Origin of the sequence: Pseudomonas sp. NPDC087697 (assembly GCF_044743155.1) — a bacterium.
GTDB lineage: Bacteria > Pseudomonadota > Gammaproteobacteria > Pseudomonadales > Pseudomonadaceae > Aquipseudomonas.
On the sequence record NZ_JBIUVW010000006.1, the window covers coordinates 88952 to 146622 of the forward strand.

Below are 57671 nucleotides of genomic sequence, written 5' to 3' on the forward strand. Positions count from 1 at the left end.
GGTCGCGCAGCTTGCCGGCGCGACGGAAGTTTTCCGGCAATCCCAGGGCCAGCCCCGAACCACCCGTCAACAATGGCAGATCGGCGCAGGCGGTACGAGGTCGCGCAGCTTGCCGGCGCGACGGAAGTTTTCCGGCAATCCCAGGGCCAGCCCCGAACCACCCGTCAACAATGGCAGATCGGCGCAGGCGGTACCGAGGGTATACAGATCGCTGTCCGACAACGCATCCGCGATTGCCATGCCGACACCTTGAGCCCGCAATTCGGCGATTCGTGCACGAACCTGTTCGACCCCTTGTGCAATGGTGTCGTAGCGCAACAAGCCGACATTCAGGCCGGTCTGCGATTGCAGCACCCGAACCAGGTTGGCATCGGTCATCGGCGTCAGCGGGTGATGCTGCATGCCCGACTCGCTGAGGAGTTGATCCTGAACAAACAAGTGGCCGCGAAAGATCGTCCGGCCATTCTCCGGGAACGCCGGGCACGCAAGGGTGAAGTCACTACCCAGCGCCGCCAGCAGTGCTTCGCTGACCTGGCCGATGTTGCCGGCCGCCGTGGAGTCGAACGTCGAACAGTACTTGAAGAATATCTGCTCGCAGCCTTGTTCACGCAGCCAGGTCAGCGCCGCGAGGGACTGTTCGGTCGCCTCGGCGACCGGTGTGGTGCGCGACTTCAGGGCAATGACGATCGCATCGGCGTCGATCCCGGCGGCGACTTCGCTGCTCGGGATACCGATGCTTTGTACGGTGCGCATACCGCCACGTACCAGCATGTTGGCAAGGTCGGTGGCACCGGTGAAATCGTCGGCGATGCAGCCCAGCAATGGACGTGTGCTCATTGTGCGTTCCTCAAACAGGCTCAGTCTTGGCAGTTGGCAACGTGATGCCCGGGAAAATCTTGATCACCGCCGAGTCGTCCTCACGGCCAAAACCTGCACTGGAAGCCTGCATGAACATTTGGTGAGCCGTGGCCGACAGCGGCAGCGGGAATTTGCTGGCACGCGCGGTATCCAGCACCAGGCCCAGGTCCTTGACAAAAATATCCACCGCGGACAACGGCGTGTAGTCGGCCTTGAGAATGTGCGGCACGCGGTTTTCGAACATCCAGGAATTACCGGCGCTATGAGTGATCACTTCGTAGAGCGCGTCGGCATCGACCCCTTCACGCAAACCCAACGCCATGGCTTCGGCAGAAGCCGCGATATGCACCCCGGCGAGGAGCTGGTTGATGATCTTGACCTTCGAACCCAGGCCGTGGATGTCACCGAGGCGATAGACCTTGCCGGCCATGCCCGCAAGAATCGCCTCGGCCTTGGCGTAAGCCTCCACTGGGCCCGAAGTCATCATGGTCATCTCGCCGGCAGCCGCCTTGGCCGCGCCACCGGAGATCGGTGCATCCAGATACAGCAGGCCCTTCTCGGCCAAGCGCTGGCCAAGATCGACAGCATAGGTCGGGGCCACGGTGGCGCAGCCGATTACCAAACTGCCAGGACGCAACGCAGCCACGGCACCGCCTTCGCCAAACAATACGGTCTCGGTCTGCTCGGCATTCACCACCACGGTGATGATCACATCACACTCGCCGGCCATGTGCGCCGGGGATGCGCAAGCCACCCCACCCTCGCTGGCAAACTGCTCCGTCACCGCCGCGCGTACATCGCAGGCATGCGTATTGAAACCGCTGCGCAACAGCGAACGGGCAATGCCCAGGCCCATCGCGCCAAGACCGACAACACCGACATTCTTGTTATTCATGGGGTACTCCTTAGTTACCGGCTTATGAGGAAAACAGCGGCTTATTCCACGCCAGCAAGGCGCAGACGGCGGGCCGCGTTGTAGATATGAGCGCGGGCGGCATGGCCGGCGGCGAGCGGATCGCCCAGCCGAATGGCCGCGATGATCGCTTGGTGTTCTTCGTGTACCTGATGGGAGAAGTCCGCCCTGCCCGCTTCATTAGTACGGGTGATGCGGGTCGCGGCCTCCAGATACTGACTGACGAATTCCAGGGTCTTGAGGAAGTAAGGGTTGCCTGTGGCCTGAGCGATGGCCCGGTGAAACGCCACATCGGCGCGAACACCGTCCAGCCCTTCATCGACCTCTTCATCGATGCGTGCCAGCGCCTCGTCAATCAGCACCAGATCGGCTTCGCTGCGATTGAGCGCCGCCTCGGCGGCGATTTCCGCCTCGATGGCACGCCGCAGCGCCAACAAGTGAAAGACACTGCCGGGCAGATGGGCTTCGGCGTAATCGATACGCAGCGGACGGATATTGGCGTTGGCCGTGACGAAGATGCCGCGCCCTTGCCGGGGCTGCAGCACGCCTTCGTTCTTCAGGCGGGAAATGGCTTCGCGGACCACGGTGCGACTGACACCGAAAGCTTCCGAAAGCATCGCTTCGCTGGGCAGCTTGCTACCGGTGCCGAATACACCGGTCTCAATCTTGTCCAGCAATTGCTGAGCGACGCTGTCGCTCAGCACGTGAGTCGGGACCTTGTCGAACATCGAGGCAATCCTGTTTTTGTCTTGTTATCAGGTTGTCATACAGGTTGAGCAGATAATCCCCCAATGAACAGAATATGTGAAGATATTTTTTAAAATAACATTTTTTAACATCAGATTTGAGATGCAACTCCGTGCATTGACCGGCTACCCGCCTCCGGTCGCCTGTACCAGGTGACCGCTGCTTTGCATGGCGGTCACCGCGTGCCCGGTATCAAGCCGAATGTCGTTTTAATGTCCGCGAATGTAGTGTTCCAGTTGCCGGATCAGGTCGGCCTGCTCGGCGATGGCTTCTTTAACCAGATCACCAATCGACAACAGGCCAATCAGTTGGTCGCCTTCCACCACCGGTAAATGGCGCAGATGACTGTCGGTCATGACCGACATGCAACGCTCGATACTCTGCTGACTGTCTGCCGTCACGACGGGCGCGCTCATGATGGCCCTGACCGGCGTACCGACCGAAGAGCGCCCCTGTAGAACGACCTTGCGCGCATAGTCGCGTTCGCTGATAACGCCGACCACCTGCCCCTCCTCTATGACGGGTAGAGCACCCACATTCTTTTCGGCCATCATCTTCAGCGCTTCGAGCACCATCTGGTCAGGCGCGATGCTATGCACCTGCTGGTTTTGCACGACCTTCAGCTTCAGCAGCTGTGCGGCTGTTTTCATGCCGGCCTCCAATACAGTTCACGGTTAAAAAAGTAAAAAAAAACGCCTGAAACCTTTCGGTTCCAGGCGTCTTTGCCTGTTCTTTTGCGGCATTAAAACCAGACTTCCATGCCTGATATACCGATGTTGCCCATAACCTGTTCGGCCAATCGATCGTCGTTGACCGAAGGGGCTGTCCACACGAATACGCTCCGGGTGAACCTGATGCGAGCCCTGCAGCCTTTGTGCCAGTCGGCAGCGGAGAGACTTCTCCTATGTGGAAACCCTGGCTCCTGAGCTATAGAGGATTGTCACGGCGACTGCGGTCCAAGCGAGTTCCGGCGGGGTGAGCAGACTTCCCAGGAAAGCGAATTGACAAGGGCAACAACTCGAGACGCTTGAGCTAATGGAGGCGAAAGCTCATTGCGTCGCCTCCGACTGGTGCAAGTTGTTATGCATACCGCTTTATAAAAGTGCACGTAGCGGTCGACTCAGTAGTCGACCCAAACCCCACCGCTGCTCGCAGAATGGACACAGCGTTCGACCCAGCGAACGCCTTCAACACCGGCATGGATATCCGGATACCCCCACTTTCACATCCAGACCATGCTTAAGAGTGAGTGGTTGCTAAATACATTTCGGCCATGGCCTCGGCGCGGCAAAACAACACTGTAAGCGTCTGCCAATCACGTCTTGCAAGCCGGTTCACTTGTTAATTGCCTGGGCCGTTTCTCGGACGTACAGGTACCTGTTTGCGCACGGCATTGGACAGAACCAACGAAGTCGTGACCGAACCATGGACAGCCAGCGCATCGACTACAGTCTCCAAATCAGCGGGTTGAGAAAACGCGCATCGGACTATGAAGCAGTCCTCCCCCGTAATCCTGTCAGCTTCTAGCACCTCAGGTATGTCGTTAAACAACTCCAGGTAGCGCTTGATGTGCTGATGAGTTGTGCGAATGCGCAGGATCGCCTGCAGTCCCAGCCCTACCTCACGCAAACTTACCCGCGCGCCGTAACCCTCTATGACACCCGCAGCTTCGAGTTTCTGGACCCGCTCGCTCATAGCCGGTTGCGAAAGCCCAATGCGCTTGCCCAATGATGCCAGGCTTTGCCGTGCATTCTTTTGCAGTGCCTCCAGAATCTGCCAGTCTTTGCTGTCAAGCCCCATGCTTTTCCTCTGCTGAATAATCCGATGAATCATCGGTTGATGGTGCTGCTTTCGGATGATTTGCCATCCAGGGTCGATGTGTCATTCGCTACATTTTGCGGACACCACTTCCGAGAAACAAGAAATGACACCTTCGATATTGCTCCTCCCAGGCATTGGCAATTCCGGCCCAGGTCACTGGCAAACGATATGGGCACACACCGACGCATCCATGGAGAGCATCGGGGGGCAAGACTGGAATCACCCGGTTTGCGCAAGATGGGTCGAAAATCTGGAAGTAGCTATCCGCCGAGCTGGGCCCGACACAGTGTTGGTAGCCCACAGCCTTGGCTGCCTGCAAGTCGCCCACTGGGCGCAATGCAGCCGCACATTGGTCAGGGCCGCTTTGCTGGTTGCCGTACCAGACCCCGATCGCTCCACTTTTCCGAACGAGGCGCGCGGGTTTAGTCCGCTTGGGCTGAAGCGTTTCGCATTTCCAAGTACTGTTGTCGCAAGCTCCAACGACCCGTATGCAGATATGGATTACAGCCAGCGATGTGCAGATGCCTGGGGCAGTCGCCTGGTAAATATCGGTGTCCAAGGACACATCAATTCGAGCAGTGGGCTCGGTGATTGGCTTCAAGGGAGAGCATTGCTGGACGAACTCCTTGCAAGGTCTATGAGGCCCGTCCCGGATGCCCGCTCAACCGATCACGACGCTAAAGAAAAGAACTCACTTCATTGTTCGCAAGGAAAGCCAAATGAATAACGCGCCGTCATCGAGATAACGTGACAACGCCATCCGGCGTTTGAGGCGGTAATCCAGGGCTTTGGCGGCCAGATATTGGGCGATGCGCTTATCCAGCTTGGCAACGTATAGGTCGATCACTCGAACGAGGTGATCCTCGGGGATCAACTCTTCCAGCGAAACCGGAAACAGGCTGGTCTGGTTCCGGGACTCTCCTTGGATGTAAGCCATAACGAAAAATGCTCCGTATCCTTCGATACGGAGCATTTTCTTTGAGCGCTACGCAGATTGCCAGGTTTCAGACAGTCTGCGGAGGTGATTTTTTTCTTTCTCCATGGAATTCAGTGGAACTCCATGGAGCAATATTTGGAGCGGGAAACGAGACTCGCATCCGGCGTCCGACCCATTAAAATCCAAGGGGTTTCTTTTATTCCTGAAGCAGGAATGGACTTGATTCTGGACTTGTTCTCAGGGTGTATCAAGAGCAAAAAAGAGCAATTCCAAGCCGCGCTACCGAGTTCTATCTACAGCCAATCGGAGAAGCAGTCATTCGAGAAGCCCAATCCTCCATCGCGTATCCCAGTCCCGAACTCCTGGCTCGGCACGGTACGCCGACGACACCGGCCGAACTCTGCAAGCACAGTGCTTTGCTGTATCTGCGTAACGGTCATCCGTGCAGCACGTGGCGCTTCAGCCGTGCTAACGAGGTGCAAGAGGATTTGGCTGACCTGATTGAGAGCGCCCTGTAGAGAAAACAAAGCGTTACGGCTTTTTTGTTGCCTGCGTTTTCCCACCTCATCCCAGGGCATCCCTCGCTTGACGGCGGCTCATGACAAATCCTGTCAGGCCGACACTGACTCCCCCTCTCGCTGAAGCGCAAGTTCTGCCAGCAATCTTAACTCTTGCAACAGACCGCGGACATAAACGATCTGGTTGATTGCCCAACGCTCCTCCTCGGCCATCATCTGCTCCAGCGTAAATCCTTCGGGCAGTGAGGTTTGACTCATCTCTCGGTAAGGAATAATGGGGTCTTCGTCCTCGTCCACTTGACGGAATGCGGGGGCGATATAGTGGTTTTCCTGCTCCAGGATAAAGGCTATGACCTGGAGTCCATCCTCTCCGAGCATCAACAGCTCGAACAACATGCGGGCATTGGGCAGGTCATCCTCGGCACTGCCCTGTAGCACACCATAGTGACCGACTCCATTTTCCTCGGGAACGACACGCACACCTTTCATGTGCACTTGCCGGATATGCGGAGCCAAGGATTTCAGAGCCGTTAACGGTTGTTCGGCGGCATTGATCATATTGCCGAAATCGAACAGCGCGTGCAGGCGCGGATGATTGATGCGCTCGAGCAGCGTGACAATCTCGCTACTTTTCAGCTCTTCATGCTGTTCAAAGTCAACGTAAAGGTCATACCGTTCGGCTTGTTTGACGAGGTAGTGCAAGTCCGATTCGATGGTGTCTAAAACATCGGAAAGCCGTCCTCCATAGCGCGAGTAGACGCGGATGTTCTGCACCCCCATAACCTGCGCCACCTCAACCACCCGATCCACGTCCGCCTTTTGGGTACTACTGATTTCCAGGTGGATGTCCAACCCCAGCGTCTCGGCCCTTTGGCTGACAATGCGAAGTTGATCGTCACTCATCTGCTGAAGACTGCGCTCTTCGCCATCCAGTAGATGAATACTGATGCCGTCGAGTGCATGACGATAGGCGAAATCCAGCAGGTCAATTGGTCGGTATGTACCATAGGTCAGCTTCATCAGCTGGGGGTAAGCATGGGCGAACAAGCGCATGCTATCGAGTCGTTCAAGCAGCTTGATCGCCAGCGCCGGGGTTAGCTGAGGTACCGGCAGGCCCGCTGCTTTGTGGCGCAATAATGCATCGAAACGCGACTGGATTAACGACATTCCGCCCCCTGGGCCTGACCCGTAACGCTGCGCTCATGTTGCGCCAACTGCCAGTCATACTGTCGCCATTGATGCTGGTCGGATACCTGTTTTAGCGCTGGCGCGGGGTTGACCACACACGCGTGCTGGACCGCGTGCAATAGTGGCAAATCATTCACCGAGTCACTGTAGCCATAGCTGCCCTGCAAGCTGATGCCATGGTTCTGCAGCCACGCCTGCAAGCGCTCTACTTTGCCTTCCCGAAAACTGAGCACCCCTTTAGTCGCACCGGTAAAGTTGCCCGCTACCTGTTCAAGCTCGATGGCGATCACCTCGCTCACGCCCAGCATGGCCGCGATACGGCGGACGATAAAGTCAGCCGTAGCCGAGATGATTAATAGCTTGTTTCCCTGTTGGCGATGCCACTCAATTTGCCGACGCGCGGCTGGAAATATGCGGGTGGAAATCATGCTGGCGACAAAGTCATCGGCCCATCGTTCCACTTCGCTGACGGCCACTCCAGACAACGGCTGGAGAGTAAAGTCCATGTACTGCGCCATGGATAGTTCGCCCAGATGATAGGCTTGCATCATCGTCTGCTCGGTGACCAGCATGTCGGCTGCTGCCACACCGCGCTGCACCAGATAGCGCAGCCAGAGACTGGAGCTATCGCAATCGATAATGGTGTCATCCATGTCAAAAATAGCCAAAATCGTCATGCGACCTCCTGCAGTTCTTCACGATTGAACAGCAGGTCGAGCCGCGCGCCTGCCGGCAGCAAGGATTCTGAACTGCGATTGAGCATATCGACCATCAACGAGCAGCCTTGCGCATCGACGTGGTAACGAATGACGTTGCCGAGCAGTTGATGGTGACGTACCGTGGCGCGGCACGGCGCGCCCAGATGTGGGCCATAGCTGCGGCCGGCTTGCGCCACATGGATCGCTTCCGGCCGGATTGCCAGTTGTCCTTGTATGCGCAGGCCAAGCAGTTGTTCCGCCTGGCTGGCATCCAGCAGGTTGTAGCTGCCCATGAAGCGCGCTACAAAACCATTGGCTGGACGGGTGTAGATTGTCTCGGCGCTCCCTTCCTGGACAATGCGACCGCCATCCATGACAATGATGCGGTCGGACAGCATTAGCGCTTCTTCCTGATCGTGGGTCACGAAAATGGTCGTCAGTTTCATCTGCGACTGGATCCGTCGGATCTCTTCCTGCAGGTTCTTGCGGATGCGTGCATCCAGTGCCGACAGTGGTTCATCCAGCAACAGGATGCGTGGCCGCACCACCAATGCCCGCGCCAGGGCGACACGCTGACGCTGGCCGCCGGAGAGCTGACTCACGAATTTGTTCTCGTGCCCCTGCAATTCAACCAGACGTACCGCTTCGGTCACCCGCTGGAAGGTTTCATCGACAGAGACACCCTGCATTTTCAGGCCGAAGGCAATATTGCCCATCACCGTCAGATTCGGAAACAACGCATAACTCTGGAATACCATGCCGATGCCGCGTTTTTGCGGAGCAAAATGGGTAATGTTATTTCCCGCCACATGAATCTGGCCGCTATCGACTTCAGTTAAACCCGCGATACAGCGCAACAAGGTCGACTTGCCGCAGCCACTGGGACCCAGCAGGGTCACCAGTTCGCCTTCCTTGATATTGAAATGTATGTCGTCAAACACCCGGGTCTTGCCCGAGCCTTTGCCGAAGTATTTCGACAAGTTGGATACTTCAAGATAATTCATCGCACAGTCCTATCGACTCAAACGGGTGGCAATCCAGGTCACGACCAGCGTAAATATGAAATAACTCATCACCACGGCACTCACAAAATGGCCGCTGGTGGAGCGCACGGAATAGAGATAGACGTTCAGGGTTTCGTAACGGCTGCCAACCAATATGTTGGCGAACACGAACTCGCCCAGCAGGAAAGAGAACGAGAGAAACAACGCTGCCATCAGGCCCTTGCGGATATTCGGCAATACCACCCGTAAAAAAGCAGCGGAAGTACTTGCCCCTAGCAGATGCGCCGCATCCATCAGGTCGCGCACGTTCAGCCCTTGCAGACCGTTGGCGAGTGCCCGGTACATGAACGGCAGAACAATCGTGAAATAACACCCTATCAGTACCCACGGCGTACCGATCAGCGGTAGCGGGCCGTCGGCATATATCTGCAACAAGCCCACCGACGACACCACAGGCGGCACCGCGAACTGGATCAAAATCAGGATGTTCATCCAGCGATCCAAGTGCGGAAAATAATAGAACACGACAAATGTGGCAGGCACGATGACCACTGTGCTGAAGACCAATGTGCCCAGTGCAATCAACAGGGAGTGGCTAAATGCGGTCAAGAAGCGCGGCTCTTGCCACAACTTGAGATACCAGTCGAACGTCAGCCCGTCGGGTAATATCGTTGCACCCCAGTGCTGGGAAAATGAATAAATCAGGGTCGCCAGAACAGGGATACTGAGTAGAGCCATCAAGCCATACAGCACGAACTGGTGATAACGGTTAGTGTGCATGGTAGCTTCTCTTCATTAAGAACTGGTTGACCATCGCCACGAACACCAGCATCGCCACCAGAAGCACGGACAGTGCTGCCGCCAGATTCGGTTCCAGAGAAATGTCCCCAGCTACCAGGCTGGAAATGCGGATGGTGACCAGGTTGTAGTTAGAGGTCATCAGTGCGTACGCACTGGCATACGCCCCCATGGCATTAGCCAACAACAAAATGAAAGTGCCGAATACCGCCGGCAGCAGCACCGGCAACGCAACCAAGCGCCAGTAACTGGCACGACTGGCACCCAGCAAAGAGGCGGCCTCTTGCCAATCGTCTTGCAGCGCATCAAAGGCTGGATAGAGCAACAGTACTGCTAGCGGTATCTGGAAATAGCTGTAAATCAGCGTCAGCCCAGTCTGCGTGTATAGATTAAAATCAGCCAGCCAACCCCATCGCCGCAAGAGCAATGTCACGGCGCCATTGGTTCCCATCACAATAATGAAGGCGAATGCCAATGACACCCCACTTAGATTGCCGGTCATATTGGTGAATGCCACCGTCATGTCGCGGACAACGCAATCCACCCGTTTCAACGAAGCGGCGGCCACCAGCGCGATGGCCAGTCCAATCAGGCTGGAGCTGACGGAAACCCAGAGGCTGTTGCCAAAGGCCTGCCGGTAAAACGGGGAGTGCAGGATTTCACTGAAATTCGCCAGCGACCATGCGCCATCAACCTGCACGCTGTTGATCAGCAGCCATGCTGTCGGCGCCAGCGAAAACAACGCCAATACACACAACAAGGGCAGCAGGACCAACGCCGCCCGCCAGTGGCGAAAGCGTGGATAATGCGGGGTGTCGATAGTCACTGGGGTTGCCAGCGGGTTCGATGTAGTTATCATACGACTAGCAATTCCGTGTTCCTTGGTTTTTGATAAGTGATAACGGGGCACCGCTGCAGTAAAGCTTTAGTGCAGCCAATGCTCTGAACACTGTTCTCATGGTCACCTCTAAAAACCCTAGTGAACGACCCAAGTTCGCGCAGTGGTTTGTAGAGGTGGCCTAACGCTGCTGGAATTACTTGTTATAAATCATGACTTGCTCTTGCCACTGCCGCGGTATGGCCTTGGTAGTCGCCTCCCACGCCACGAAGTCCTGGATCGGTTTGGCGTTGCTATATTGCGCAGCAGGCAACATCCTGTCCTTTACATCCTGTGGCAGGACGACGTTGCTACGAATCGGACGTGCGAAACCGCGCGCCAGGTTAGTCTGGCCGGCATCGCTGAAGATGTATTCACGCGCCAGTTTGGCGGCGTTCGGATGCTGCGCGTATTTGTTGATCAAGGTTGAATAGCCGGCACTCACGCTACCATCTTCGGGAATGGATACCGTGAACGAGGATGGATCAATCTTGTCGCGGTAGCCCAATGAGGTGAAGTCCCATAACAGCGCAACTTCCACCTCACCTTTTTCCATGTTGGCGATATTCGCATCGGTCATGGAAAGCCGCCCTTGTTTAGCCAGCTCGGCAAATAACTTATACGCAGGTTGCAGATTCTTTTCGTTGCCGCCATTGGCAATCGCCGCTGCCAGCAGCGCACTGTTGGCCTGCGCCGAAACACCCACTTCGCCTACGGTCACCTTATAGTTGCCTTTGAGCAAATCGCCCCATGTCTTAGGCGGATTCTTGACCAGCTTGTTGTTGCTGATGAAAGAAATGGTCCCGCTGTAAGCCACTATCCAATGACCGTCTTCGTCTTTGGCCCAAGCCGGAATATCGTCCCAGTTGGTCGGCTTGTAGGCTTGGGTTACGCCCTTCCTGACTGCAATCGGGCCAAAAGATTGGCCAACGTCGCCGATGTCGCCTGATGCGTTCGATTTCTCAGCTTCGAATTTGGCGATTTCCTGCCCCGAACTCATGTCGGTATCCAGATGTACCAGGCCATATTTTTGCGTGATCTCGGCCCACGTATCTTTCCAGTTCGCCCAGTTATCCGGCATTCCCAGGCTATTAACCGCGCCTTCTTTTTTGGCTGCGGCGACTAAAGCATCCAGGTCCGGCTGCGCGTACGCACTAGAAACTGCAATCGACAAGGCACTTGCAAGCAAACTCGTAATCAGCATTTTTTTCATGATTTAGCCGTGTGGTATAGACCAGATTGGGGCGGGAACTGGATGCTACCCACAAAAAATGACCGTAATGTGACACCCTGCCGGGTAGGGAGCTGTTGCAGAACGGGGGGGGGCGTTGAGTGGCCCGGAGGTGGAAGAAGAGCGCTAGGAGCCCACCTGATGCGCCGATTTTCGCGGTTTGCGTTGAGCGCGATGATCCCCGAAAACGCCACCGTTATGAATTTTTGGCGCTAATAGCGTCAATTGAGTGCATCGTAAAGGTAATGAAATCATGAACTGGGATAATATCAGCGCTCAAAAATCAACCAGACCATCACCGTGACAGAAAAAACCACCACACAAGCAGCCAACATCCGTCACGCCTTGGCAGCGCAAATCATCAATGGCACGCTGGTGTCCGGAAGCAAACTCCCTTCCGAGCGAATACTGAGCGACATGTTTTCCACAACGCGCGTCACGCTCAGGGAAGCACTGCAAAGAATGGAGGCAGAAGGATCGATCTATCGGGAAAGCAGACGCGGTTGGTTTGTGACCCCTCCGCGACTTGAGTACAACCCTTTCACAAGTTCACTGTTCCACCAGATGGTCGAAAGTCAGGGTCGCAAGGCAGCCACACAGGTGATCTCGACCAGCACGGAATTGGCGCCCCCGGAGTTATGCCTGAAGATGGCGCTGCCGCCGTCAAGCATGCTGCACTGCATACGTCGCCTACGTTATGTCGATGGGCGCGTCGTCATGTTTGTAGAACATTATCTGAAACCAGAGTTTGTCCCGGATATATTGAAGCTTGATCTGACTCAATCGCTGACATCAATTTACCGAAAGCATTATGGCATCCAATGCGGCCGAGCCACTTTTGATATCTACCCCACTGCGGCGCAGGCCAGCGTGGCGAATTATCTCAATCTGCCAGAAGGCAGCCCGCTGTTAATGATCACTCGCATCAACTATGACCAACATGGACAGATTCTTGATTGCGATCGCGAGTTCTGGCGTCATGACGCAGTCCGAATCTCTATGGATAGCCAAGCACTGCATTCTGACAAGGTAGCTTAACCATCCTCATGGCTCTCACTAATACGCTTGGTCAGCTCGCTTCGATGCGCCAGTAACCGCTGCTCCAGATCGAACTGATCAGGTGTCGCCAAGCGCAACTCACCGGTGCGGCCACCGGTCAGCAACAGAAGCCGAAGGCCCAGTTGCGTTTGGCTTGCCCCACCATAACCAGGTTCGACACATCTCTGCTGTCGTTAACGACTTGCGCTGTTCGACTCTGCTCAGTAAATCCAGCAGATCATGGCGATTAATGTCGTAGATGGACCGCTTACCTAGCGCTGGTAAGATGTCCTTTTTGAAGATTTGCGAAAGCGTGCTCTGGCGACCTTCCTTCAGGCTCAGCCTACGGAACTCGACCCACTGATTGGACACCGCTTCAAAGGTATGCTCTGGAGCAAAGCGAACGGCGCGGCGCTGCTGTTTACGGTGCATATAAGGGTTGATGCCTTGGGCGACCAACGCACGCGCCTCATCGCGTCGGGTACGCGCTTCTTTGAGGCTGATTTGTGGGTAACTACCCACAGAGACATGCGCTTGTGCTTGCCTGCCCAGTAGTATCGAAACAGCCAGATTTTCCCACCGTGAGCGGTCACATGGAGCGCGAGGCCGTCCATGTCACCAAGCGTTCAGTACCCGTAATTCGGGTTTGCCGAACAGACATATCCGAGAGCGCCATAACCAGCTCCAGAATAGAGTCAGGGTTAGATGCTCATCTCGCCAGCCGAAGCGATCCAACCATAAACCGATCCAGCACTCGTCAGAATTTCTGGACTCAATTCTGGACTTAAAAGGGCTGGATGGCGCTGGACTTGAGTGGTTCCCGCAGGAACGAAAAAAGAGGCCGAAGCCTCTTTTTTCAGCTTCTACAGACTTCAATGGAAGCCTGTAGAAGAATAATTGGCGCGGGAAACGAGACTCGCATCCGGCGTCCGACCCATTAAAATCCAAGGGGTTTCTTTTATTCCTGAAGCAGGAATGGACTTGATTCTGGACTTGTTTTCAGGGTGTATCGAGAGCAAAAAAGGGAATTATTCCAAGGTACGCTACTGGGTGCTATCCCTAGCGTAAACGGCTGGTGAAGTCACCTACCAAGCGCGTCGAAACCAGTATATGGCGGCCATTTAATCTTTTAGAGACCATGTCTTCGCATCGTTGGAACGAACTGGTGAATTTGTGGATTCGTACCATTCCAGCAATAGCCGTGCGGGCCTGACGCATAGGCTACGTGCAAAGGTGAGACTCTTTAACCGGCATTTTCTCATCGCTTGTCGAGTGTATTGGCGAGACACAACGCCTCATCGCTCAACGAGTTGCAGAAGGCGTCGACGAAGATAGAGGATGGTCGATACTCAGGCCTGATCAACATGACGCGATAGGGAATGGACACGTTGATCGGCCGAATGACCAATCCTCTGCCTGACTCCTCCAGTGCAGTCAACGGGTTGATAATCGCCACCCCCAGCCGTTGCCTGACCATGGCACAGACTGATGCGGCGTTGGTTGTTTCGATGACGGTATGCCGATCAACTCCGGCCTGACGAAAGTGCTCATCGAGCGATTGTCGATAGATGTCCAGACCCGACAGGTTGATGAAGTCGACACCGCGAAAGTCTTCCATTACGAGCAGCGGCCTGGACAACAAAGGGTGACCCTCTGGAAGTATGCAGACCATGTCGGAACAAAAGAGCAATTTCCCTTGGGTACCTCGAGGTACATGCTCGCCCTCGGTCAATCCGAGGTCGTAACGCTGGGCGCTGAGTGACTCTTCCAGTAAGGGTGATTCCTGTGCAGCAATGCTCAAGCCTATGCCGACATGCTGTTGCTGAAAGTGCTTACAGACCTTGGGCAACAGCGTTTGGGAAAACAGCGGAAGGCAGGTGACGCTCAGTTGGCCATGTTCGAAGCGACGGATCGACCGTGCAACACTGTTGATTCGTTCCAACCCAATGTAGGAACGTTCAACCTCTTCGAGCAGCATAATGGCCTGAGCCGTCGGTGCTAGCCTCCCTCCCTCTCGATCAAACAGCCGAAGGCCAGAGATACTTTCAAGCCGCGCCAGTTCTCGGCTGATCGTGGGTTGGGACGTAAATAGTAAGCGGGCTGCTCCGGTGACGCTCCCCGCCTGCATGATGGCGCGGAAGACTTCGATATGCCGTATGGAAATTTCCACACCCGGCCTCCATCAATTGATCAAGACCCATATCAAAACTGAATCGACTCACAAAGAATAGATATTTTATTGAATACTGAGTGATCGACATGATGGCTTCTCTCTTTACTTCAGATTGAATACCTCCATGCCCAACCATTCCGTTTTCCAGCAATTAGCCGAGACTGCCAGACAGCACGGCACCCCGCTCTGGTGTTATGACGCCCAGACCATCAGGGCACGCATCGTCCAACTGCAAGGCTTCGATGCCATTCGATACGCGCAAAAAGCCTGCTCCAACCTGCATATTCTCCGGTTAATCCGCGAACAAGGCGTGCGGATCGATGCCGTATCACTGGGTGAAATCGAGCGGGCGCTGCTCGCTGGATACAGCCCTGCCGGTGACCCGGCTGGCATTGTTCTGACCTGTGATCTGTTCGATGAAGCGACATTGCGACGCGTCGTCGAACTGAACCTTGAGGTCAATACCGGCTCGATTGATATGCTCCGCCAACTGGGCCAACAGTCTCCCGGCCATCGCGTCTGGCTGCGGATCAATCCAGGGTTCGGCCATGGTCACAGCCGCAAGACCAATACTGGTGGTGAAAACAGCAAGCATGGAATCTGGCATGACCAGGTTCAAGAAGCGCTCGGCGTGATTCGGCAATTCGGGCTGAAACTGGTGGGATTGCACATGCATATTGGTTCAGGTGTGGATTACGCGCACCTTGAGCAAGTGGGCTGTGCAATGGTCTCGGCCGTGAGGGCACTCGACCACGATATCGAAGCATTCTCAATAGGCGGGGGGCTTTCCACGCCTTATCGTGTGGGGGATGAGCCGGTGGATATCCAGCGTTATGCGAACGCATGGCGCCAGGCCAAACAGGACATCGAGGCTTTTCTCGCTCACCCAGTACGGATGGAGATCGAGCCCGGTCGATTCCTGGTAGCCGAGTCAGGCTATTTGGTTACCGAAGTCCGCGCGGTAAAAAAAGTCGGTAGCCGAAACTTCATCCTGGTGAACGCCGGCTTCAATGACCTGATGCGGCCAGCCCTCTATGGCGCCTATCACCAAATGACCTTGCTGGACTCCCAGGGTGTCCCGGTCAGTCGTCCGGAGCACCTCTGTGTAGTGGGAGGTCCCCTGTGCGAATCCGGCGATATTTTTACGCAGGATGAACAGGGTGTCACCCCCCGTTTGCTACCTGAAGCGCAGGTTGGCGACTTACTGATCATGCACGATACCGGCGCGTACGGCGCTTCTATGTCATCCAATTACAACAGCCGCACACTGTTGCCGGAAGTGTTGATCGAGCAAGGGCAAGCTAAGTTGATTCGACGCCCGCAGCCATTGTCGGACTTGCTGGCCCTGGAATTGGGGCTTTAAAGGCCAATCGGTGATCGAAGCAATCCGTCCGGGTTCATGCCGTAACGGGATGGCAGGTATTGATAGACCAGATGCTGAGACTGGCCGCGCTCTTCCGGGGTCATGCCATCGTCACCGGTGGTGGTGCTGATGTCAGGCTGGTCAAGACTGGGGATTAAACGCCGTCATGCCCTCCTGCGCCTGTTTGCTGCGTAGGGCTATCACGCCGGGGACCCAGGCATGGGGAAAGAGATAGAAGCGGTTCTCTTCCACGCCCTTCAGGGTGATTTCGGCGATTTCGCGTGCGGAAATCTTGCCGGCTTCCACGGCTCGTCTCACACACTCCTCGTACTGCCGCTTCATCTCGCTATCGGCAGCAGCGTCGGCGAATTCCGCCGGGCGGTTACGCTCGGTCTCAATGATGCCGGTCGGGAAAAAGGCAGGTGAGAGCACGCTGACACCGACCGCGCTGTTGGCCATTTTCAGGTCGTTGGCCAGGCTCTCCGAGAGCGCCACCACCGCTGCTTTAGTGGCGTTGTAAATGCCACTGCCGGCCGAGTACATCCAGCCAGCCGCCGAGGCGATATTGACGATGTGTCCCTCGCCCTGGTCGAGCATGATCGGAGTGAAGGCTTTCACCCCCCAAGCGACGCCATAAAGATTGACGTTGGTTACCCAATGCCAGTCGGAGACGGTGTTTTCCCAGATAGGCGCAGTGACGCCCACGCCGGCGTTGTTGAACAGCAGATGGACGCCACCGCAACGTTGCACAGCCAGTTGCGCCAGCGTGGCGACCTGCTCGAATTTGGACACGTCTACTTGCTGGGTGACGATGTAGGTGCCGGGTAGTTCCTGCTGGATCAAGGTGCGGGTGGTCTCTAGATTTCCGGCTTCGACATCAGCCAATACCAACTTCATCCGACGTCGCGCGCAAGCCATCGCCAGTTCACGGCCCAGGCCTCCGCCAGCTCCGGTGATCACGCAGACCTTACCGTTCAAGTCTTTCATCTGTCGCCTCCTGATGGGCTGTGTCGACACGCTGTTTCAGCGCCTCGTTCATGCGTTGATAGAGTCGTTTCGATTGGCTCAGGCGCTGCCAGAGTGCCGGCAGCAAGAGACCGGAAAAACGCTCGCCATGGATGAAGCGGGTGGACCCATCGGCGTTCTCGGTAAGCTGGAAGAAGTGTTCGCCGGCCACTGTGAAAGGGTTGCCGCCACGCCAGGCGAAGCGGTGTGGCGCTTCGTCGCTGCTGATGCGTGCCTGGAAGGACGCCTTGCGTTCCTTGCCCAGCTTGACCGCGAAGTGCACCTGCCCACCCGGGCGGTGGTCGATCCGCTGAATCTCCAGCATGGGGTTCCACTGCGCGTAGCGCTCGAAGTCGACGAGGCAGTTCCACACCGAACTGGGCGGTGCATCGATCTCGATTTCGGTCCTGATCTGCCGCGAGAAGAGACTGTCGCGGCGGGTGCCCAGCGCTTTGTAGGCCTGCTTCTCGCGCTGCCGGTTGAAAATCTTGGCCTTCAAGTTCGGCTCGCTGAAGCCCACTAATGCGTACAGTCGCGGCGAGCAGTACAGCATCTCCACCGAAAAGCCCTGCGGGTCGTTGACGTAGACGCACTGTACCAGCCCTACCTGACCCACCGGGTTGCAGTTGGGCACGAATCCAGCCTTGAGCGCCCGTTCGAACTGTGCGGCGAACCCGTCCTGGCTGTCGAAGCCGACGGCCAGGTTCATGATGCCGATGTCGTTCAATCGGTAACGGGGCGGCCAGGGCTTGGGGGTCGCCGGTTGGCGGACGTCCAGCCACATGTCGCCTTTGACCAGGCAGGCGTCGGCGACGGTATGGTTATCCTGCTCAACGGTACGGTCGCCACGCTCAAAACCCAACCCGTCGACAAAGGCCGCCACGCTGCGTGCGCAATCCGCGACAACCAGACCCAAGCCTGTCAGCTTGCACGGATATGGCAACCCTTGCAGTGAGTGGTCTTCGATCAGCTCGATGAGAATGCCGTCCGGATCTCGGATGAAACGGCGATTGGCAAACCGGCGGGCCTCCAGGGACAGGCCGAGAGACTGGGCGAGAGCCTCGAAACGTTCCAGCGAATCGACCCGCGCAAGGATGCGCCGATAACCGACGCGCTCGTCGTCCTCGGGGGAAAGAGGGGCCGAGGCCGGCGACTCGAATTCGAACAGTTCCAACTGAAAGAACGCCCGGTCGTCGATCAACCAACTGACTCGCGATGCCACTCCGACAAGGCCCTGTATCCGTTCAGCCTGCTTGCCGCGAAAAGACAGAGTGCCGAAGACATGCTTAAGGCCGAACAGTTTCTGGTAGAAACGCAGGGACGCGGTGGTGTCACGCACGCTCAGCGCGATCTGGCAGATATTGGTGGTCATGGTCGTTTGCTCAGAAGAGTTTGCCGATCAGCGCGGTCGGAAGCAGTTGCAGCACAGGTCGCAGCAGCCGCCAGGGATAGCCGGGAATCACTGCACGCTTACGGCGTTGCAGAATGGCATCGGCGATCCGTTTGCCACCTTCCTCCAGCGGCAGCAGGAAGGGACGGTGCTTGAGCTTTTGGTTCATCGGAGTATCGATATAGCCCGGATAGATGACCGTCACGGTCAGGTTCTTGCCCTGCGATTCGGCACGCAGGGCCTCCATGTACACGCTGACGGCTGCCTTGCTTGCGCTGTAGGCACCGCTGCCGGGCAGGCCGCGCCAGCTGGCGACCGAACTCATCGCTACGATCTGCCCATGGCCCTGGCTCTTGAACAGGGTGATTGCGGCGTCGATGGTGGCGCAGGCGCCGATGACATTGACTTCGAACATTTGACGGGAATTGGCGAAATCGATGCGCCCTATGCGTCCGTCGCTACCCAACCCTGCGTTGGCCACGACGATATCGAGCTTGCCCAGTTCGGCGCTGGCGGTATTCAGCGTGTCGCGTACCTGTTTGGCATCACTGACATCCAGCGGGTAGACCAAGACCCGCACGCCGTGGCGTTCCTCCAGCTCGGACTTGATGGTTTGCAAGACGTCGATTTGACGGGCAGCCAACGCCAGGTCATAGCCACGACTGGCGAATTCGCTCGCCACCTGACGCCCCAAGCCAGAGGATGCGCCAGTGATGAAGACCGATGTGCTCATGACAGCTACCTCATTATTGTTTTTCTCCAGACGTATTAAGCCAAGCCGGTCCCCTCGATGCGATGTTCGAACGTGTCAGATGATTGATAATTACGGCCAAAAAAATGTTAAATAGCCTTTTATACGAGGCGTGATTCGCCATGAGCCTTTCCGTGTTTCCTTGTGCCAGCCAGGCACCGCTGTGCTTCTGCATCGCGCAAATGGACGCCTGGGGGTATTCGTTGCATGAGGTGCTGGCTGGTAGCGGCCTAAGTGTTGACAGTTTTGCGCTACCTGAATCAGTGCCCAACAGCCGCCAGGAACAGACGATCTACGAGAACATCCTGCGTCTTTATCGAGGCACGGCAGCCGGGCTGGAGCTCGGTCGGCTGACCAACGTGAATAGCGTGGGTGTGCTGGGCGGACTGCTGGCAAACGCGATCGATCTTGGCCATGCCGGCTATTTGTCGCGCCGTTTCTATCCGCTGTCCAATCCCTGGATCGTGCCCGAACTGATCGGTAGTCTTTCCACGGGGCAGTCGATTATCCGATACCGTCAGGTCGGCGGATTGCCTGCGCTGTACCGGTTTCTCATCGACCGCGACATCCTTGGCACACGCCAACTGCTACGTGACATCTTCGGCGTGGGTGCCGATGGTTATGTGCGCGAAGTGGCATTCGGCTATCCCGAGCCAGTGGATGCCGAGCGTTATTCGGTCGAGTTCGATTGCCCCGTGAGCTTCGGTCATGACTACACCTACGTGACCTACGACAATGAACTGGGCCACCAGCGCAATGCACGGCGAAATCCGCACACTTATCACCTTTATCTACGGCTGTGCCGCGAAGCCCAAGCGCAACGTACGTCTTTGTCCTGGCAAAGCCGAGTGAACAGCATCCTGGCGTGCATCGACTTCTATCCAAACGCCGCCACCATGGCCAAGAAGCTCAACTGCTCGGAGCGAAGTCTACGGCGGCATCTGGGTGAGGAAGGTGTGCAGTACTCCGAACTGGTGGACAAGATACGGTTCGAACGGGCGATCTACCTGCTGCATCATTCCGAGGACTCCATCAAAACCATCAGCTTCAAGCTCTTCTACAGCGAGCCGCCGGCTTTCGTTCGGGCGTTTTCACGCTGGAGTGGAACCACTCCGGGCGAGTTCAGGTCTGGAATGGGGAAATGAATTATTTCCAAGCGTCCGAGTGGCCGTTTTCTGCCGTTCGCGAGACAGGTTGGCCTGGGTCCGCTTTGACCTGTCTTGAATGGTCGGTATCGACGGGACTGTCGTTTAGCAGGCGTCATTGCGTCTGAACTGCTCGTCTCCTGCTTGATGCAACTGCTCCCCTCCTGATCCATCGCTCCCCCCTCTCTGTGAACACCCTGCACGCCGACTGATCCCTGCTGAACAACACTTAGCGGCTTCGCCGTGCGCCTATAAAAAGGAAGATCCCCATGGCCCACCTCATCGAACAAATGGCTTACGTTGGCGCTACTCCCTGGCATGGTCTGGGCAGTCAGCTCTCGCCCTATCAGCCTCGGAAACAGCCACTCTTCGAAAGCCGTCGAACAACGAGCGATGGAATCGCTCGCTGACCGTGTCCAGCCAATGCCGAGCATGCTGACGATTGCGGCGATCTGTGTCGTGGTCTTCGCCTTATGCGACTTGGGAAAATGCACTCGGCATTCAAGAACTGGCGGCTGGCAGCCGCCTATAGCGTCAGGCTTTCGCCAAAGCCACGGATCACCTCCAACAGTGACTTCACCCGCAGCGGCAGATTCCCGGCCGGGTACACCGCGTGCATTTGTGGGCTCTCACCGCTGCTGGAGGTGAGCTTGTACTCGGGACAGACACGAAGCAGGCGCCCCGCTTCCACTTCGGGCTCCGCCAGCCAGTCCGCCAGGCGAGCGATCCCGACGCCCGCGAGGGCCGCCTGGAACACCGCCACACCGGAGCTGAAACGAAACTTCGGATGAACCCGAAAGCTGATGGCCTGCTCCTCACTGCGAAAATTCCACTCCTTGAGAATCCGCGGCGCCGTATGCAGGATCAGCGAATGCGCCTCTAGCGCCTCGATAGAGTCGGGCATCCCGCGCCGCTCCAGATACCCGGGACTGGCATACAGGTAACGTGAATAACTCCAGAGCGGAAAGCCGATCAGGTCACTGGATTGCGGAAACGCGCCACGAATCGAGAAGTCCAGCTTGCTCTTGGCCGGATCGATGGCCTCATCGGTGAAAATCACATCGACGTTCACGTCGGGATAACGCTCGCAGTACTGCGCGATCAACCGGGGCAATACCCCGTGTCCGAGAACTTCGGGGGCGGAAAAGCGGATCCAGCCGCAGGCCAGGCCACTGAGACCGGCCAGGTCTTCATCCGCCTCACGTTGCAGATCCAGCATTTTGTAAGCGTGGGGCAACAAACTCTCACCCGCCTCGGTCAAGCTCACGGCATTGGACGAGCGATTGAACAACTTGCCCCCGGCACTTTCCTCCAGGGCTTGAATGGCACGGGTCAGCGAGCTGGGGGAACGCCCCAAAGCGCGCGCCGCCGCGACGAAGCTGCGCTTGCGAGCTACCGTCGCAAAAGCTTCAAGCCCCCCCAACATATCCAGTGCCATTCATCACCTCATTGCATTTTTCACAACGTGGCATTGCAACACAAAAAAGACCCTTCCGTTAACCTTCCCGTTCAACCCACAGGGAAGTAGGCAAACAGGAGCAAAAGGACGTGTCAAAGCTGGATGAAATAGTCGGGAAATCCGCGGCCCGTATCGGTTTAGAAATTCGTGAATGGCCCGGGAAAAAATCAACGACTTCGATCCGACAGGAGATACCGCAAATTCATGTGTCGTTCGAAGAACAACGCACACTTCAAGCCGGCCTGGCATCGCTGGCCGTGACCGACAGCGCCTCGGGTATCCGCCAAATGCCAGCCTTGGGACAGCTGCTGGAAAGCACCCTGTGCGCCGAGAAAATCCAGCGCCTGCGCGACTTCCCCCAGGCCCGTGAGGTGGCGATAATCGTCAGGGGGCTGCCGCTGGACCCGCAACTGCCCGCCACGCCCTACGACACGGACCCGGACGTCGAAAACCTGCCGGTTCTGGCCGGAGCCATCCTGTCCGTGCTGCAAGCCCTGCAAACCCGTCCGGTGGCGTACGAGGGTGAAAGCGACAACACGGTGTTCCGCCACGTATCGCCCAAGCACAAGCGAGAGACTGAAAAGAGCTCCTTTGGCTCGCGCATGGACCTGGGCATGCATGTCGACAACCCACACCTGCCCCTGACCTGCGAACCCGTCTCGCAGTTATCGGCCTGTCCGGAGTACCTGTCCCTGACCGGTCTGCGCTGCGAACTCAGCGTGCCGACGCGCATCGTCGCCATTGACGACGTGCTGGCCATGCTGCCGGCCTCCGTTGAAGAGGAATTGTCACAACCACACTTCGCCATTCGCCGACCGGCCTCCTTCGGCAAACAGGGTAATGTGCTGGAAAACGTCCCTCTGCTGTACAAAAGCGCAACTGGTGGCCTGTATTGCCGCTACAACAAGGCCAGTGTCACAGCGACCTGCGCCAATGCGCAGTTTGCCCTGCAACTGTTCGCCGCCGCCGCTAATCATCCCGATGTCGTGCACCCGATATTGCTGCAACCAGGGGACATGCTGATCTTCAAGAACCAGCAAACCCTGCATGCCCGGGACGGTTTCCCCCCCCGCTACGACGGCCGCGACCGCTGGATGCTGCGCGTCTTCGGGGTCAACGACCCGGCACGCGTGGTGCCGCTGGCCCCTCACCAACCCTTCATCGTCAGAGCCTGAATTCATGGTCGATATTGTCATCCTTTGCGTATTCGCCTTCGCCGCCGGTCTGATCGATGCGGCGGTGGGCGGCGGCGGACTGATCCAGATACCCGCGCTGTTCAACGTGCTGCCCACGGCACAACCGGCAGCGCTGTTAGGTACCAACAAGGTCGCGGCAGCCTGCGGCACTGCATTCGCGGCCCGCTCCTTCGTGCGCAAGGTGGTGATCGACTGGAGTCTGGTGATACCCGCCGCCTGTGCGGCCTTTGTCATGGCCTTCTTCGGAGCGGCCACGGTGTCGTCTGTACCCCAGTCGTTGATCCGGCCGGCGGTGCTGGTGTTGATCGTGCTGATGGCGATCTACACCTTCTGGAAAAAGGACTTCGGCGCCCTGCACAAACCCATGCGCATCGGTACCAAAGAGAAACTGCTGGCGATCGTCATCGGCGGCGCCATCGGCTTCTACGACGGACTGTTCGGTCCCGGCACCGGCAGCTTCCTGATCTTCCTGTTTATCCGCTGCTTCGCCTTCGACTTCCTTCATGCCTCGGCGTCGGCCAAGCTGGTGAACATCGCGACCAACGTAGCGGCGCTGATTTTCTTCATTCCAACGGGTAACGTGCTCTACCTGATCGCCATCCCCATGGCGGCATTCAACATCCTGGGCGCGCTGACCGGCACCTGGCTGGCGGTTCATAAAGGCGTGCCCTTTGTCCGAGCCCTGTTCCTGGTGTTACTGGTGATCCTGATCAGCAAACTGTCCTACGACCTGCTCCTGCAAATCTGAGGAAAACCACATGTATCCCATGTTCGATCGCCTGGTGGCGCTACTCGATACCCACGCAGCCTCCTACCGAGTGTTGATGCACGATGCCGAGGGCCAGTCGGCACGGGTCGCCGAAATCCGTGGCACCGAGCCAGGCCAGGGCGCGAAGGCCATGCTCTGCTCGCTCAAGGGTCAGGCCGAACCGTATGCCCTGGTGATACTGCCGGGGGACCAGAAACTCGACATGAAAAAGGTCGGAGCGGCCCTGGGCGGAAAAAAGGCCGAACTGGTGAAGGCCGAAACCGCCATTGAACTGACCGGGTGCCGAATCGGCGCCATCCCTCCTTTCGTCTTCGATGAGCGGATTCAATTGATCGTCGACCCGGCCCTGACCACAGGCTACGGCGAAATCGCCTTCAACGCCGGTCGGCTGGATGCATCGATGGTGCTCGATACGCAGGATTATCTGGCGATTGCCAAGCCTCGGTTGCTGGATGTCAGCCAGGCCTGAGCACACCGCTACTGCGTGGGGAATACCGCTCAACAAGGCTGAACGCGGTCCCTGCAGAGCAGAACCCACCAGGCGGATACCGCCGAAGCTCTGCTCCAGGGCCTCGCCCAGTGCCTGCAGATCGTATTCGGCGGAGCAGAAAAACAGCACGAACCCCAGATGCGGATGCAACAGCTGCCGCGCCAGTTCCTGGGCCACCAACCGGGCATCAGTCGCCTGGGACATTGCACTGACGACACCTCGTTCTGGGCCTGCTGCATCTTCATCTCCTGCCGGTGCGCTATGAAGCCTGAGTGTACGAAGCCTGCCGGGCGTCACGAATGCTACTTGGGTAGGGGGTAGCCACCACAGCCAAGCTGGTTGCGCTTGCGCGCAACGCGCCATGCCTGGCGCACAAATGAAAAACCCGCCTTCGAGGCGGGTTGGGTGCTCATTGAAGCACTACTCAGCGTTATTTTTCCACCTAACGCATATCCGCATAAGGCGAGATCGGCTCCACCGGTAGCGGCAAGTTGCCTTGCCAAGGGTCAAACGTGTAGCGCAAGTAAAGCAAGGCGCGGCTCGGGGCGTAGCCTTCGCTGTGTTGCCAGGTGATACCGGTTCCCAGCACCAGTTTGTTGGATAAGCGACGCTCCACGAGGCCCTGGAGACGGAAGTTGACGCCGTTGCTGCTACTGCCACTCTTGGTCAGGGACGGGCTGTCCGCCAGGGTCTGATTCGATTGCGCCAGCAGGTTTTGCAGTTCGCCTTCGCGGTTGTCTTTGGGGTAGAGGTCGGAGCCGTCGATTTTCGCGAACGACCAGCCCACCGAGCTTTCGAGCAAGGCCGACCAGTCAGCGTTGCGCCAGGCATAGTTCACCGGCACGCTGACCGAGTAGTACTGCTGCGGGCTGTAGTATCCGCCCTCGCCGAGGGTGAGTTCGCTTAAGTCCTTGTCGTATCCCATGTACATCAAGGTCAGGCCAGTGCGCAGACGTTCGTCGGCGCGTTCCACCAGGCGATAGTAATAGCCGCCCATGGCTGTGCGCCGCTGATTGTTCTCAACGTTCTGGCCTATTAACCAATGACTGCTCAGACTTGCCCACACGCCATCTGCGCCGCCTTCGTCATGGCTCAGGCCCAGGGTGAAACCGTTGGCCGTAACGCCGCCCCACTTGGTTCCGGTGACCGGATCGACCGCGCCGGCATACGACACCAGTGAGTTGGTCAGGGGCCGCCGCGATGCCGTGAGGCGGTAGCCCACGCTGCTCCAGTCACCGCTGTAGGTGACACCGCCAACCCAGTTGGATACCGTGAATTCTTGTGGTGTATGGCCAAGGTCAAAGGCCCAGCGATCATCGTGCCAGCCCATGCCCAACAGGGTGCCGCGCACGCTCTGCGAGGAGGTGGCACAGCCATCCTTCACCACCGCGCACAAGCCGAACTGGTCGGTGCTGGAGAAATTGCTGACATCCAGATTGATGTCTTCGGCCTGAACGAAACCCTGTCCTTGCGCCACCGGTGCGTCGATGCGCAGGATGGTGGTTTGGGTGGTCAGGTCCGAAACCCCCGATGAACTGTTGTCGGTGCGCCAGGCGAGGTCATGGTACAGGTTCACCGTCGGGTTCTGCTTTTGGTACAACTCGTCAACGTCGCTGCGGATGCTGCGCTGCAACCAGCCATCGCTGTCCTTGGCACGGCTGGCCAAGGTCATGGCACGGTTGTCGCGCGGTTCGGCCTGTTGCGGCTCGATCATCTTTGCCGCGGCCATGCTGCGTGCATAGTCATCCAGAGCCCGCTGCGGCTCTTCTCGGGACAGCAGACGCGCCGCATCCCGATAGACCAGCGGATCACTTTGCGGGGTCTTGAGCAACTGCGCGAACAGCGCGTTCGCACGCGTCTTGTCGCCCAGCGACGCCCAGGCATTGGCCAAGCGGCGCTGGAACGACGCATCGGCCGGTACTGGCGCAGTCACTGCCATAAGGCTGGCCTTGGCGGCGTTCGGCTGACCGAGAGCGATCAGCACTTCGCTCAGGCCCAGTTGGGCCTCGGTATTTTTCGGCGCGCTGGCCAGCACCTTGCGATAGCGGCTTTCGGCCTGCGCCAGGTCGCCACGCTGCTGGGCCCAGTCGGCCAGGGTCAGGTAGTCGTCAGTGGTCGGCGCGCGCATCAGCAGCGCTTCGGCCTGAGTCTCATGGCCGCCGTCGCGCAGTGTCCGGGCCTTCGCGAGCAACTGGCGCCGCTGCAGACGTGCCCACAGCTCGTTCATGTTGTCGCTCCAAGCGGCGCGAGGGATCTGTTGCAGACTGCCCATGGCATCGCCGTCACGCTCACCATTGGCCAGAAACAGGCCGTGGGCATAGCGCGCCTCGGTGTTCTGGCCCTGACGTTGTATCAGCCAGTGGAAGCTTTGATCGGCCTCGGCATTGAGGCCCAGTTCGCGCTGGGCATTGGCCAAGCGGTACACCAGCCAGGGATTGTCCGGGTCCAGCACTCGAGCCTTGCTCAAGGCTACCGTCACCTGCGCCCAATCGCTGCGTCGGGTGGCGTCATCGGCCTGCGCGTTGAGGCGATCCAGCGTCAGCCCCCGACGCACGCTTTGGAACTCCTGCTGCTCCCTGGGTGTCAGGCTGTCGAGGTAATGCTCGGCCTTTTCCGGTGATTGCGACTGATACAGGCGGACCATGGCACGCACCACACTTGCGTTAGTCGGATCGAGCTTGCGCGCCTGCACCAACAGGGCTTCTGCGGTGATGTCATCGGATTCGCCACGAGCAGCGTAGGACAGGCCGATCAGCGACGCAGGATCGTTCGGCTTGGCTTTGTCCGCCTGCCGGTACCATTTTTTCGCGGCGGGATAATCCTTTCGCTCAAGGGCTTCATCACCCTTTTGCAACAGCATCCACTGGTAGTTGGCAGCCTTGAGATCCTGCCACTTGGTCATCCAGTAGGTGTCCTGCTCGATGGCCGAGGCCTGGACGAAAGTGTTGTAGGCCGCTTCGTTCTTGTTCTGGCGCATCAGCGAAATACCCAGCGAACCGAGCAGGCTGGAGTCTTGCGGATAACGCTTGAGCGCCCGACGCAAACTGGCTTCAGCGCCGACGTTGTCGCCGGCTTCGAGCAATGCCTTGCCTTTGACTCCGGCCTGCCAGGCCGGATCAGCCAGGTATTGCTCCTGCCCTTGCAACTGTCTGGTCGCGTCAGCGTGCAAGCTGGCATAGGGGTAGAACTTCAGAAAAGTCCGCCAGCCCTGCGCGGTTTCGGGCCCTACCGGCTGCTTGAGCCAATAGTTGTATTCGCGTTCGGCAGCGTTGTTGCTGGCGTTCGGATCACCCGCCAATTGATGCAGGACGTCCAGCGCCTCGGGATCACGCTTTTCGGCAAACAGCAGGCCGGCCAAGGTCTGGCGCAGCGAGGCATTGCCGGGATACTGCCGGTCCAACTCGCGCAACTGCTCTATCACGACCGGGCGCTGAGCCTTGATGCCGCTACGCACGTTCAGGTATTCCAGGGCCGTGGCAAAGTCTGGCATGTCATCGCCGAACAATTGCCGATAGGCATTGACCGCGTCTTCGGAACGGCCGGCGACGGCCAGCAGGCGCGCCTCCTGCAGGGCCCTCTGACCATCGGTGCCGTGCATTTTCAGCAAGCTCTCGGCCTGACGCAGGGCCGCAGTGCCTGGCGCCTGCTGACGCAGTTGGGCGACCAGGCGTTCGGCTTCCGGCTGGTTCTTTTGCAGCAGTGCCTGGCGGACTTCAACGACTTTTACCAGCGGATTGTCCGGGGCGATCAGTTCCAGACGAGCCAGCGAGTCATGCACCAGGTCTTCGCGGTACAGAGCTTCACCAATACGGACCTGCTCCAGCAGCCATTGCTGCTGGTCGGGCGGACTGAGAGGCTGACCCAGGGCGACCCCGTAAATGCTGCTCAACAGCAGCCCAAAACCGGTCATTTTGTGCATGCGGCAGTCCAGTTTGGCACGAGGTTCCCGTTTTTATCGAAGCGATAACGTTGTTGGTCCCAGCCCTGCCCGAACAGCGTCAGCGACTGGTTGTAATAGGCATCCGCCAAGGGCGGTTGTTGTTGCAGGCGTTGGCGTTGGGCCTTGAGGACGCCCGCACTGTCCGGGCTTGCGGCCAGCAACGGCAGCAATGCGGCACTGAAGCCGACCGGGCCGGAGCCATTGTCGAGGCCGGTGGTTGTGTCGACTTTTTCCGGCACATGGCCCAGCCGCGCAGTCAGGTCCAGCATGGGTTTGAAGTGCTCAATCAACCCGGCGCGCCCCGGCGCATCCTTGTCCAGCATGCCCAGCCAGAGGTAGACGCGAATGGCGTCATAGCTTCCAACACTGCCCTTCTGACTGTCCACGGCCCAACCCTGACCGGCTTTCCACAATTGCCAGTCGGATGCCAGGCCCTTGGGCGAACTTTCGATCAGCAGACGCTCGGTGTTACTGGCCAGCTCCGCCCAAATCGGTGCTTCCTGGGCGAAGCGTGCCAGCAATTGCGGTGGCAGATAGCTGGCATTCAGACGCCAACCCTCGGCATTGTCGAACCCGACGTCGCCGGGTAACAGCATCAGGCCCAGGCCCGGAAGTGTGCGCAGGCTTTGCGCAGCACTGCGCCAGAGCAGGTTGCGGCCCAATGTCAGGTAAGTCGGCTCATGCCACAGACGCCCCGCTTCCAGCAGGCTATAGGCGATCCACAAATCGGCGTCGGTGGCATTGTTGCTATCAAGTACCTGCCAACGGCCAACTTTGTCGCGGCCCCACTGCCACGCTGGAAGCTGCCGGTTAAGGTCGCCGCCGGCCAGGTTGTCCTGGGTCCAGCGCAGCACCTTGGCGAAGCTTTTACGGTCATTGCCCAGCAGAGCGAAAAACAACCCGTAGCTCTGTCCTTCAGACGTGGAGATCAACTGCTCCGAGGAATGGTCAACCACCCGTCCGTCCGGGCTAAGCATCGCCTGGCGATAATTCTGCCAGGCCGGCCAGGCGCATTCCGCGGCACCGGCCAAGCCAGGCACTACGATGATCGCGGTCAAAGCCCGCGCGAGGAAGGCTTTCACCCGACTACTCCTGACCGGCAAGGCGACGACGGGCGGCCCAACGTAGTGCGCGCCACAGCAGGAAGGCCGTCAGCAGCACACTGATGGTGGCCATGGCCGCCAGCAGGATCGGGTGCTCGGACAATTGGAACCAAAGCAACAGCCACCACGGAAGGTGGCCGACGAAGTACTGCTGGCCCACCCAACTGCTGCCTACGCCACTGCTGCGGATCAGTGCCACGGAACCGGTAACGGCGTCTATTTTTCCAGTGTCGCCCAAGGTGTCGCGCAGCAGTTGGTAATCGGCGTCATCGCTGGCCAGCAAGGCCACAATGCTGCGCTGTGGGTGATACGGCGACTGCAAGCCGACAATGGCGGCGATCGGCGCATGGGCGCTGACTTCGACGCGGTTGGCACCCAGGTCGCGCTCATCGCTGAACTGGCCGACGCGGGCCGACTTGCCGTTTTGCTCATTGGACGGCTTGAGTAGCCAGGCACGCGTCTTGTCCAGCACCAGATTGGCATCGGCACCATCGCCAACGCCCGGTGCCATGGCGCCGAACACCAGCAGATCGACATCTGCCCTGGCGTCGTCCCAGTTGTCCGACAGCCGCAGGCCAAACGCGGGCAGGCCTGAGCGCGCAGAGATTCCAGCAATGGTCTCGAACACAGTACTCAGTTGCACAGGGCGACTGCGGGCCGGGACCATCACCAGGGTTTCCGACAGGTCAGCCATCCGGCTGTATGGAAAACCGCCTCGGGCAAAGGCGCGCAGGTCGGGCATGGCGATGTAGTGATGGTAGCCGGACAGGTCAATGGTCGACTCTTCATCGATCACGGCCTGGTTGTTCACCGGCAGCGAAGTCTGGCAACGGTCGCGCTGGGCGCTGCCAAAGGTGCTGGCAAAGTTGAAGTCAAAACGCAGGGTGTTACGGTCGCCAATCTTCAGCGCTGGCACCAGCAGCTTGTCGCTGAGGTTAGCCGACTCGTTGGACAGCACCGCCAGGCGCAGCTCCTCCAGACGGCTATCGGTCTTGCTTTGCAACGGCAGGCTGGTGATGAACTGGTTGTTCAGGCTGATGCTCAAGCGCGACTCGTCGTTGACCGACGGTGGCGTATAACGAAACTTGGTTTGCAGCGGAATCCCCTGGTTACGCCAGACGAACAGGTCAGGCGGCAGGTTCACGTCCACCGTGATGGACCGTGGCTGCAGACCGTTGGCCTGAAGCTGCTCGGGGTACTTGATCAACTCGGCGAAGCGTACCGAGCGGTCCGTGCGCATCCAGTTCGGCGCGTCATAAGGTACTCGCGGTTTGAGCTGCTCGACCTTGTTGACGGTCACGCTCGATCCACGAAACGCGCCTGCGCCCAAGGCCAGGGCGCGGGCAGCCACAGCCAGGTCTTCGTCGTTGCGGCCCAACACCAGCAACACCTTGCTGTAGGGATCCTGCGGGTTGTCGATCATCTGTACAACGGGCGCATCCACGACCGGGAACTTGTCTATGTCAGCCAGGAAGGACGGGCGATGATCGTTGGTGGCGAAGACAATGGCCGACTTCGCGCGATGGTGTTCATCAGCAGGCGGTAGCTGGTCGAACAGAACAGGGAACTGCGCACCACGCCAAGCGGCCTGGCTGCCGAAATAGGACGCCAGGATACCGGCTGCACGCTGCTCGCCCAGGGTCGGCGCATCGGCGAAGACCAAATTGAGGACCGGTTTGTCCTGGCCTCGAGTGTCGAAGAAAGGCATCGGGAAATAGGCCAGGTCGTTCTTCAGCGTGAGTGCCTGCTCCTGCAACTGGATCTGGCTGCTGCGCCCCACGTTCAACCATAGCGTGTTGTTGGCCGGATCTTCGCAGATATCGGTGTAGTGGCCGACAAACTCCAGGCGTACGCGGTTGAAGTCCGAAATCAGGCGCGGGTCCAGGGTTACCGATTGGTTGACCCTCTTGCCCAATTGGTCTTTCTCGATCGGCACTACGCTCATCAGCACGTCGTTGAGATACACCCGTAAATGCGAGATCTGTGGCAGCAGCGAAGGCGATGGCGTGTACTCCAGCTGCAGTTTCGCGTCGCTGGCGATGCGATCACGGCGCAGGCTGAATTCGATCTGGTCGCTATTGTGAATGCCCAGCAATAGGCTATCGGCGGGACGACCCAACTGCTCGAAGCTGTACGCGGTGCTCCAGCTCGGTACGTTGCTGACCGCGGCCGGCGCGACAGGCGCAAGTGCGGTGGCGGCCTGGGCGCAACCGGCGGCCAGGAGCGCCAGACTGGCAACAAGGGATTTGCTGAAGTAGCGGCTCATGGTGCGCTCACTGTTCGAGAGTTGGGAGTTGGGGCAGTTGCCGGCATGCGCGGCAGGAAACTGGCCAACCAGCGCAACATTCGCAAAGGCGGGCCGGCGATGCGGCGGATCCAGGCAGGCAGGTATTCGTAGAGGCGGTAGTAGCCGGTGCCGCCAAGTTTGACAATGTCCACAAAGCTGTGCAGCGGGCGATCAGGGGTAAAGTTCTCGCTCCAGTTGAGCCAGGCGTCAGCGCGGGCAAACGTGCACTGCACAAAGTCGATTTTCTGTTGTGCATTGAGGCCGGTGAAGCTGATGCCGATGAAGTTCTTGTGGCTGCGGCAGATGTAGCCCGGGAACAGGAATTCACGAGTGCCGCGCTGCATCATCAGCGAGATGCTCCCGCCCACCGCCAGCGACAGCGAGGTGTCGAGCTGGATGCCGGCGCCACCGTCGGAATAGTCCTGCAACATGCCTGGGTAAGAGTGACCACTTTCAAGGCGCACTGCAGCGGGTAACTTGGCGTGTACACGGTGGGTCTGGCGAACCTGGCGCGCTTCAGCGGCGACCGCCATGGCGCCCCCGATGATCACCAGGTTGTAGGCCACCCAGAGCATGCTCACCACAACGGTGACGATCTCGTCGCGGGGCCCGCAGATCAGACGCCAGATGGCAAAACCCAGGCCGATAATGTTCAGCAACGACAGTAGCAAGTACGGCTGGGCGATTTTCCAGTCGAACTGGTTGTGCTCCATCAGGCCACCCTTGGCGGTGACATTGAACTTGCCCTTACTGGGGTTGAACAGTGCCACGGTGGTGGGCCGCGCGATGTACCAGGCCAGCACGGTCTCGTACACCTCACCCCAGAACGTCCGACGATAGGCGCCCTGCATTCGTGAGTTGGTGAGGCTTGCGTGGATCATGTGCGGCAACACGTACAGCAGGATCATCAGCGCCGGGGCGTAGATGATGTAGGCATGCAGGAACAAAAACGCCATCGGCGCCAGCAGAAACACCAGACGCGGCACGCCGGCCAAAAAGTGCATCATCGCGTTGGCGTAACAGATGCGCTGGAAGAGGGTCAGGCCTTTTCCGAGCAGGGGGTTGTCGGTGCGGAAGATCTGCGCCATGCCACGGGCCCAGCGAATGCGCTGGCCGATGTGCGCTGACAGGCTCTCGGTTGCCAGGCCGGCCGCTAGCGGCACCTTGATATAGGCCGAGTTCCAACCGTTGCGGTGCAGGCGTAGCGCTGTGTGGGCGTCTTCGGTAACTGTCTCGACGGCAAAGCCGCCGATCGCGTCCAGCGCAGTGCGCCGCAGCACCGCGCATGAGCCGCAGAAAAACGCCGCGTTCCACATGTCGTTGCCGTCCTGAATCAACCCGTAGAACAGCTCGCCTTCGTTGGGGTGCTGGCGGAATACATCGAGGTTGCGCTCAAAGGGGTCCGGTGACAGGAAATGGTGCGGAGTCTGCACCAGCGCCAGTTTCGGATCACGCAAAAAACCTCCGGTGGTCATTTGCAGAAATGAGCGCACAGGTATGTGGTCACAGTCGAAAATGGCGACCAGCTCGCCGTTCAGTTGCTTCAGCGCGTGGTTAAGGTTACCGGCCTTGGCGTGACGATTGTCGCTGCGAGTGATGTAGCCCACTCCTACTTCAGCGGCGAACTGGCGGAAACTTTCGCGTTTGCCGTCGTCGAGAATGTAGATGTTCAGCTTGTCGGCCGGCCAATCGATGCCCATGGCCGCGTACACGGTACCCCGCACGATTGACAGGTCTTCGTTGTAGGTCGGGATCAACAGGTCGACGCTGGGCCACAGGTGCGTGTCGCGCGGCAGCGACGCCGGTTTGCGGCCCAAGGGCCAGCAAGTCTGGATGTACCCCAGGATCAGTACCACCCAGGAATAAGTTTCGGCCACCAGCAGGATCATCCCGCACGCCAGGTCCAGGGGCTGGTTATAGTTCAGGGTCGAGGTGTAGCGCCACCACAGGTAACGGCACGAGACGATGGTCGACAACACCACCATCAGCAACGTCGGAAAGCGTCCCGGAACCCGCCGCACCAGCATGGCCAGGCCCCACAGCAGCAAGACGAATACCAGCTGGGCAACGTAGCCGAAGGGCTCGGTGATGCACAGCAACGTCAAAATGAAGGCGACGACACCGATGGCCGCGTTGACCAATCGTTGGCTGCGACGGTCCAGGCCTTTCCACCAATGGCTGCTCTGGCGAATCTGCTGGCTGGCCTCGGCGCGCACGGGCAAGTCTTCCAGCGCCTTGCCGATCCGAGTCCACAGCCGCAGGTGCAGCGCCCCGACGGCCTTGAGCCAGGCCGGGGTCGCCAGCGTCCACGCCTGCGGCCTGGCCGGGCGAACCAGCAGCAGCCAGACGCTTTGCACCACATAGCGCAACGGGTCGCCCAGGCTCGGTGCCTTGTTGGTCAGTTGCGGATACCAGCGTTTGGGCTGATCGAGCACAGCGCGCCAGTTCGGTGACTCCAGGCGCAACAGCAGCCACGCCAGGGCGCTCATTGTCGCCAGCAGCAGCGCAACTGGCGGCGCACAGTCATAGCGCCGACGCAGGTGGGCATAAGGGAAAACGCGGGCGATCATGCCGCCTCCAGGCGTCGGGTCAGGCACCAGATGGCCAGGCTCAACACATCCTGGGCAGCCAGGCTGGCTTCGGCATAAGCTCCCACCGGTTTCTTGAACGCCAAGGCTTCGCGCATGGCTTCATCCTGATGCACGCTGAGTGGCAACAGGCGGGCACCATATTGTTTGCGCCAGATCAGTAGCAGGTCGCGCTGCAATTGGCTGACCGGGTCGAAGCGGTTGACCAGCAGATGCTCGCTGGGGGCTTCTTCCTGTTGCAGCAGTACATGGCAGGCAGCATCCGCCTCGACAATCCGCAGGCGCAACGCACAGGGCCCGACACGAGCATGACCGGGCAATCGCAAGGGCACATCGAACAGGATCCAGTCAAAGTGTTCGGCAAGGCTAGCCTGTCGGCGGCGCCACAGTTTCGGCTCATTGAGCAGGTGTTGCTCGATTTGATCCTGCTCTTCCAGTTTCAGGTGGCCATACGGCAAAACGTTCAATCCCGGCTCCACGGTCCAGGCCTGAGTGTTCCAGCCCACACCGTCGATCATGGCGCGCGCCCAGCCGCCGGGTTCGCTGACGCTGACGCCGAAGTGCAGGCGAAGCAGGTTCTCCGGGCACATGTCGACCAGCAGCACGCGCTCGCCAAGACTATGCAATGCGTGGCCCGTGGCCGCTAATAGCGAACTGGTGCCGACGCCGCCGCGCAGACCACGCAGACTAAGGGCGGTCACGACAGCGTCTCGAGTTCGGACTCATGCACCATCGGCAGGGCCGCCGGTTGCAGGCGCTCCATCTCCGCCAGCAGCGGCCAGCGATGTAGGGCCTTTTGCAATTCGATCTGCGCAGAAATGTCCACGTAGTCCAGTTCGGGCAGCTCAAGCTCGAGTTTCAGGCGGGCAATGTCATCGGCACGATCCGCACGCGACTGCACCCTGGCCTTCACTTGAAGCGCTGTGGGTAGGGCAGCCATCCTGCTTTCTCCTTGATTCGTATGTAAGGTTTTCCGGCGTAGTCAACGACCACAGTGCCAGCGTTTTCGGAGACTGCCGCTGTCTGCGGCAGGTTGCTCAGCAGGGCCGACCAGCTGGGACCCTGGCCATCCGCCTGGGGTTGGGCGCTGTACAGGCGACTGATGATTTCCGACAGGGCCAGGAAACTGCTCGGCTCGGTGATGTGCAGTGGTGCGGCATTGGGGTTGCGACCCATGCCCACCAGCTTGATGCCGACCGGTACGTGGGTGATGGACTGGCTCGGTATCTCGCGCATGCCGGCTATCTGCATGCGGTCGCCATGTAGCGCCGCGCCATGCTCCGGCACAATCACCACCACCACCCGACGGCCACTGAGCTCCAGTTGTTTAATGAAGCCATTGAGGTCGTCGATCAGCCCCTGGGCACGCGGTTTGTAATCACTGCTCTTGGTGCCGCCATCAGCGGTCAACGCACGGTTGCCGTCATGCAACGTCGTGGTGTTGTAGAACAGCGCCACGCGATCGCTCTTTTCTTCTTCGCGGTGCTTCCACCAGGTATCCAGTACCTGAGCATCGCGAAGGATCGGCGAACCGTCGAAGCCCACCAGTGCACGCGGCAATTTGCTGGTACTGACGGAGGGGGCCGGCAACGAACCCTGGGCGCGGACTTCGTCAAGGAAGCCTTCAAACTGCCCGGTGTGGTTGAGCATCACTTCGCTGGAAAAACCCAGCTTGCTCAAATCGTCCATCAACATGCACTGCTCCGGGGCAGTGCCGTAGAGCTGGCTGTGCGGAACCTGCCCACAACTGGCGCGCAACAGACGGATGGCTGCCGGGCCGCTGTAGGAAGTGGCCGAGTTGAAGCTGTCGAAAATCACGTCCATCTGCTGGAACAGCGTGTTATCGCGCAGACCCACGTCTTCCAGATCATCCCAGGCCATGGAACAGATATTGATCAGCAACAGGTCAAAAGGCTGCACGGCAGAAGTCGCAGGCTTGAACTCCACCTGACGCCCGGCCTCGGTGCTATAGAACTTCTGCAGGTAGGCTTCCAGTGTCGCGCTGTCCGGGGCGGCCGTGCTCACCGCAGCCATGGAGGCGCCACTGGCCGGCGCCGCGACCGGCTCGCTGCTGGTGTGCAGGGCCAGCACATTGGCGCTACCGAGCCAGGCCAAACCCAGCACGCTCAGGGTGGTCAGGCGCAGCCAGTGACGGACGAAGGCATAGACCACCGCCAGCACAGCCAGCAGCGCACACAGGTTCCAGTCGATGAAACGACCCGCCAGCTCGACCACGTATGCACCGGTGAAACTCATTACACCAGGCTGGTCCAGCAGGCGGCTGAAGGGGGGCAGCCAGGTGTCCTGGTAAAACAGCGCAACGCCCACGGGGATCGCAATGACCGTGCGCAGGATGCGCAAATAACGATACGGCAATGGCAGCAGCAATGCCGTAGCGAACACCAGGTTGGGCAATACCTGCAGGTTCAGGTAGCCAGCCCACAGCAGTACGAACTTGAGGATGAAATACAGATTCCAGGGACCCAGGCCCGGCCAGACGCGCACTGACGCTGGCTTAATGACTTCATACTGGCTCATGGGGCTCGCTCTGGACAGGGGCGCGACGACGCACGCCACGGGATTTCAGGTAACGCGGGGGCAAGAGGCTCTGCACGAAGGCCAGTAAATGGCGACCAAACCTGGTCAGTACCACAATCAGTGCCAGGGTCAGCAGGCTGCTGAGGCCGATCACCTGGATCAGCTCGGAATAACTCATGAACAGGGATCCGTAATGGGTAGTGTGGTGCGTTGAGGCGAATAGGCGCCACGCCCAGCGGCTTCGGCGGAGCTTCCAGCCGTGCGTTCTTCTGCCAGAAGGAACGTGGCAGGCAGCGAGGCTACCGTGAGGAAGTCCTCGCGTGGCAATGCTTCAACGCCTTGGAGAATCTCGAAGTCGCTGAACAGATCGCGCCAGGCCAGCCGGCAGATATTCCCCAATGCGGGTTCCAGCCCGTCCGCGCGACAGGCAAACAGGAACAGATAAAAAGCACCGTTGACCACGCAGGCGACGTCACCGAAACGACGCAAGCCGATTTGATTCAAGTACTGCTCGATTTCCAGGCCACCGCGCGGTATCAGTTTGAGCAGTTGGTGGCTGATTTCGCCGGAGGCGCCGCTGTAGACGCGCTCCAACATGTTGATGAATTCCCGGGGCGCTAACAGGCCACGCTCGGCGGGCGGCCGCAGGCGTTCGAATAGCGATTGGAAGTCGGTGGTGCGGCTCCGGCGCCAGGTCTGGCCCTGGGCACTGTCGATGATGCTGAAGAAGTGTGCCAGCGTCGTCCCATAGGGCACGGTGATGTTGGCGCCGCAGGACACCAGCAGACGCTCGTCCCGATAACGCAAGCAGGGCTCCATCTCGCGCACGATAATTTTCAGCGCGATGCCGCAGCGCTCGCGCAGGGCGTGAATCTGACGGGCCAACTCTTCGACCTGCAGGTTGTTGTCGATGGCCACGATGATGCTGGCAGCACGAGCGTGGCTGGCTTGCTGGAGCAAGTCCTCGCGGTTCTCGAACAGCCGCCACTGATCCGACAACGGCGGCGAGCCTTCGAGCACAGAACGCTGGGTCAGGTAGATCCGCTGGTCATCGGTATGGGTCAGTTGCACATTGGTCTGCTCATTGACCGATAGCGCGAAACCATCCGCCTGCAATTCAAGCTCAAACTCCTGCCCGCTGCACACGCCCCGTTCGCTGTGCCAGTAGTGCAATTGATAGCGAATACCACCATCACGGCGATAGAGCTGAGCGAGCCCGGAGATCGTATCGTTGAGCCGCAACAAACGGTCATGCAGTTGAGGGGTCTGGCCATGGCTGATCACCAACAGGGAGCATTGGCGTCCACCCAGCCATTGCCTCAGGGACAGGCAGCAATGCCGCAACTCTGGCGCGACGTCGCTCTGCCATGCGCTGTCCGGCAGCATCAACACAATAGTCGTGCCGGCAACCGGAGCAGCACGGGTCAGTTCGCCGACCAGCGATTTGAGGGTCAGGCCGATGTCGTCTTTTTTGATGTCAAACAGCTTCAGCTGACCAGGACCGGTATCTGCCGCCAGCTTCTGGGCCAGGTCCTGACTTGAATGCCCGCAGCACACCAGCATCCCTCGCGCATTGGCCGGCATCGCTGCCAGGCACTGGACCGCCAACGCGGCAGAATCGCTCGCCTGATCCACTGCCACCCAATAAAGCCCGCCGTCGCGCAACAAGATCTGCTCATCGCGCAGATGGCGGATGCCTAAGGTGACCTGACTCAAATGTAGTTCCCTTCCCTTTGAAGCGGATGTGGCGCGATCAGCACCTTCTCTCCGGCACAGCCTTGCAAGGGAGCCATTTTTCTGACGACTAGCACAAGCGCACCGAGCGAGGCTCAGTGTCAGACTTAGTCAACATAAATAGGATGTCGCACTGCCAAGCAGCCCCTGTGATGCTCAGGGAGCAAGCTTCCAAGCAATATAGAGCGGCTAGAAAAAGACGATACATTACATTCTCCGCCGATCACCATTCCCAGGCTCCCTTATACCTCGGTAATGGCGCGCAATTGTGATGATGTCGGACTGCCAGTGTCAATAAGTCGTAACAAATGAGATCAAATACTGCGGACAAACGGTGACATTTAATATTTCGCCAATTTATTGGCGATTAAGCGGCCAGCCCAATTCTTTATTGGGCTCCACATGAGACAGCTGCGCATCGATCATGCGACTGCAAGATTGGTACCGTTTCCGATGAGGCTGGCGCCACGAAAAAACCGATCAGCCAAGACCCGGATTGATGTACTGGAAAATGTACCAATCTCGGCTGGATTTGAGTGTTTTCAGAGGATGTCGCGGGAGGAGCCCATGAAAGATTTTTCTTTTGGCAAAAAAATGGACCTCTTTTCAGAGATCCATTTTTAATGTTTGGAGCGGGAAACGAGACTCGCATCTAGCGTACAACCGATTGTAATCTAAAGGTTTTTTCAATTAACCCAGCAGGAATGGACTTATTTTTTCGACTTGTTCGGAGGGCCTCTCAAGAACAGGAAGAACATAATCCGAAGCCGTGCTGCTCGAAAGAGTTTTCACACAACCTCGGCCAGAAGCAGATGTTCAATCCCTCAGCCAATTGATAATTATTCGCCAAATAGGCGATGACCTATCGCGCCCGACTACACGATAAATCAGTGACCATTGTAAGATCGTGCCAGGCAGTTGTTCCAGATCTCGCGCATCAGCTCCTTAAGCATCAACGCCTCCTCCCAGCGATCCGTGATGTCACGCCCATCAGCCCCCGTGATTGCATAGGGTGGCGGGCCGAGTTCGCAGGTGAAGGACAGGCTATCGGGCGTATTTGGCCGGGCCAGCCAATCCTCGATCCCATAGCGCCACCAGCCGAGGAACCGCTCCAGCCAGGGTCGATGCTGGGCGAAACTCAAGGGTACCTGGACCTGTTCGCAACTGGCGACCCGACCATGGAAACCCCAACTGTGACGCAGGATGGTATGGATTTGTTCGTCGTCCTCGGCAGTGGCCGACTCAGGCAATTCACGGCCCACAACGTAGTGGGACAAGTCGGCCAACAGTTTGAGGTCGGGCATTTCCGCGAGAATGTCGAGGGTGAACAACAGGTCGCTGGTGAGGCGATAACGGTGGGTTTCCAGCAGGATCGGAAAGTCCACCTGCTCGGCCAGCCGCTGCCAGCCTTCGATCAGCTCGATAGCGTGCGCCAGCGTGCGCGGCCGGACGTCGGCCTGCAGCGTGAGGTGGTGGCAGCCGTAGCGGGAAGCGACATCGAGCGCGGCCGCCAGATCATCCACGGTCCGGGGGAACAGTTGACCTTCGATTTGCAGGCCCTGCGCCTTGGCGGCGGCATTCAGGCGTGCGGCATGTTGCGCGACCCAGAAATGGTCGGTGATCCCGTCGAAACCGGCGGCGGCGATCTTCTCCAACTGCGCTTCAATGGAAAGGTCGCAGTGGCCACGGTGATCTTGCATGGCCCACAAGGACTGAAACACCAGGAATTCGCGCATGTCAGCTCCTCAGCAGTTGTTTGAGCGATACATCGGCATCGGCTAAAGCGACCACCGAGAGGGGGTTATGGTTGGCGATCAGCCGTTCGCACAACTTGATGTCCTTGGCGACGCTATTGCCCTGGCCCCAACTGCAGGCGCCCTGCAAACGTTGCTCGGTGTCGAGGTAGAACAACAGGAACCCCCCACCCGGGGTTGTCCGGCTCGCCGTGGGCTCTGTGTTTGAGATCACGCCCACAATCTGCAGCCCCCAGTCGTACTGATCGGACCAAAAACCGGGAATGACTTCGAAGGGCAGCTCACCGCCCAACAGATTCAGGGCTGCGTGACGGCCCTGGGTCTCGGCGTTGCGCCAGGTTTCCTGACGCTGGAAAACCCCTTGCGGGTGCAGACGAAATTCACAGACGTCGCCTGCCGCAAATATGTCCGGCGCACTGGTGCGCAACTGCGCATCGACGCGGACGCCCTGGCCGACTTCGAGCCCCGCGGCCGCGGCCAACTCAGTGTTGGGTTGCATGCCGATGCCTACCACCACCAAGTCGCAGGGCAACAACTGGCCGTCGACCAACTGCACGGCCTCGGCGCGGGTGGCGCCCTGCACCGCCTCAATGGCCACGTTCAGTCGGACATCCACGCCCTGACGGCGATGCAGTTCCAGCAGGACAGTGGACAATCGCTCCGACAGGACGCGGCCCGCCAGGCGCGGCCCGGCTTCGAGCAAGGTCACCGTGCAACCCAGGGCACGGGCGGTCGCGGCGACTTCGAGGCCGATAAAGCCGCCGCCGATGATCACCAATCGGGCGCCGGGTCGTAGCGAAGCACGCAGTGCGATGGCTTCGTCATGGGTTCGCAGATAAAGCACGTTGGGCAGATGCTCGGGCACTGAGGGCAACAGTCGCGCCCTGCCCCCGGTCGCGAGCAACAGACGGGTGTACTGCAACCAACTGCCGTCGGCCAACTGCAATCGATGTTGCTGCGGATCCAGGCTTTTTACCGGGTTACCGGCCAGGTGTTCGATGTCCAGTTCGGCGAGCTGAGCGTTGTCGCAGAGGCTGCAGCCCGCCAGATCAATCGTGCCCTGCAACAGTCCCTTGGACAGCGGTGGACGTTCATAAGGCGGGTGGGACTCGTCGCCGATCAGAATCAGGCGACCGCGATAACCTTCGCCGCGCAGGGTCAACGCCGCGCGGCCACCGGCATGCCCGGCGCCGACGATGACCAGTGGAACATTGGCAGGATTCATGGCACAGACTCCGTGCAGTTAAACCATAATGGCGAGCAGGACACGCCCCGCCTCGACCCGGACCGGATAGGTCTTGAGGTTGACGCACACCGGCGCGCCAAGGGCTTTGCCGGAGCGGTAGTCGAAACGCCCGTTGTGCTTGGGGCACTCGATGACATGCTCCATCACCAGTCCATCGGCCAAGTGGATGGATTCGTGGGTGCACAGGCCCGCTGTGGCGAAGAACTCGTCGTCGGCGGAGCGGTAGACGGCGTAGGTGTGCGGGCCATGGTCGAAACGAATGACATCCTCTTCATTTATTTCGCCCACGGCGCAGACGTCGATCCATTGATCGGTCATGGCGTTTTCTCTTGTAGTGGTAAAAACGGGAAGGTGTCAGGCCGGCGTTGCTTCAGGTTCTGCCTGGGTGCTGGCGGCCGGTGTTGCGCGTTGTGGCAAAGGGCGACGGATGAAATACGTCGGGTCTTTGCGCTGCTTCCAGATAGTCGGGAGGATTTCTCTGAAGGCCTCGAGCAGGCTGGTGTAAGGCGGCGGGCAGTCGTGGCGGATTTCTTCGTGAAGCTGCGCCAGCGCATGAAACGGCACCATCGGATACATGTGATGCTCAAGGTGATAGTTCATGTCGAGGTACAGAAAACGCAGCAGCGGGTTCATGTAAATGGTGCGGCAGTTGCTGCGGTGATCGAGCACGTCCTCGGCCAGGCCGACATGCTGCGTCAGGCCGAACAGGTACGACAGCCAGCCGCCGTACAGCGTCGGCAAACCGATAAACATCAGCGGCAGCCAGCTCTGCAGATACAGCGCCGCTCCCACGGTGAATCCATAAATCACCAGCCAGATACGCGCCGCCGTAAAGACCTTGGGCCACTCGGATTCGGGGATGAAGGTCTGCTCTTCTTCCGCCATCCGCCCGGTTGCATGCCGGCAGACTGACCACATCGTCCTGATCGCGTAAGGCATCCTGAACAGACTCAGCACCATATTGATCAGGCTTGGCGGACGCGGCTCGACGATCTCCGGATCGCGACCGACGATGATGGTGTCGGTGTGGTGTCTAGCGTGGCTCCAGCGCCAGACATGCGGTTCGAACATGAACATGAAGCTCGACAATTGGTAGATCGCATCATTCATCCAGCGGGTTTTGAACGCCGTGCCGTGACCGGTTTCGTGCCAACGGGCATTGGACGCCGTGCCGTAGAGCAACCCGTAGGCGAAGAAGAACGGAACGCAGGCCCAGGAGCCCCAAAACCAGTAACCCCCGAACCCGGTGACAACCATCGATAGCAACCAGATCGCGGTGTCGCGCAAGGCCGGGCCGTCGCGGCGCTGCATCAATTCCTTCATGCGTTTACGGGAAATGGGCGATTGGTACCAGTTGGCTGACACCAGGCCTTTTTGCGCCGCTTTGGCGGCTTCGGGACCGATCAATCGATAATCCCGAGGCACGGGTTTATTGGGGTGTTCAAAGGTTGCGTTTTGTTCAGGCATTTTATTGTTCTCCGCAAGCTTGATGGTTTTGGGCACTTGCTTCGATGCGGGATCACATCGTTGGAGAAAAGATAGAGAGCGCACTGATTACCCTCAAGCCCTTGAATACATTCCCTATCAAGCTATCATCCAGGCCCATTGAAGCTTGATAGTTTTCTATCAAAGCGCTTGCGGGGCCTGCCATGAACACCACTAAACGCCCAACCATCGCCACCGTCGCCGAACACGCGGGCTTGAGTGTCGCCACCGTGGACCGGGTGCTCAACGCCAGGGCGCCGGTCAACCCGGCCACCGCCGAGCAGGTGTTCCAGGCCGCCGAAGCAGTCGGTTATTTCGCGGCCCGGCTGATCGGCCAGCGAATCCGCGAACGCCGCCCCAGCTACCGTTTCGGCATCCTCTTGCTCGGCACCGCCCAGGCGTTCTACGGCAACGTGGCCGCCGCCATTACCGAGGCGGCGCAGCGTCAGGCTGACGCCAACCTGAGCATGCAATTCGAGTACGTCTTCGATCGCACACCCAGCGCGATCATTGCCCAAATCGAACAACTGGCGGTGCAGTGCGACGGCCTGGCAGTGGTCAGCTTCGCGCATCCGCTGATCAATGCCGCCATCGCTCAGATCAGAGCCGCCGGCGTGCCGGTGATCGCGCTGCTCTCCGACATTCATGAGGCAGCGGATGAGCCTTACGTCGGCCAGGATAATCATGAGGTCGGGCGCACCATGGGCTGGCTGATGGCTCACACCTGTGGCGCCCGCAAAGGCAGTGTCGGGGTGTTGCTCGGCGGCCACCGTTTCCTCGGCCATCAGGCGCGGGTCGAGGGGCTGCGCAGTTACCTGGCGGAGCGCGCACCGGGGTTGCGGCTGCTGGAAGCGGTGATCAATCTGGACAATAGCGACATCACCGAAGAGGCGACGCTGGAACTCCTGGCGCGGCATGACGACTTGCGGGGGCTGTGCGTGGTCGGAGGGGGCGGCGACGGGATCATCAGCGCCCTGTCGCAGCTGCCGAAGCGGCCGTCGCTGTGTTGCATTTTGCAGGAGTCGACCGAGCTGTCGCGCCAGGCCCTGGCGCAGGGGTTGATCAGCCTGGTTATCGATTCCCAGCCGCGATTGCTGGCGGCGGCGCTGGTCGATCTGCTGGTGGAATTGCAGACCGCATCGGACTTCGATCCGATCCGGCATCGCATCTATATTCCATTGCAGATCATGACCTCAGAGAATGCTCGACCCTGAACGGAAAGCATCGGCACTCAGCCCGAACCGGTTCATTTTGTTGTACAGCCCGCCGCGAGAAACGTTCAGATGTTTGGCGGCCAAGCGGATGTTCCCGCGGGTATCCCTGAGGGCCGCGATGATCGCGTTCATTTCATGGGCGCCGAGCTCCAGGGTTGCCTGGGGTTCAGGCACACTGCCCGGCGCCGACGGTCGCAGACTTTGCTTGATTTCAAGCGGCAGATCACCAGGCTGGATCAATTCGGTCACCGCCAGATTGGTCGCGCGTTCAATGGTGTTTTCCAACTCACGAACATTGCCTGGCCAGTGATAGGCGCAAAGAATATCCAGCGCCTCCGGCGAGATGCCCTGCACCGATTTGCGCAGCGAGCGGGCGCAACGACTGAGAAAATGTCGCGCCAGCAAGGGCACATCCTCGCGGCGCATCCTCAGTGGTGGAACCGTCAGGTTCAGGACGTTGAGCCGGTAGTAAAGATCCTCACGGAACGCGCCATCGGCCACTGCCTGGCTCAGGTTGCGGTGGGTGGCAGCGATGATGCGGACATTCACCTGCCGGGATTTCTTTGCGCCCACCCGCGTCACCTCGCCTTCTTGCAAGACGCGCAGCAGGCTGACCTGGGCATCAAAAGACATGTCACCGATTTCGTCGAGAAAGATTGTTCCGCCATCGGCCAATTCAAACTTCCCGGCCGATCCGCCACGGGCCGAGCCGGTGAAGGCGCCCTCGACATGCCCGAACAGTTCGCTCTGCACCAGGTCTCGCGGAATCGCTCCGCAGTTGACCGCCACAAACGGACCGCTGCACCGGTCACTGGCGTTATGAATCGCCTGGGCGAACAACTCCTTGCCGGTGCCGCTTTCGCCCAGGATCAGTGTGGTCGAGTCACTGCGACTGGCGATCCGTCCCAGGTGCAACGCGTCCTGAATGGCTCGCGAACTGCCCTGAATGGTTTCGAAGGTGTAGCTGGCCTGAGTGCCGATGATCCGCCGGGTAATTTCCCGGATGCGCCGGTTCTCCCGCAGCGAGACGATGCGCCCGCCCTGCTCCAGTGAGCACACGGACACCAGGCACGCCAGGTGGCTGCGATCATGCAACTCAAAGGTGCAATCCAGATCCCGCAGCCCTTCCCCGCCGCGTAGCAGAATCTCATTGGTCAGTTCGCTCTGGCCCAGACGCTGGAACGGGCTGCCCAGCAGGTCCCGACCCACGCGAAACAATTGCCGTGCATAGCGGTTGAGTGCCTTGATGCAGCCGCGCTCATCCAGCACCACCAATCCCTCGTTGAGCACTTCAAGCACGGTTTGTTGTTCTTCCAGCAGTGTCTGCAGCGCCATCTGCCGCGAGACCGCTTCGGCTGCGGCCTGGACGGTGCCCAGCGTATGGAAATGAAACCAGCCGGGCTCTGCGGTCAGGGTCAGCATGGCCAGTGTCCGGCCCTGGGCATCCCGGATCGGCGCGGCGGCACAATGCATGCGCCGCCGACGCAGGCCGATCCCGAAGTTTTCCTCGGCCAGCACATACACCAACCGGTCTTCGGCAAGCGCCAGGCCCGTGCAATTGGTGCCCTGCACCGACTCCAGCAAGCGGCTGCCCACCGGAGTGAGGTCCAGACCGCAGAAATACAGCGTCGTGCCTTCGGCATCAGTCAAATTGATATGGCCCCTTGGGTTGTAAGCCAGCAATCCCCGCATGACCTCTGCCGCCGCCGCGATCAACACGCGGTTGGCCGCCAGCGTCGCGGCCAGAACGGCGGGGGCAACAAAACGGTATTCGCCATCATCAGGATCAAGGCCGGCACTGACGCTGCGCAGCCAGGAGTCCCAAATAACCTGCCTGACCCCGGCAGGTCGATCGGTGCACCCCTTCAGACACGCCAGCCAGGCCTGCTCCAGCTCAGCGATCGGTCCTTCGCTCAACGACGCGGGACCGAGCGCAGTGATGTAATCGAGGTCTTGCACGCTGAAGGCCATTGGCTGTGGGATCACTCTTCACTCCTATGTTCATATTTTTGACATGTCAGTATAGACATGTCATTGAAATGAACACTTATTTCAATTGTTTTTTAGTATTCCCTTAAATATCAATGATTTAAATATTGGCACAGCCCTTGCTCCCTGCTTTGTACCGGCGAGGACATTCCTGCTGCCGAGTCGTTGAACAACAATAAAAGGGAGTCATTTCATGAGTGCATCCAAGATCATCCGCCTCGGCCTCATCGGCGCTGGCCGCATGGGCAGTTTTCACGGCCTGACCGCGGCCCGGCACATTCCTGGCGCGTGCCTGGCCGCCATCGCCGACCCGACACCCGGCCAGGCCGCTCGCCTGGCGGCAGAATTGGGTGTGCAGCGGGTCTATACCGACCCACAGCAATTGCTCGACGACCCGGAAATTGACGGCGTACTGATCGCAGCACCAGCCCGCAGCCATGCCGAATTGGTGATCAGTGCCACCCGAGCCGGCAAAGGCGTGTTTTGTGAAAAACCCATGGCCATCACTCTGGACGAGGCCGACCGCGCCATCGCAGCGGCTGCCGACGCACGGGTGACGCTGCAAGTCGGCTTCAACCGCCGCTTTGCCAAAAGCTTCCGGGCTGCCCACCTGGACGTGATCGCCGGCCGTATCGGTACGCCGCAACTGCTGCGCTCGCTGACTCGTGATCCGGCGCTGAACAATCCAGCCGCCTCGCCGCAGTGGGTGATTTTCCTCGAAACCCTGATTCACGACTTCGACACCCTGCGCTACCTCAATCCCGGCGCCGAAGCGGTTGAAGTCTATGTCATGGCCGATGCCCTGATTGCTCCGGACTACAAGAGCAAAGGGTTTCTGGACACCGCGGTGGTCACGATCCGTTTTGATAACGGCGCCATCGCCACCGCCGAGGCGAATTTCCAGGCGGTCTATGGCTACGATGTTCGAGGGGAAGTGTTCGGCAGCGCTGGCATGCTGACCATGGGCAGCGTCAACGACTCTGACCTGGTTCGCTACTTGGCCAATGGCATCCAGGGCGACACCCAACGCCTGGACACCGACCTGCTGCGTGATGCCTATGTGGCCGAGCTCAACCACTTTGTCGACTGCCTGCGCACCGGCGAAAAACCACTCGCCAGCGGCGAAGATGCCCGGGCGGCACTGGCGATTGCCCGCGCCTGTATCGAGTCCTTCCAACAGGGCAAAGCGGTGCGCGTGCAAGGAGGCCGTCCATGAGTTTCACACCGTTCAAACTGGCGATCAGTGCCGAGATGGTCTTCCTCGACCTACCGTTCACCGAACGCGTCAAACGCATTCATGCGCTGGGTTTCAGTTCCGAAATCTGGGACTGGACGACGAAAGACATTCCGGCCCTGGTCGCCACCGGCGCTGACTTCACCTCCATGACCGGCTACATCTCGGGCAACCTGACCGATCCCGAGGACATCCAGCACCTGCTCGACAGCGCACGGGAATCGCTGGCCGTCGCCGCCCAACTGAATTGCCCGAGCCTCAACCTGCATGGCACGGGCCTGGGCGACCAAGGCTTGCCGGTCAAACCGGTGGCCCATACCACCGGACGCATGTGGTTGAGCGCCTGCAAGACCCTGGAAAAAATCGCGCGCCTGGGCGAAGACGCCGGTCGGGTGTTCCTGCTGGAAAACCTCAACACCGAAGTGGACCACCCCGGCACTCCGTTCGCTCGCGCCGACGATACCCTGGCATTGATCGAGGCCGTGGGCAGCCCTCATCTGAAGATGAACCTGGACCTTTACCACGCACAGATCGGCGAAGGAAACCTGATCGAACTGATTCAGCGCGCCGGCAGCGCCATCGGGGAAATCCAGGTTGCTGACGTCCCTGGCCGCATGGAACCGGGCACCGGCGAAATCCATTATCCGGCCATTGCCAAAGCCTTGTTCGGCATGGGATATACCGGTGTTGTCGGGCTCGAGGGCTGGGCCAGCGGTGACAGCGAAGCGGCACTCGAACGTTTTCGGCAAGCGTTCACGCTGGATTGAAGAACCTGCGGCACGCTCGGAGGTTGATTCAAAGCGCGCCAGCAACCTTCATTTTTGATCTTGATGAAGTTCAATTCATAACAACAAAAGGAAAACCATCATGCGTCGCTGCACACTGCTTTTTGCCACGCTGTTACTAGTCTTCAGCCAATGGGCCGCCGCCAGCTATCGTATCGGTGTCAGCATTGCCAGGGTCGACGACAACTTCATGACCTATGTGCGCAGCGGCCTGGAAGACGCCGCCAAAAAGGAAAACGTCCAGATCCAGTTCGAGGACGCCCAGGGCGACGTGGTGCGCCAGCTCAATCAGGTCCAGGGCTTTCTCAATCAGAAGGTGGACGCGGTCATCGTCTTGCCCGTGGACACCGCCGCCACCGCCAACATGACCCGCGCCGCCGTCGAGGCGAAGACGCCGCTGGTCTACGTCAACCGCCACCCGGACGAACGCGTCTTGCCCAAAGGCGTGGTCACGGTGGCGTCGAATGACATTGAGGCCGGGCAACTGCAAATGCGCTACCTGGCCGAAAAACTGGGGGGCAAAGGCACCCTCGCGATTATCATGGGCGACCTGGCGCAAAACTCCACACACGACCGCACCGAAGGCGTCAAACAGGTGCTCAAGGACTATCCCGGGATCAAGATCGTCGAACAACAAAGTGCCGAATGGCAGCGCAACAAAGGCATGGACCTGACCAGCAACTGGCTGCTGGCCGGCACGAGTTTTGACGCCATCGTTGCCAACAATGACGAAATGGCCATCGGCGCCGCCATGGCACTGCAGCAGGCCGGCAAAACCAAGGGCGAGATTGCGATTGTCGGTATCGATGGCCTGCCTGATGGCCTGGCGGCAATCAAGCGCGGGATGCTGGTCGCTTCGGTATTTCAAGACCCCAAGGCCCAGGCGACCACCGCGCTGCAAGCGGCTATAAAAATGATCAAGGGCGAGCCGGTCGAGACGGATGTCTGGGTGCCCTTTCAACTGATCACACCGGAGCAGGTGGCCATGTTTGAGCAACATTATAAATAGCGTCAAACGCTAACCACTGACGCCGCTTTCCAGGTCAGGGATAAGCGGCGTTTTTAATTGCGTGAACAGCGTTGCACCGTTACCAAACACCGCTCCTCTTCCCTTCGGTACTCATTAGGCGTCATGTTTGTAAGCTTTCTGAACATGCTTATAAAAGACGACGTGTTTTTGTATCCCAACACTAATGAAATAGCCTCTACAGTCTGTCCTTGCTGCAATAGCGCCAGAGACTCAACCACCAATAGGCGCTGCCTCCACTCCAAAAATGTCATACCAAGATCGCGCTGGCAGCGACGAGCCAGTGTGCGCTCAGACACGTTCAACGACACTGCAATATCTGAAAAGGATCGTTGATCATAAGGATTGTTTTTCAATTGCGTCAGCAATGGTCCAAATTGAGGGTCAGCAGAATGAGGCAGGTAGCTACCGGAACTCTTTGCCCCCATAAATCGGTCGACTAACACCCTGAGCAAGCGCTTTTCTGCGTCAGTCTGATTTACAGTTTCAGCACTCTTGGAAACCCCCTCCAGCAACGAACGAAGCAACGTATCCACTTCCAAAGCACAGTGTTCAGCGGGCAGCAACGCACTGAATACGTTTGGTAAATAGATGGATATATGCCTCGCATGCTGTCGATTGAAGCTGGAGCGCCTTATGCCAGGAGGTAGCCACACCCCGTACTTATGTGGAACGAGATAACGAAAACCCTCTACTTCAACCTCTAACAAGCCGGAGAAGGAGTAGATGAACTCACCTCGCTCATCAAAAGCTCTAGAGGCAACGGTATTCGCAGGCAGCCAGGTTGACCTGGATAAAATGAGATCATCCGCCTGACTGGAGACTCCCCCACTCGCTCGACTCATCGCTTCGCCCTCCCATTCCACATCGCTGCGTTGCAACTGCTGCTCGAAATCACTTGGAGATCAGCCTTTCGCATGCGGCGAGCAATACACAGGTACAGATCGCCTGTGCAGCCGCCTCCAGGTCGCTCAATCCCGGTGATGAGGGAGCAATACGCAAATGCTGATCGAGCGGATCGTGGCCGTGCGGATAACAAGAGCCTGCCGAAGTCAAATTGACCCCTACCGCTCGTGCAAGCGCAACGGCATGCCTTGCAGTGCCAGGAAGGATATTCAGACTGATGAAGTAACCACCCTTGGGTTCACTCCAGCTAGCAAATCCGAATGGGCGAAGGTGCGAATCCAATTGATGAAGTACAGCTGAGAATCGCGGAGCAAGCAGTTTTCGATGCCCGTCCATCAGCGACTTCAACCCATCGAGATCCTTCAGGTAGCGCACGTGACGTAGCTGATTCAGCTTGTCCGGTCCGACACTTCTGATCGAGGCGTGGCTAAGCCACCACTCGACGTTGGCCTTGGACGAACCAAACAATGCAAGACCGGCTCCAGCGAATGTCATCTTCGAGGTCGAGCCAAAAACCAAGGCACGATCCGGGTGCCCGTGACGTACACAGGCCTGATAGATATTGGATATCTCAATGGCGTCCGAAGTCAGGTGATGCAAGGTGTAGGCATCATCCCAAAAAAGCCGAAAGTCCAAAGCCGCGGTCTGCATGGATGCCAAGGCTTCAATCACTTCGTCGCTGTAAACGGTGCCCGTAGGATTGCTGTATTTAGGCACGCACCACATACCACGGATGGTCGAGTCTTCAGAAACCAGTCTGCGTACCACATCCATGTCCGGCCCATCGTCCAGCAGTGGCACGGGGATCATGCGCACACCAAATGACTCGCACAGGGTGAAATGCCGATCGTAGCCAGGTACTGGACAAAGAAAAGCCACGGTTTGAGGCTCTTGCTGCCAAGGCATGGACGACTCAGGAAAGCCGTTGTGCATTGCAAAGGCCAAGCAGTCATACATCAGTGCAAGGCTTGAGTTTCCAGAAACCACTGTCTGTTCGGCTGGCAATCCGAGTAACGGGGCAAACAATCGACGCGCTTCTGGAAGACCTTGCTGTCCCATGTAGTTACGACAATCGGTGCCATCTTCAGCAAGGTAGTCGCCCGCCAGTGATAGTTCGAGCAAAGCATTAGAGAGGTCCAGCTGTTCGGAGCTGGGAACGCCTCGAGCCATATTGATCGACAGCGTGCGCTCACGTAGACGCAGATACTCAGCCTGGACTTGGCCATGTAATTGCTCTAGTGCGTCAATTGAATATTCGGCAAGTTTCAATTTACTACCTCTCTATCACGCCATGAACCCACAGCAGCTGTCTGGCCATGCGAGTCAACATCTGAATAATGGAAGTCCGAGACATCTCGGTCGTACTGAGTGAGGGCGCTGCGCCTAACATTGCCAACAGGCTACGTGTCACGAGATTGACGTCGGGGACCTTGAATAAGCCTGCCGCAACGCCGCGTCGGATGATTTCACTTAACTCACCGATGTAAGCTTCGTCCTGCTCCAGGATTCGACTGAGTTGAGCACCATGCAAGTGATGCAGCTCAAGGCGCACCAGATGCTCTTCGCGTGAATGCTCAAGGGCATGCTGAACATGAAAAGCAATAAACGCATCCAGCAGTTTCAGCACTCCGGCACGTTTGGGTTTACGCACCCACCAATCGCTCAGGCGCTGCTGTAAAAGCGAATCCAGCACTTCTTCCAGCACATCCAGCTTGCTCGGAAAATGGTGATAGAGACTGCCCGCGTGCAGCCCGACCTTTTTCGCGAGGCTTCGCATGGACATCGCCGCGAAGCCGTTCTCGACCATTAGCTCAAGCGCTGCTTCAACAATCACCTGATCGGCGCCTATCGCCGGACTCAGAGCATTTTCCTGTCTCATCTCTCACCCTGCACCCGGCTCATTGCAGCTCAAACAAGGGCTGGCCATAACCAATCAGATCACCGTCTTCGGCCAGTACGCAGATCACTCGTCCAGCACGATCAGCGGTTACTTCATCAAGCAAGACGCCGTTCTGGAGAAAAGCTATTACCTGACCTTTCTCGACATTGGCACCGGGCGCGATAAACGGATCGTCGCGTTGGGGATGACGCAAGCGAAGGATGCCCATCCCTGGTGCCGAAACGATCCCACAGGCTTCCAGATTCGGGCTCACCGGGGTCGATGCTGACGCGGGAGAAACGCCGCCGAGCGTAAGACGCAGACAAGCACCCGCCTGCTCAAACTCGAACGTTTCCAATGAGTGAAGCTTCAACAGCTGGACAATCTGTTCAATGAACTGCGGACTCATTTCGAGACCTCCTGATCCTGGCTTAGGTAACGCTCAAGGTGATGGATATCAAAGCCACCCGCGACGAAGCCGGGCTCATCCATCAAACGCTGGTGCAAAGGAATACTGCTTTTGATTCCACCCAGATCGGCTTCTGCCAGAGCGCCACGCATCCGCTTGATCGCCTGCTCGCGACTCGCTCCGTGGGCCAGAAATTTCGCCACCAGCGAGTCGTAATACGGCGGCACTTGATAGCCGGCATACAGGTGCGTATCGATGCGGATGCCCGGACCGCCAGGGGCCACCCACCGGGTCACCGTGCCCGGAGCCGGAGCGAAGCTAAAAGGATCTTCGGCGTTAATCCGACACTCGATGGCATGGCCGTTCAGGCTGATCTGATCCTGGCGAATCGACAGCGGCTTGCCCAATGCCACCAGCAATTGCTCACGAACGATGTCTACCCCGGTCACCAACTCGGTCACAGGATGTTCAACCTGAACCCGGGTATTCATCTCGATAAAATAGAACTCGCCGTTCTCATACAAAAACTCGAAGGTGCCTGCGCCGCGATAGCCGATCAATTGACAGGCTTTGACACAACGCTCGCCAATGGCAGCGATAGCTTTACGGTCCACCCCAGGCGCTGGTGACTCCTCAATGATTTTTTGATGGCGGCGCTGCATTGAGCAATCCCGTTCGCCCAGCCAGACGGCATTTGCGAAACCATCCGCCATCACTTGAATCTCGATATGACGTGGGTGCTCAAGAAATTTCTCAAGGTAGACTTCGGGATTACCGAACGCCCGGCCGGCTTCTTCCCGTGTCATCGCTACCGATTCAATGAGCTCCTTGGGGTCGCGAACAATACGCATGCCTCGACCTCCACCACCTCCCGACGCCTTGACGATCAACGGGTAACCACAGGCCTCGGCCAGCTCCCTGACCGTCTCGGCATCGGCCGGCAAAGCACCAGGCGACCCTGGGACACAGGGCACCCCAGCCTCCAGCATCGCCTGCTTGGCGCTGACCTTGTCGCCCATCAGGCGGATGGATGCTGACGTCGGCCCGACAAAAACCAATCCCGCCTCCTCCACAGCCTGCGCAAAATTGGCGCTCTCCGCCAGAAAGCCGTAGCCCGGATGGATGGCCCCAGCGCCGGTCAGTTTCGCAGCTTGAAGCAGGCGCTGTGGATTCAGATAACTCTCACTCGCTGCAGCCGGACCAATACACAAGGTCGTGTCAGCCAGCGCCACATGCCGCAGGTCAGCGTCTGCCTGAGAGTGCACGGCGACCGTACGCAAACCCAGATCCCGCGCAGCCCGCAGAATCCGCAGCGCTATCTCACCGCGATTGGCGATCAGGACAGTGTCGAAAAGTTGTTGGGACATCACTTAATCCGCCGCTTCGATAAGGAACAAGGTGCTGCCGGCTTCGATCATCTCGCCGTCACTCTTCAGGATCGCGCTTACCCGCCCTGCCCGATCTGCTTCGATTGGGTTGAGCATTTTCATCGCTTCTACGATGGCCAGCGTCTGGCCCTCCTCCACGACATCGCCGACCTCGATAAACGGTGGTTTATCAGGCGACGGAGAACGATAAAAAATGCCTACAAGACCCGATGAAACCGGGTGTCCATTGGACTGAAGAGCGACCTGAGGCAGGGCCAGCAGAGTTTCAGTAGCGACATCCCCGCTTGTCACAGACAACGGCGCCTGGCGCGGCACCGACTGCTGGCTGGACAGTGCACGTAAACCCAGACGTACCCGACAATCGCCTTCGCTGTATTCCAGCTCCAAAACCTGCGATCGCTCGACGATCTCGATCAGGCTTTCAATGAATTCAAGTTTCATATCAACATCCGCTTTGCCAGGTTAAGTTCAGCTCCATACGTTCAAACGAAGCTGGCGATTGCAATGCCTTCGTCTTCCAGAGTTCGACGTACGTGTGCCGCGATCCCGACGGCTTCCGGTGTGTCGCTGTGAACACAGATCGAGTCGATGGGACAGGGAATGAAACGTCCGGAAACCGTTTCGATACCTTGCGCACGCACCATGCGCACCACTCGCGCAGCAGCTTCATCCGGATCATGGATGACCGCCCCGGGTAACTTGCGCGACACCAGGTGCCCTTCTTCGGTGTAGGCGCGGTCGGCAAAAATCTCTGAACGCACCTGTAAACCCATCTCTGCGGCAATCCGGGCCTGATGCCCCATAGCGATCGCCAGGCAGATCAGCGAAGGATCAACCGCCTTCACCGCCCGACAGACCGCCGCTGCAACGTCAGCGTCGGTCTGAGTCAGATTACCCAGCGCACCATGAGCCTTGATGTGGGTGATAGGGTGTCCGGCCAACGTCGCAAGCGCTTGTGCCGCACCAATTTGATAGGCAACCAACCGCTCGATTTCACCCATCGAGAACACCATGTTGCGGCGCCCGAATCCCCACAGGTCTGGAAACCCCGGGTGCGCGCCAACCGCAACGTTGCGAGCCTTGGCCAGGGTGAAAGTCTTGGCCATGACTTCAGGGTCCCCGGCATGAAACCCGCAGGCGATATTGGCCGAGCTGACAATGTTCAGAATCGCCTCATCATCGCCCATCGTGTAGGCACCGAAGCCCTCCCCCATGTCTGAGTTCAGGTCGACGCTAAAGGCTTTTTTTGACATGAATACGCCTCAAATATAAGTAACTTCAGGCTCGTGATAATGAGCACTGCATGGCCTGACGCAGCACCATGAGTTCACGGTCTTGGTGTTCCTGGGCCGTCATTGCTTCAGGGTGTTCGACTTCGACAAAACGAAACGTCGAGCCGATGGGCGCCTGAGCCAACCGCCAGAGATCGGCATCGATCACGTTGGCGATCTTCGGATAGCCACCACAGGTATTGGCATCGGCCAACTGAATGATTGGCTGACCGGAAGGCGGAACCTGCACCGTACCCGGCAGGATTCCGTGGGATAACAACTCCAGTGGTCGTCGGGTTTTCAACTCCGGCCCGATCAAGCGCATGCCCATGCGATTGGCTTCCTGGCTCAGCGTCCAGCCCTGCTGAAAAAACTGCGTCTTTGTCGGCTCGTCGAACTCATTGAACTCGGCCGCTGGCAGTACTCGGATCTCGATGGCTCGATCACGCTCGGGCAGCGCCCAAGACAGGGCGGCGCCCACACCGGCTTGCGGTTTGTATGTCTGGTTGCCCAATACCAGGCGATCGCCGCGCATCAAGCCACGCCCTTCGAAACCACCGAAACCGGTTTTCAGGTCGGTGGCTCGCGAGCCCATCACCAGCGGCACCTCAATGCCGCCGGCGAACGACACATAACAGCGCGCGCCCCGCCGAGGCGGCTTGATCAGCAGTGTTTGTCCGGCCTTGCCGTCACAGGCCCACTGGGGAGGCAGCGGCTGTTCATCCAGTAGCGCCTCGCCATCGGCCCCGGTGATTGCAAAGCGGCAATCGCTCAGCAAGCGTAAACGGAAAGGAAATAACGCGATCTCCAGACCCGCAGCGTTAGCGTCGTTGCTCAATAGTGCATTGCCCATGGCGTGGGCCAGAGCATCCATGGCGCCGGACTGACCCACGCCAATGCTGAGATAACCAGCACGCCCGGCATCCTGGACAGAGTTGAGTACACCGGTAGACAGGATTTCGATCATGATTCAACTCCGGCAATGCTGAAGCGAATGCGATCACCGGGTTGCAAGAACGACGGCGACGATTGTTGTGCGTCGAACAGTTGCACATCGGTATGGCCGATCACATGCCAACCCGAAGGCGCCGAGCACGGCATGATGCCGGCCTGAGCCCCACCGATAATCACTGAACCTTGCTCCAGGCGCATGCGCGGCACCGCACGGCGCGGCGTCGCCAGGCGCGGATCGAGCCCCGACAAATAAGGAAAGCCCGGCATGGCACCAACACACGCGACCTGATAAATCGCCTCGCTGTGAAGCCGAATGAACTCGTCGACCTCAAGCTGCGCAAGCGCAGCGATCTGCACCAGGTCATCACTGGCCCTGGTGCTGTAGATCACGGGAATGTCGATATCTCTGCCTGGCGACTCGTCAGCCACAGCCTGCTCCCACAGCGCCATGAGCTGATCAGAGAGCACTATCGGAGAGACTTGCCGAGGATCGTAGACCACCAACACATTGTTCATTCCCGGCACCAGTTCCTGCACACCGGGTATTTGCCCGACGGCTCGGGCGAGCGCCAGTACCCGGCACTGCACGGGTTCGCTGAATCGCGGCCCGGCAGCATCGAAAAACAACCCTCGGCTACCAGCGATACAGACTCTCGGCACCACATCGAGACTCGCCATGATCAATAATTCACTCGTTGACCGGAACGGTGTAATTGAGGATCAGACGACCACCGTCTGGATAGATGGTCTGGCCGATGATGTAAGAAGCATCGTCACTGGCCAGGAAGGACGCGACGCTGGCGACTTCCGAGGCCTCGCCACAGCGACCCATCGGGGTACGAGACAACACTGTGTGTCGCTGAGCCGGGCTGGACATCACCGAGTTGAGGACCAGGTCGGTGGCGATAGTGCCGGGGCCAATCGCATTGACTCGAATACCGTGACGAACCAGACCCACCGCCATGACGGCTGTCAGTTGCTTGATACCGCCCTTGGAAACGGCATAGGCCACCGAGTTGGGGATCGCCAGCTCAGCGTTGATCGACGACATGTTGATAATCGAACCCTGAATGCCCTTCTCGATCATCACTCGAGCGGCGGCCTGACCGATCAGGAACGGCGACTTGAGGTTGACCCGCTGCACACGGTCAAAAGCGTCTTCCGGGAAGTCGACAAAATCGGCGGTATGGATGATGCCAGCGTTGTTCACCACGATGTCCAGCGAACCGAAATGCTCGACGGCTTTGGCCACGATAGCCTTGGCCATGGCCGAGGAAATTTCACTCAAATCGGCGGCGTACCAAGTCGCGTTTTCGCCCAGGCGTTCGGCCTGTGCCCGGACCTTGTCGGCTTGCACATCGACCAGCACCACCTTGGCGCCATCGGCCAAAAAACGTTCGGCACAAGCAAGGCCCAAACCTTGGGCGGCACCGGTAACGAGAGCAACTTTATTGGCGTGTTTCATATCGACTCCTGATTCTCATGGAATAAAAAATGGTGTTAAAAACCGAGGCTCAAGTGCACCTGCGACGGTTGGAAACCAACGTCCGAACAGTTGCCCTCAGCGTGTT

Annotated in this window: 51 protein-coding genes and 3 pseudogenes; 11 read left to right on the top strand and 43 right to left on the bottom strand. The window is 58.6% G+C overall.

Annotation, left to right across the window (positions count from 1 at the left end; all coding sequences use genetic code 11):
* Positions 1–99: 99 nt before the first annotated feature.
* The 5 genes and pseudogenes from otnK to ACIPIN_RS06845 form a co-directional block, all read right to left on the bottom strand.
* Positions 100–837: pseudogene (gene otnK, locus ACIPIN_RS06825) on the bottom strand (3-oxo-tetronate kinase); the annotation flags it as partial.
* A 10-nt stretch (positions 838–847) separates the two neighbouring features.
* A complete protein-coding gene (gene ltnD / locus ACIPIN_RS06830; RefSeq protein WP_401116900.1) occupies positions 848–1753 on the bottom strand; it encodes an L-threonate dehydrogenase in 906 nt (301 codons plus the stop codon).
* 41 nt (positions 1754–1794) lie between these two features.
* Positions 1795–2499, bottom strand: coding sequence for a FadR/GntR family transcriptional regulator (locus tag ACIPIN_RS06835; protein WP_401116902.1), 705 nt, complete (start codon positions 2497–2499; stop codon positions 1795–1797).
* A 228-nt stretch (positions 2500–2727) separates the two neighbouring features.
* Positions 2728–3168, bottom strand: a complete 441-nt coding sequence (locus ACIPIN_RS06840; protein WP_401116904.1) for a CBS domain-containing protein — start codon at positions 3166–3168, stop codon at positions 2728–2730.
* 691 nt (positions 3169–3859) lie between these two features.
* Positions 3860–4351 (bottom strand): Lrp/AsnC family transcriptional regulator, encoded by a 492-nt coding sequence (locus ACIPIN_RS06845; RefSeq protein WP_401116906.1) that lies wholly within the window; start codon positions 4349–4351, stop codon positions 3860–3862.
* Positions 4352–4442: 91 nt separating this feature from the next.
* On the opposite strand from ACIPIN_RS06845, the gene ACIPIN_RS06850 reads away from it, so the two are divergent.
* Complete coding sequence (locus tag ACIPIN_RS06850; protein WP_401116908.1) at positions 4443–5066, top strand: RBBP9/YdeN family alpha/beta hydrolase; 624 nt, start codon at positions 4443–4445, stop codon at positions 5064–5066.
* Here ACIPIN_RS06850 and ACIPIN_RS06855 read toward each other — a convergent pair.
* The 7 genes from ACIPIN_RS06855 to ACIPIN_RS06885 form a co-directional block, all read right to left on the bottom strand.
* Complete coding sequence (locus ACIPIN_RS06855) at positions 5031–5276, bottom strand: hypothetical protein (RefSeq protein WP_401117079.1); 246 nt, start codon at positions 5274–5276, stop codon at positions 5031–5033. The genes ACIPIN_RS06850 and ACIPIN_RS06855 overlap by 36 nt on opposite strands.
* A 611-nt stretch (positions 5277–5887) precedes the next feature.
* Positions 5888–6961: a sugar phosphate isomerase/epimerase family protein gene (locus ACIPIN_RS06860; RefSeq protein ID WP_401116910.1), complete on the bottom strand. Its 1074-nt coding sequence runs from the start codon at positions 6959–6961 to the stop codon at positions 5888–5890.
* On the bottom strand, positions 6952–7659 hold the full coding sequence (locus tag ACIPIN_RS06865; RefSeq protein ID WP_401116912.1) for an HAD family hydrolase: 708 nt from the start codon (positions 7657–7659) through the stop codon (positions 6952–6954). Before ACIPIN_RS06865 ends, ACIPIN_RS06860 begins: the two co-directional genes overlap by 10 nt.
* A complete protein-coding gene (locus ACIPIN_RS06870) occupies positions 7656–8684 on the bottom strand; it encodes an ABC transporter ATP-binding protein (protein WP_401116914.1) in 1029 nt (342 codons plus the stop codon). The genes ACIPIN_RS06865 and ACIPIN_RS06870 overlap by 4 nt, the downstream gene beginning before the upstream one ends.
* 9 nt (positions 8685–8693) lie before the next feature.
* Positions 8694–9464: an ABC transporter permease gene (locus ACIPIN_RS06875; protein ID WP_401116916.1), complete on the bottom strand. Its 771-nt coding sequence runs from the start codon at positions 9462–9464 to the stop codon at positions 8694–8696.
* On the bottom strand, positions 9454–10341 hold the full coding sequence (locus ACIPIN_RS06880; RefSeq protein WP_401117071.1) for an ABC transporter permease: 888 nt from the start codon (positions 10339–10341) through the stop codon (positions 9454–9456). The genes ACIPIN_RS06875 and ACIPIN_RS06880 overlap by 11 nt, the downstream gene beginning before the upstream one ends.
* Positions 10342–10516: 175 nt before the next feature.
* A complete protein-coding gene (locus tag ACIPIN_RS06885) occupies positions 10517–11572 on the bottom strand; it encodes an ABC transporter substrate-binding protein (protein ID WP_401116918.1) in 1056 nt (351 codons plus the stop codon).
* Between the two features lie 318 nt (positions 11573–11890).
* Here ACIPIN_RS06885 and ACIPIN_RS06890 point away from each other — a divergent pair, with 318 nt between their 5' ends.
* The gene (locus tag ACIPIN_RS06890; RefSeq protein WP_401116920.1) at positions 11891–12628 is read left to right on the top strand and encodes a UTRA domain-containing protein; all 738 of its coding nucleotides are present in this window, start codon (positions 11891–11893) and stop codon (positions 12626–12628) included.
* Between the two features lie 20 nt (positions 12629–12648).
* Here the strand turns inward: ACIPIN_RS06890 and ACIPIN_RS06895 are convergent.
* Both ACIPIN_RS06895 and ACIPIN_RS06900 read right to left on the bottom strand, forming a co-directional pair.
* Positions 12649–13304: pseudogene (locus ACIPIN_RS06895) on the bottom strand (tyrosine-type recombinase/integrase); the annotation flags it as partial.
* Positions 13305–13886: 582 nt separating this feature from the next.
* Positions 13887–14798: a LysR family transcriptional regulator gene (locus tag ACIPIN_RS06900; protein ID WP_401116922.1), complete on the bottom strand. Its 912-nt coding sequence runs from the start codon at positions 14796–14798 to the stop codon at positions 13887–13889.
* Between the two features lie 127 nt (positions 14799–14925).
* Between ACIPIN_RS06900 and lysA the strand changes: the two genes are divergently transcribed.
* Positions 14926–16164, top strand: a complete 1239-nt coding sequence (gene lysA, locus ACIPIN_RS06905; protein WP_401116924.1) for a diaminopimelate decarboxylase — start codon at positions 14926–14928, stop codon at positions 16162–16164.
* 141 nt (positions 16165–16305) lie between these two features.
* Here the strand turns inward: lysA and ACIPIN_RS06910 are convergent, their stop codons facing one another.
* From ACIPIN_RS06910 to ACIPIN_RS06920, 3 genes are read right to left on the bottom strand one after another with little or no spacing between them, the layout of a single operon-like run.
* Positions 16306–17151, bottom strand: coding sequence for an SDR family NAD(P)-dependent oxidoreductase (locus ACIPIN_RS06910; RefSeq protein WP_401116926.1), 846 nt, complete (start codon positions 17149–17151; stop codon positions 16306–16308).
* Complete coding sequence (locus ACIPIN_RS06915; protein ID WP_401116928.1) at positions 17132–18541, bottom strand: SRPBCC family protein; 1410 nt, start codon at positions 18539–18541, stop codon at positions 17132–17134. Before ACIPIN_RS06915 ends, ACIPIN_RS06910 begins: the two co-directional genes overlap by 20 nt.
* Before the next feature lie 10 nt (positions 18542–18551).
* Complete coding sequence (locus ACIPIN_RS06920) at positions 18552–19292, bottom strand: SDR family NAD(P)-dependent oxidoreductase (protein WP_401116930.1); 741 nt, start codon at positions 19290–19292, stop codon at positions 18552–18554.
* A 140-nt stretch (positions 19293–19432) separates the two neighbouring features.
* Here ACIPIN_RS06920 and ACIPIN_RS06925 point away from each other — a divergent pair, with 140 nt between their 5' ends.
* Positions 19433–20455, top strand: coding sequence for an AraC family transcriptional regulator ligand-binding domain-containing protein (locus tag ACIPIN_RS06925; protein ID WP_401116932.1), 1023 nt, complete (start codon positions 19433–19435; stop codon positions 20453–20455).
* Between the two features lie 526 nt (positions 20456–20981).
* Here the strand turns inward: ACIPIN_RS06925 and ACIPIN_RS06930 are convergent.
* The gene (locus ACIPIN_RS06930; RefSeq protein WP_401116934.1) at positions 20982–21893 is read right to left on the bottom strand and encodes a LysR substrate-binding domain-containing protein; all 912 of its coding nucleotides are present in this window, start codon (positions 21891–21893) and stop codon (positions 20982–20984) included.
* Between the two features lie 227 nt (positions 21894–22120).
* On the opposite strand from ACIPIN_RS06930, the gene ACIPIN_RS06935 reads away from it, so the two are divergent.
* From ACIPIN_RS06935 to ACIPIN_RS06945, 3 genes are read left to right on the top strand one after another with little or no spacing between them, the layout of a single operon-like run.
* Positions 22121–23089, top strand: a complete 969-nt coding sequence (locus ACIPIN_RS06935) for a TauD/TfdA family dioxygenase (protein WP_401116936.1) — start codon at positions 22121–22123, stop codon at positions 23087–23089.
* Between the two features lie 4 nt (positions 23090–23093).
* Positions 23094–23858 (top strand): sulfite exporter TauE/SafE family protein, encoded by a 765-nt coding sequence (locus ACIPIN_RS06940; protein ID WP_401116938.1) that lies wholly within the window; start codon positions 23094–23096, stop codon positions 23856–23858.
* Positions 23859–23868: 10 nt separating this feature from the next.
* Positions 23869–24348, top strand: a complete 480-nt coding sequence (locus ACIPIN_RS06945; RefSeq protein WP_401116940.1) for a YbaK/prolyl-tRNA synthetase associated domain-containing protein — start codon at positions 23869–23871, stop codon at positions 24346–24348.
* A 48-nt stretch (positions 24349–24396) separates the two neighbouring features.
* Here the strand turns inward: ACIPIN_RS06945 and ACIPIN_RS06950 are convergent.
* The 14 genes and pseudogenes from ACIPIN_RS06950 to ACIPIN_RS07015 form a co-directional block, all read right to left on the bottom strand.
* Positions 24397–24608: pseudogene (locus tag ACIPIN_RS06950) on the bottom strand (GfdT protein); the annotation flags it as partial.
* A 203-nt stretch (positions 24609–24811) separates the two neighbouring features.
* Positions 24812–28288 carry a cellulose synthase complex outer membrane protein BcsC gene (bcsC, locus tag ACIPIN_RS06955; protein WP_401116942.1) on the bottom strand — a complete coding sequence of 1159 codons (3477 nt, stop codon included), beginning with the start codon at positions 28286–28288 and terminating at the stop codon, positions 24812–24814.
* Positions 28276–29391, bottom strand: coding sequence for a cellulose synthase complex periplasmic endoglucanase BcsZ (gene bcsZ, locus ACIPIN_RS06960; RefSeq protein WP_401116944.1), 1116 nt, complete (start codon positions 29389–29391; stop codon positions 28276–28278). The genes bcsC and bcsZ overlap by 13 nt, the downstream gene beginning before the upstream one ends.
* Before the next feature lie 4 nt (positions 29392–29395).
* Entirely contained in the window at positions 29396–31678 is a 2283-nt protein-coding gene (gene bcsB / locus ACIPIN_RS06965; RefSeq protein ID WP_401116946.1) for a cellulose biosynthesis cyclic di-GMP-binding regulatory protein BcsB, read from the bottom strand.
* Entirely contained in the window at positions 31675–34269 is a 2595-nt protein-coding gene (bcsA, locus tag ACIPIN_RS06970) for a UDP-forming cellulose synthase catalytic subunit (protein WP_401116948.1), read from the bottom strand. The genes bcsB and bcsA overlap by 4 nt, the downstream gene beginning before the upstream one ends.
* Positions 34266–34988, bottom strand: a complete 723-nt coding sequence (bcsQ, locus tag ACIPIN_RS06975; RefSeq protein WP_401116950.1) for a cellulose biosynthesis protein BcsQ — start codon at positions 34986–34988, stop codon at positions 34266–34268. Before bcsQ ends, bcsA begins: the two co-directional genes overlap by 4 nt.
* The gene (bcsR, locus tag ACIPIN_RS06980; protein ID WP_401116952.1) at positions 34985–35227 is read right to left on the bottom strand and encodes a cellulose biosynthesis protein BcsR; all 243 of its coding nucleotides are present in this window, start codon (positions 35225–35227) and stop codon (positions 34985–34987) included. The genes bcsQ and bcsR overlap by 4 nt, the downstream gene beginning before the upstream one ends.
* Positions 35197–36825, bottom strand: coding sequence for a cellulose biosynthesis protein BcsG (gene bcsG / locus ACIPIN_RS06985; RefSeq protein ID WP_401116954.1), 1629 nt, complete (start codon positions 36823–36825; stop codon positions 35197–35199). The genes bcsR and bcsG overlap by 31 nt, the downstream gene beginning before the upstream one ends.
* A complete protein-coding gene (bcsF, locus tag ACIPIN_RS06990) occupies positions 36812–37003 on the bottom strand; it encodes a cellulose biosynthesis protein BcsF (protein ID WP_401116956.1) in 192 nt (63 codons plus the stop codon). Before bcsF ends, bcsG begins: the two co-directional genes overlap by 14 nt.
* On the bottom strand, positions 37000–38541 hold the full coding sequence (gene bcsE, locus ACIPIN_RS06995) for a cellulose biosynthesis protein BcsE (protein WP_401116958.1): 1542 nt from the start codon (positions 38539–38541) through the stop codon (positions 37000–37002). The genes bcsF and bcsE overlap by 4 nt, the downstream gene beginning before the upstream one ends.
* A gap of 905 nt (positions 38542–39446) precedes the next feature.
* The gene (locus ACIPIN_RS07000) at positions 39447–40295 is read right to left on the bottom strand and encodes a sugar phosphate isomerase/epimerase family protein (RefSeq protein WP_401116960.1); all 849 of its coding nucleotides are present in this window, start codon (positions 40293–40295) and stop codon (positions 39447–39449) included.
* 1 nt (position 40296) lies between these two features.
* Entirely contained in the window at positions 40297–41538 is a 1242-nt protein-coding gene (locus tag ACIPIN_RS07005) for an NAD(P)/FAD-dependent oxidoreductase (RefSeq protein WP_401116962.1), read from the bottom strand.
* Between the two features lie 18 nt (positions 41539–41556).
* Positions 41557–41877 (bottom strand): MocE family 2Fe-2S type ferredoxin, encoded by a 321-nt coding sequence (locus ACIPIN_RS07010; RefSeq protein ID WP_401116964.1) that lies wholly within the window; start codon positions 41875–41877, stop codon positions 41557–41559.
* Between the two features lie 36 nt (positions 41878–41913).
* Positions 41914–43026, bottom strand: coding sequence for a fatty acid desaturase family protein (locus tag ACIPIN_RS07015; protein WP_401116966.1), 1113 nt, complete (start codon positions 43024–43026; stop codon positions 41914–41916).
* Positions 43027–43208: 182 nt separating this feature from the next.
* Here ACIPIN_RS07015 and ACIPIN_RS07020 point away from each other — a divergent pair, with 182 nt between their 5' ends.
* Entirely contained in the window at positions 43209–44258 is a 1050-nt protein-coding gene (locus tag ACIPIN_RS07020) for a LacI family DNA-binding transcriptional regulator (protein ID WP_401116968.1), read from the top strand.
* Here the strand turns inward: ACIPIN_RS07020 and ACIPIN_RS07025 are convergent.
* A complete protein-coding gene (locus ACIPIN_RS07025; RefSeq protein ID WP_401117073.1) occupies positions 44238–46229 on the bottom strand; it encodes a sigma-54 interaction domain-containing protein in 1992 nt (663 codons plus the stop codon). The two genes, ACIPIN_RS07020 and ACIPIN_RS07025, sit on opposite strands and share 21 nt — an antisense overlap.
* Before the next feature lie 211 nt (positions 46230–46440).
* On the opposite strand from ACIPIN_RS07025, the gene ACIPIN_RS07030 reads away from it, so the two are divergent.
* The 3 genes from ACIPIN_RS07030 to ACIPIN_RS07040 all read left to right on the top strand — a co-directional run bounded on the left by ACIPIN_RS07030 (position 46441) and on the right by ACIPIN_RS07040 (position 49275).
* A complete protein-coding gene (locus ACIPIN_RS07030) occupies positions 46441–47463 on the top strand; it encodes a Gfo/Idh/MocA family oxidoreductase (protein WP_401116970.1) in 1023 nt (340 codons plus the stop codon).
* Positions 47460–48248 (top strand): TIM barrel protein, encoded by a 789-nt coding sequence (locus tag ACIPIN_RS07035; protein ID WP_401116972.1) that lies wholly within the window; start codon positions 47460–47462, stop codon positions 48246–48248. Before ACIPIN_RS07030 ends, ACIPIN_RS07035 begins: the two co-directional genes overlap by 4 nt.
* A gap of 100 nt (positions 48249–48348) precedes the next feature.
* Positions 48349–49275 carry a sugar ABC transporter substrate-binding protein gene (locus ACIPIN_RS07040; protein ID WP_401116974.1) on the top strand — a complete coding sequence of 309 codons (927 nt, stop codon included), beginning with the start codon at positions 48349–48351 and terminating at the stop codon, positions 49273–49275.
* A gap of 53 nt (positions 49276–49328) precedes the next feature.
* On the opposite strand, the gene ACIPIN_RS07045 is transcribed toward ACIPIN_RS07040, so the two are convergent.
* The 10 genes from ACIPIN_RS07045 to ACIPIN_RS07090 are packed head-to-tail and all read right to left on the bottom strand — an operon-like array spanning position 49329 to position 57565.
* Complete coding sequence (locus tag ACIPIN_RS07045; protein ID WP_401116976.1) at positions 49329–50174, bottom strand: AraC family transcriptional regulator; 846 nt, start codon at positions 50172–50174, stop codon at positions 49329–49331.
* 13 nt (positions 50175–50187) lie between these two features.
* Complete coding sequence (locus tag ACIPIN_RS07050) at positions 50188–51468, bottom strand: aminotransferase class I/II-fold pyridoxal phosphate-dependent enzyme (RefSeq protein WP_401116978.1); 1281 nt, start codon at positions 51466–51468, stop codon at positions 50188–50190.
* Between the two features lie 4 nt (positions 51469–51472).
* Positions 51473–52078 (bottom strand): TetR/AcrR family transcriptional regulator, encoded by a 606-nt coding sequence (locus ACIPIN_RS07055; protein ID WP_401116980.1) that lies wholly within the window; start codon positions 52076–52078, stop codon positions 51473–51475.
* A 19-nt stretch (positions 52079–52097) separates the two neighbouring features.
* Positions 52098–52487, bottom strand: a complete 390-nt coding sequence (locus ACIPIN_RS07060) for an acetyl-CoA carboxylase biotin carboxyl carrier protein (RefSeq protein WP_401116982.1) — start codon at positions 52485–52487, stop codon at positions 52098–52100.
* A complete protein-coding gene (gene accC / locus ACIPIN_RS07065; protein ID WP_401116984.1) occupies positions 52484–53854 on the bottom strand; it encodes an acetyl-CoA carboxylase biotin carboxylase subunit in 1371 nt (456 codons plus the stop codon). Before accC ends, ACIPIN_RS07060 begins: the two co-directional genes overlap by 4 nt.
* Before the next feature lie 3 nt (positions 53855–53857).
* A complete protein-coding gene (gene accB / locus ACIPIN_RS07070) occupies positions 53858–54316 on the bottom strand; it encodes an acetyl-CoA carboxylase biotin carboxyl carrier protein (RefSeq protein WP_401116986.1) in 459 nt (152 codons plus the stop codon).
* Between the two features lie 41 nt (positions 54317–54357).
* Positions 54358–55128 carry a LamB/YcsF family protein gene (locus tag ACIPIN_RS07075; RefSeq protein ID WP_401116988.1) on the bottom strand — a complete coding sequence of 257 codons (771 nt, stop codon included), beginning with the start codon at positions 55126–55128 and terminating at the stop codon, positions 54358–54360.
* A 25-nt stretch (positions 55129–55153) separates the two neighbouring features.
* Positions 55154–56113 (bottom strand): biotin-dependent carboxyltransferase family protein, encoded by a 960-nt coding sequence (locus ACIPIN_RS07080; RefSeq protein ID WP_401116989.1) that lies wholly within the window; start codon positions 56111–56113, stop codon positions 55154–55156.
* The gene (gene pxpB / locus ACIPIN_RS07085) at positions 56110–56778 is read right to left on the bottom strand and encodes a 5-oxoprolinase subunit PxpB (RefSeq protein ID WP_401116991.1); all 669 of its coding nucleotides are present in this window, start codon (positions 56776–56778) and stop codon (positions 56110–56112) included. Before pxpB ends, ACIPIN_RS07080 begins: the two co-directional genes overlap by 4 nt.
* A 10-nt stretch (positions 56779–56788) precedes the next feature.
* Positions 56789–57565 carry an SDR family NAD(P)-dependent oxidoreductase gene (locus ACIPIN_RS07090; RefSeq protein WP_401116993.1) on the bottom strand — a complete coding sequence of 259 codons (777 nt, stop codon included), beginning with the start codon at positions 57563–57565 and terminating at the stop codon, positions 56789–56791.
* Positions 57566–57671 lie beyond the last annotated feature (106 nt).

Bases quoted from the DNA above. Each gene is read 5' to 3' on its own strand.
- pxpB (WP_401116991.1), bottom strand. From the start codon at position 56,778: ATGGCGAGTCTCGATGTGGTGCCGAGAGTCTGTATCGCTGGTAGCCGA.
- ACIPIN_RS07055 (WP_401116980.1), bottom strand. From the start codon at position 52,078: ATGAGACAGGAAAATGCTCTGAGTCCGGCGATAGGCGCCGATCAGGTG.
- ACIPIN_RS06915 (WP_401116928.1), bottom strand. From the start codon at position 18,541: ATGACCACCAATATCTGCCAGATCGCGCTGAGCGTGCGTGACACCACC.
- accB (WP_401116986.1), bottom strand. From the start codon at position 54,316: ATGAAACTTGAATTCATTGAAAGCCTGATCGAGATCGTCGAGCGATCG.
- ACIPIN_RS07000 (WP_401116960.1), bottom strand. From the start codon at position 40,295: ATGCGCGAATTCCTGGTGTTTCAGTCCTTGTGGGCCATGCAAGATCAC.
- bcsF (WP_401116956.1), bottom strand. From the start codon at position 37,003: ATGAGTTATTCCGAGCTGATCCAGGTGATCGGCCTCAGCAGCCTGCTG.
- ACIPIN_RS07020 (WP_401116968.1), top strand. From the start codon at position 43,209: ATGAACACCACTAAACGCCCAACCATCGCCACCGTCGCCGAACACGCG.
- bcsB (WP_401116946.1), bottom strand. From the start codon at position 31,678: ATGAGCCGCTACTTCAGCAAATCCCTTGTTGCCAGTCTGGCGCTCCTG.
- ACIPIN_RS07025 (WP_401117073.1), bottom strand. From the start codon at position 46,229: ATGGCCTTCAGCGTGCAAGACCTCGATTACATCACTGCGCTCGGTCCC.
- ACIPIN_RS07015 (WP_401116966.1), bottom strand. From the start codon at position 43,026: ATGCCTGAACAAAACGCAACCTTTGAACACCCCAATAAACCCGTGCCT.
- ACIPIN_RS06860 (WP_401116910.1), bottom strand. From the start codon at position 6,961: ATGTCGTTAATCCAGTCGCGTTTCGATGCATTATTGCGCCACAAAGCA.
- ACIPIN_RS06945 (WP_401116940.1), top strand. From the start codon at position 23,869: ATGTATCCCATGTTCGATCGCCTGGTGGCGCTACTCGATACCCACGCA.
- ACIPIN_RS07040 (WP_401116974.1), top strand. From the start codon at position 48,349: ATGCGTCGCTGCACACTGCTTTTTGCCACGCTGTTACTAGTCTTCAGC.
- bcsR (WP_401116952.1), bottom strand. From the start codon at position 35,227: ATGGCTGCCCTACCCACAGCGCTTCAAGTGAAGGCCAGGGTGCAGTCG.
- ACIPIN_RS06910 (WP_401116926.1), bottom strand. From the start codon at position 17,151: ATGAAAGACTTGAACGGTAAGGTCTGCGTGATCACCGGAGCTGGCGGA.
- ACIPIN_RS06835 (WP_401116902.1), bottom strand. From the start codon at position 2,499: ATGTTCGACAAGGTCCCGACTCACGTGCTGAGCGACAGCGTCGCTCAG.
- bcsC (WP_401116942.1), bottom strand. From the start codon at position 28,288: ATGCACAAAATGACCGGTTTTGGGCTGCTGTTGAGCAGCATTTACGGG.
- ltnD (WP_401116900.1), bottom strand. From the start codon at position 1,753: ATGAATAACAAGAATGTCGGTGTTGTCGGTCTTGGCGCGATGGGCCTG.
- ACIPIN_RS06870 (WP_401116914.1), bottom strand. From the start codon at position 8,684: ATGAATTATCTTGAAGTATCCAACTTGTCGAAATACTTCGGCAAAGGC.
- bcsA (WP_401116948.1), bottom strand. From the start codon at position 34,269: ATGATCGCCCGCGTTTTCCCTTATGCCCACCTGCGTCGGCGCTATGAC.
- ACIPIN_RS06840 (WP_401116904.1), bottom strand. From the start codon at position 3,168: ATGAAAACAGCCGCACAGCTGCTGAAGCTGAAGGTCGTGCAAAACCAG.
- ACIPIN_RS06930 (WP_401116934.1), bottom strand. From the start codon at position 21,893: ATGGCACTGGATATGTTGGGGGGGCTTGAAGCTTTTGCGACGGTAGCT.
- ACIPIN_RS07075 (WP_401116988.1), bottom strand. From the start codon at position 55,128: ATGTCAAAAAAAGCCTTTAGCGTCGACCTGAACTCAGACATGGGGGAG.
- ACIPIN_RS06880 (WP_401117071.1), bottom strand. From the start codon at position 10,341: ATGATAACTACATCGAACCCGCTGGCAACCCCAGTGACTATCGACACC.
- ACIPIN_RS07030 (WP_401116970.1), top strand. From the start codon at position 46,441: ATGAGTGCATCCAAGATCATCCGCCTCGGCCTCATCGGCGCTGGCCGC.
- ACIPIN_RS06865 (WP_401116912.1), bottom strand. From the start codon at position 7,659: ATGACGATTTTGGCTATTTTTGACATGGATGACACCATTATCGATTGC.
- ACIPIN_RS07010 (WP_401116964.1), bottom strand. From the start codon at position 41,877: ATGACCGATCAATGGATCGACGTCTGCGCCGTGGGCGAAATAAATGAA.
- ACIPIN_RS06920 (WP_401116930.1), bottom strand. From the start codon at position 19,292: ATGAGCACATCGGTCTTCATCACTGGCGCATCCTCTGGCTTGGGGCGT.
- ACIPIN_RS07080 (WP_401116989.1), bottom strand. From the start codon at position 56,113: ATGATCGAAATCCTGTCTACCGGTGTACTCAACTCTGTCCAGGATGCC.
- ACIPIN_RS06885 (WP_401116918.1), bottom strand. From the start codon at position 11,572: ATGAAAAAAATGCTGATTACGAGTTTGCTTGCAAGTGCCTTGTCGATT.
- ACIPIN_RS07035 (WP_401116972.1), top strand. From the start codon at position 47,460: ATGAGTTTCACACCGTTCAAACTGGCGATCAGTGCCGAGATGGTCTTC.
- bcsG (WP_401116954.1), bottom strand. From the start codon at position 36,825: ATGAGCCAGTATGAAGTCATTAAGCCAGCGTCAGTGCGCGTCTGGCCG.
- accC (WP_401116984.1), bottom strand. From the start codon at position 53,854: ATGTCCCAACAACTTTTCGACACTGTCCTGATCGCCAATCGCGGTGAG.
- lysA (WP_401116924.1), top strand. From the start codon at position 14,926: ATGCCCAACCATTCCGTTTTCCAGCAATTAGCCGAGACTGCCAGACAG.
- ACIPIN_RS06875 (WP_401116916.1), bottom strand. From the start codon at position 9,464: ATGCACACTAACCGTTATCACCAGTTCGTGCTGTATGGCTTGATGGCT.
- ACIPIN_RS06925 (WP_401116932.1), top strand. From the start codon at position 19,433: ATGAGCCTTTCCGTGTTTCCTTGTGCCAGCCAGGCACCGCTGTGCTTC.
- ACIPIN_RS06855 (WP_401117079.1), bottom strand. From the start codon at position 5,276: ATGGCTTACATCCAAGGAGAGTCCCGGAACCAGACCAGCCTGTTTCCG.
- ACIPIN_RS07090 (WP_401116993.1), bottom strand. From the start codon at position 57,565: ATGAAACACGCCAATAAAGTTGCTCTCGTTACCGGTGCCGCCCAAGGT.
- ACIPIN_RS06845 (WP_401116906.1), bottom strand. From the start codon at position 4,351: ATGATTCATCGGATTATTCAGCAGAGGAAAAGCATGGGGCTTGACAGC.
- ACIPIN_RS07005 (WP_401116962.1), bottom strand. From the start codon at position 41,538: ATGAATCCTGCCAATGTTCCACTGGTCATCGTCGGCGCCGGGCATGCC.
- ACIPIN_RS06940 (WP_401116938.1), top strand. From the start codon at position 23,094: ATGGTCGATATTGTCATCCTTTGCGTATTCGCCTTCGCCGCCGGTCTG.
- ACIPIN_RS06850 (WP_401116908.1), top strand. From the start codon at position 4,443: ATGACACCTTCGATATTGCTCCTCCCAGGCATTGGCAATTCCGGCCCA.
- ACIPIN_RS07060 (WP_401116982.1), bottom strand. From the start codon at position 52,487: ATGAGTCCGCAGTTCATTGAACAGATTGTCCAGCTGTTGAAGCTTCAC.